This is a genomic window from Nonomuraea wenchangensis (assembly GCF_900111685.1).
Taxonomy (GTDB): domain Bacteria; phylum Actinomycetota; class Actinomycetes; order Streptosporangiales; family Streptosporangiaceae; genus Nonomuraea; species Nonomuraea wenchangensis.
The window spans coordinates 434422-486947 of sequence record NZ_FOHX01000003.1; the positions used below are offsets into that span (position 1 = coordinate 434422).

Annotated in this window: 66 protein-coding genes and 2 tRNA genes (2 of these 68 only partly in view); 35 read left to right on the plus strand and 33 right to left on the minus strand. The window is 70.7% G+C overall.

The genetic code is table 11. The features are described from left to right. Positions 1-264, plus strand: partial view of a DUF6461 domain-containing protein gene (locus BMW85_RS10635; RefSeq protein ID WP_091079963.1) — the 3' portion only. It extends 219 nt beyond the left edge of the window; the window shows 264 of its 483 coding nt (coding positions 220-483); its start codon lies off the left edge, out of view; its stop codon occupies positions 262-264. Positions 265-367: 103 nt separating this feature from the next. Here the strand turns inward: BMW85_RS10635 and BMW85_RS48290 are convergent, their stop codons facing one another. After that, the gene (locus BMW85_RS48290) at positions 368-1129 is read right to left on the minus strand and encodes a hypothetical protein (protein ID WP_143082204.1); all 762 of its coding nucleotides are present in this window, start codon (positions 1127-1129) and stop codon (positions 368-370) included. Positions 1130-1266: 137 nt separating this feature from the next. On the opposite strand from BMW85_RS48290, the gene BMW85_RS10645 reads away from it, so the two are divergent. Then, positions 1267-1524, plus strand: a complete 258-nt coding sequence (locus BMW85_RS10645) for a hypothetical protein (RefSeq protein ID WP_143082205.1) — start codon at positions 1267-1269, stop codon at positions 1522-1524. Between the two features lie 12 nt (positions 1525-1536). On the opposite strand, the gene BMW85_RS10650 is transcribed toward BMW85_RS10645, so the two are convergent. The 3 genes from BMW85_RS10650 to BMW85_RS10660 form a co-directional block, all read right to left on the minus strand. Beyond that, on the minus strand, positions 1537-2049 hold the full coding sequence (locus BMW85_RS10650) for a DUF6461 domain-containing protein (RefSeq protein WP_091079969.1): 513 nt from the start codon (positions 2047-2049) through the stop codon (positions 1537-1539). A 90-nt stretch (positions 2050-2139) separates the two neighbouring features. Next, positions 2140-2763 carry a hypothetical protein gene (locus tag BMW85_RS10655; protein WP_245774716.1) on the minus strand — a complete coding sequence of 208 codons (624 nt, stop codon included), beginning with the start codon at positions 2761-2763 and terminating at the stop codon, positions 2140-2142. A gap of 174 nt (positions 2764-2937) precedes the next feature. Continuing rightward, entirely contained in the window at positions 2938-3879 is a 942-nt protein-coding gene (locus BMW85_RS10660; RefSeq protein ID WP_091079972.1) for a serine hydrolase domain-containing protein, read from the minus strand. Positions 3880-3943: 64 nt separating this feature from the next. Between BMW85_RS10660 and BMW85_RS49450 the strand changes: the two genes are divergently transcribed. The 3 genes from BMW85_RS49450 to BMW85_RS10670 all read left to right on the plus strand — a co-directional run bounded on the left by BMW85_RS49450 (position 3944) and on the right by BMW85_RS10670 (position 5588). Continuing rightward, positions 3944-4081, plus strand: coding sequence for a hypothetical protein (locus BMW85_RS49450; RefSeq protein WP_177240597.1), 138 nt, complete (start codon positions 3944-3946; stop codon positions 4079-4081). Between the two features lie 110 nt (positions 4082-4191). Next, entirely contained in the window at positions 4192-4644 is a 453-nt protein-coding gene (locus BMW85_RS10665) for an RNA polymerase sigma factor (protein ID WP_281249571.1), read from the plus strand. Beyond that, on the plus strand, positions 4641-5588 hold the full coding sequence (locus BMW85_RS10670; RefSeq protein WP_143082206.1) for a hypothetical protein: 948 nt from the start codon (positions 4641-4643) through the stop codon (positions 5586-5588). Before BMW85_RS10665 ends, BMW85_RS10670 begins: the two co-directional genes overlap by 4 nt. Here BMW85_RS10670 and rox read toward each other — a convergent pair. From rox to BMW85_RS10695, 5 genes are all read right to left on the minus strand, one after another. After that, the gene (rox, locus tag BMW85_RS10675) at positions 5572-7035 is read right to left on the minus strand and encodes a rifampin monooxygenase (RefSeq protein WP_281249566.1); all 1464 of its coding nucleotides are present in this window, start codon (positions 7033-7035) and stop codon (positions 5572-5574) included. The genes BMW85_RS10670 and rox overlap by 17 nt on opposite strands. Before the next feature lie 133 nt (positions 7036-7168). Beyond that, entirely contained in the window at positions 7169-8044 is an 876-nt protein-coding gene (locus BMW85_RS10680; RefSeq protein ID WP_245774718.1) for an AraC family transcriptional regulator, read from the minus strand. Positions 8045-8131: 87 nt separating this feature from the next. Further along, complete coding sequence (locus tag BMW85_RS10685) at positions 8132-9169, minus strand: molybdopterin-binding protein (RefSeq protein WP_091079978.1); 1038 nt, start codon at positions 9167-9169, stop codon at positions 8132-8134. 16 nt (positions 9170-9185) lie between these two features. Further along, the gene (locus BMW85_RS10690; RefSeq protein ID WP_177240598.1) at positions 9186-11303 is read right to left on the minus strand and encodes a S8 family serine peptidase; all 2118 of its coding nucleotides are present in this window, start codon (positions 11301-11303) and stop codon (positions 9186-9188) included. A 142-nt stretch (positions 11304-11445) separates the two neighbouring features. Then, complete coding sequence (locus BMW85_RS10695; protein WP_091079981.1) at positions 11446-12495, minus strand: aldo/keto reductase; 1050 nt, start codon at positions 12493-12495, stop codon at positions 11446-11448. Between the two features lie 49 nt (positions 12496-12544). Between BMW85_RS10695 and BMW85_RS10700 the strand changes: the two genes are divergently transcribed. Continuing rightward, positions 12545-12964, plus strand: a complete 420-nt coding sequence (locus tag BMW85_RS10700) for a MerR family transcriptional regulator (RefSeq protein WP_091079984.1) — start codon at positions 12545-12547, stop codon at positions 12962-12964. Positions 12965-12974: 10 nt separating this feature from the next. Further along, a complete protein-coding gene (locus BMW85_RS10705; RefSeq protein ID WP_091079985.1) occupies positions 12975-13781 on the plus strand; it encodes a GNAT family N-acetyltransferase in 807 nt (268 codons plus the stop codon). On the opposite strand, the gene BMW85_RS10710 is transcribed toward BMW85_RS10705, so the two are convergent. The 4 genes from BMW85_RS10710 to BMW85_RS10725 are packed head-to-tail and all read right to left on the minus strand — an operon-like array spanning position 13759 to position 15931. After that, positions 13759-14238, minus strand: coding sequence for a hypothetical protein (locus BMW85_RS10710; RefSeq protein ID WP_143082207.1), 480 nt, complete (start codon positions 14236-14238; stop codon positions 13759-13761). The two genes, BMW85_RS10705 and BMW85_RS10710, sit on opposite strands and share 23 nt — an antisense overlap. Further along, positions 14235-14537 (minus strand): SCO4225 family membrane protein, encoded by a 303-nt coding sequence (locus BMW85_RS10715; RefSeq protein ID WP_091079990.1) that lies wholly within the window; start codon positions 14535-14537, stop codon positions 14235-14237. The genes BMW85_RS10710 and BMW85_RS10715 overlap by 4 nt, the downstream gene beginning before the upstream one ends. A gap of 14 nt (positions 14538-14551) precedes the next feature. Continuing rightward, positions 14552-14959 carry a PPOX class F420-dependent oxidoreductase gene (locus BMW85_RS10720; protein ID WP_091079992.1) on the minus strand — a complete coding sequence of 136 codons (408 nt, stop codon included), beginning with the start codon at positions 14957-14959 and terminating at the stop codon, positions 14552-14554. A gap of 18 nt (positions 14960-14977) precedes the next feature. Then, complete coding sequence (locus BMW85_RS10725) at positions 14978-15931, minus strand: helix-turn-helix domain-containing protein (protein WP_245774719.1); 954 nt, start codon at positions 15929-15931, stop codon at positions 14978-14980. A 101-nt stretch (positions 15932-16032) separates the two neighbouring features. Here BMW85_RS10725 and BMW85_RS10730 point away from each other — a divergent pair, with 101 nt between their 5' ends. Next, on the plus strand, positions 16033-17064 hold the full coding sequence (locus BMW85_RS10730; RefSeq protein WP_091079995.1) for a saccharopine dehydrogenase family protein: 1032 nt from the start codon (positions 16033-16035) through the stop codon (positions 17062-17064). A 4-nt stretch (positions 17065-17068) separates the two neighbouring features. Here BMW85_RS10730 and BMW85_RS10735 read toward each other — a convergent pair whose 3' ends face one another. The 5 genes from BMW85_RS10735 to BMW85_RS10755 all read right to left on the minus strand — a co-directional run bounded on the left by BMW85_RS10735 (position 17069) and on the right by BMW85_RS10755 (position 20855). Further along, positions 17069-17629 (minus strand): ATP-binding protein, encoded by a 561-nt coding sequence (locus BMW85_RS10735; RefSeq protein ID WP_091079998.1) that lies wholly within the window; start codon positions 17627-17629, stop codon positions 17069-17071. 209 nt (positions 17630-17838) lie between these two features. Beyond that, complete coding sequence (locus BMW85_RS10740; protein ID WP_091080000.1) at positions 17839-18111, minus strand: GlsB/YeaQ/YmgE family stress response membrane protein; 273 nt, start codon at positions 18109-18111, stop codon at positions 17839-17841. A gap of 110 nt (positions 18112-18221) precedes the next feature. After that, entirely contained in the window at positions 18222-18416 is a 195-nt protein-coding gene (locus BMW85_RS10745) for a ferredoxin (protein WP_091080003.1), read from the minus strand. A gap of 26 nt (positions 18417-18442) precedes the next feature. Then, positions 18443-19654, minus strand: coding sequence for a cytochrome P450 (locus tag BMW85_RS10750; protein ID WP_091080004.1), 1212 nt, complete (start codon positions 19652-19654; stop codon positions 18443-18445). Positions 19655-19688: 34 nt separating this feature from the next. Continuing rightward, on the minus strand, positions 19689-20855 hold the full coding sequence (locus BMW85_RS10755; protein ID WP_091080007.1) for an NAD(P)/FAD-dependent oxidoreductase: 1167 nt from the start codon (positions 20853-20855) through the stop codon (positions 19689-19691). A gap of 153 nt (positions 20856-21008) precedes the next feature. Here BMW85_RS10755 and BMW85_RS10760 point away from each other — a divergent pair, with 153 nt between their 5' ends. From BMW85_RS10760 to BMW85_RS10775, 3 genes are all read left to right on the plus strand, one after another. Continuing rightward, positions 21009-21596, plus strand: coding sequence for a TetR/AcrR family transcriptional regulator (locus BMW85_RS10760; RefSeq protein ID WP_091080009.1), 588 nt, complete (start codon positions 21009-21011; stop codon positions 21594-21596). Positions 21597-21683: 87 nt separating this feature from the next. Beyond that, positions 21684-23552 carry a S1 family peptidase gene (locus tag BMW85_RS10765; protein WP_245774720.1) on the plus strand — a complete coding sequence of 623 codons (1869 nt, stop codon included), beginning with the start codon at positions 21684-21686 and terminating at the stop codon, positions 23550-23552. A gap of 115 nt (positions 23553-23667) precedes the next feature. Continuing rightward, complete coding sequence (locus BMW85_RS10775; protein WP_177240599.1) at positions 23668-24366, plus strand: flavin reductase family protein; 699 nt, start codon at positions 23668-23670, stop codon at positions 24364-24366. Here BMW85_RS10775 and BMW85_RS10780 read toward each other — a convergent pair. Then, positions 24363-24860 carry an NUDIX domain-containing protein gene (locus BMW85_RS10780; protein ID WP_143082208.1) on the minus strand — a complete coding sequence of 166 codons (498 nt, stop codon included), beginning with the start codon at positions 24858-24860 and terminating at the stop codon, positions 24363-24365. The genes BMW85_RS10775 and BMW85_RS10780 overlap by 4 nt on opposite strands. Positions 24861-24872: 12 nt before the next feature. On the opposite strand from BMW85_RS10780, the gene BMW85_RS10785 reads away from it, so the two are divergent. Beyond that, entirely contained in the window at positions 24873-26045 is a 1173-nt protein-coding gene (locus tag BMW85_RS10785; RefSeq protein WP_177240600.1) for a calcium:cation antiporter, read from the plus strand. Here BMW85_RS10785 and BMW85_RS10790 read toward each other — a convergent pair. Both BMW85_RS10790 and BMW85_RS10795 read right to left on the minus strand, forming a co-directional pair. Then, complete coding sequence (locus BMW85_RS10790) at positions 26035-26787, minus strand: ABC transporter permease (RefSeq protein WP_091080011.1); 753 nt, start codon at positions 26785-26787, stop codon at positions 26035-26037. The two genes, BMW85_RS10785 and BMW85_RS10790, sit on opposite strands and share 11 nt — an antisense overlap. Further along, on the minus strand, positions 26768-27709 hold the full coding sequence (locus tag BMW85_RS10795) for an ATP-binding cassette domain-containing protein (protein ID WP_091080013.1): 942 nt from the start codon (positions 27707-27709) through the stop codon (positions 26768-26770). Before BMW85_RS10795 ends, BMW85_RS10790 begins: the two co-directional genes overlap by 20 nt. A 363-nt stretch (positions 27710-28072) precedes the next feature. Between BMW85_RS10795 and BMW85_RS10800 the strand changes: the two genes are divergently transcribed. The 4 genes from BMW85_RS10800 to BMW85_RS10815 all read left to right on the plus strand — a co-directional run bounded on the left by BMW85_RS10800 (position 28073) and on the right by BMW85_RS10815 (position 30034). Further along, positions 28073-29044 carry a GH25 family lysozyme gene (locus tag BMW85_RS10800; RefSeq protein WP_091080015.1) on the plus strand — a complete coding sequence of 324 codons (972 nt, stop codon included), beginning with the start codon at positions 28073-28075 and terminating at the stop codon, positions 29042-29044. A 48-nt stretch (positions 29045-29092) separates the two neighbouring features. Then, positions 29093-29632, plus strand: a complete 540-nt coding sequence (locus tag BMW85_RS10805) for a C40 family peptidase (RefSeq protein WP_091080018.1) — start codon at positions 29093-29095, stop codon at positions 29630-29632. Between the two features lie 56 nt (positions 29633-29688). Further along, complete coding sequence (locus BMW85_RS10810; protein ID WP_091080021.1) at positions 29689-29922, plus strand: transposase; 234 nt, start codon at positions 29689-29691, stop codon at positions 29920-29922. A 39-nt stretch (positions 29923-29961) separates the two neighbouring features. Beyond that, positions 29962-30034: transfer RNA gene (locus BMW85_RS10815), tRNA-Thr, on the plus strand. An 88-nt stretch (positions 30035-30122) separates the two neighbouring features. Here the strand turns inward: BMW85_RS10815 and BMW85_RS10820 are convergent. Continuing rightward, the gene (locus tag BMW85_RS10820) at positions 30123-30869 is read right to left on the minus strand and encodes a hypothetical protein (RefSeq protein WP_091080023.1); all 747 of its coding nucleotides are present in this window, start codon (positions 30867-30869) and stop codon (positions 30123-30125) included. Positions 30870-31059: 190 nt separating this feature from the next. Here BMW85_RS10820 and BMW85_RS10825 point away from each other — a divergent pair. The 7 genes from BMW85_RS10825 (at position 31060) to BMW85_RS10855 (ending at position 35443) form a co-directional block, all read left to right on the plus strand. After that, a tRNA-Met gene (locus BMW85_RS10825) sits at positions 31060-31133 on the plus strand. A gap of 71 nt (positions 31134-31204) precedes the next feature. Then, positions 31205-31369: a 50S ribosomal protein L33 gene (rpmG, locus tag BMW85_RS10830; RefSeq protein ID WP_019632658.1), complete on the plus strand. Its 165-nt coding sequence runs from the start codon at positions 31205-31207 to the stop codon at positions 31367-31369. Between the two features lie 190 nt (positions 31370-31559). Beyond that, a complete protein-coding gene (locus BMW85_RS10835) occupies positions 31560-32009 on the plus strand; it encodes a MaoC family dehydratase N-terminal domain-containing protein (protein ID WP_091080026.1) in 450 nt (149 codons plus the stop codon). Then, positions 32009-32437 carry a MaoC family dehydratase gene (locus BMW85_RS10840; RefSeq protein WP_091080027.1) on the plus strand — a complete coding sequence of 143 codons (429 nt, stop codon included), beginning with the start codon at positions 32009-32011 and terminating at the stop codon, positions 32435-32437. The genes BMW85_RS10835 and BMW85_RS10840 overlap by 1 nt, the downstream gene beginning before the upstream one ends. 100 nt (positions 32438-32537) lie before the next feature. After that, positions 32538-33548: a hypothetical protein gene (locus BMW85_RS10845; protein WP_091080030.1), complete on the plus strand. Its 1011-nt coding sequence runs from the start codon at positions 32538-32540 to the stop codon at positions 33546-33548. A gap of 50 nt (positions 33549-33598) precedes the next feature. Continuing rightward, on the plus strand, positions 33599-34636 hold the full coding sequence (locus tag BMW85_RS10850) for a UDP-N-acetylmuramate dehydrogenase (protein WP_091080032.1): 1038 nt from the start codon (positions 33599-33601) through the stop codon (positions 34634-34636). A gap of 240 nt (positions 34637-34876) precedes the next feature. Then, positions 34877-35443, plus strand: coding sequence for a TMEM165/GDT1 family protein (locus BMW85_RS10855; protein WP_091080034.1), 567 nt, complete (start codon positions 34877-34879; stop codon positions 35441-35443). A gap of 239 nt (positions 35444-35682) precedes the next feature. On the opposite strand, the gene BMW85_RS10860 is transcribed toward BMW85_RS10855, so the two are convergent. From BMW85_RS10860 to BMW85_RS48295, 3 genes are read right to left on the minus strand one after another with little or no spacing between them, the layout of a single operon-like run. Continuing rightward, the gene (locus BMW85_RS10860; protein ID WP_143082209.1) at positions 35683-36477 is read right to left on the minus strand and encodes a hypothetical protein; all 795 of its coding nucleotides are present in this window, start codon (positions 36475-36477) and stop codon (positions 35683-35685) included. After that, complete coding sequence (locus BMW85_RS10865) at positions 36456-36836, minus strand: DNA-binding protein (RefSeq protein ID WP_143082210.1); 381 nt, start codon at positions 36834-36836, stop codon at positions 36456-36458. The genes BMW85_RS10860 and BMW85_RS10865 overlap by 22 nt, the downstream gene beginning before the upstream one ends. Before the next feature lie 8 nt (positions 36837-36844). Continuing rightward, entirely contained in the window at positions 36845-37231 is a 387-nt protein-coding gene (locus tag BMW85_RS48295) for a hypothetical protein (RefSeq protein WP_143082211.1), read from the minus strand. A 159-nt stretch (positions 37232-37390) separates the two neighbouring features. Between BMW85_RS48295 and BMW85_RS10870 the strand changes: the two genes are divergently transcribed. After that, positions 37391-37624 (plus strand): hypothetical protein, encoded by a 234-nt coding sequence (locus BMW85_RS10870; RefSeq protein WP_091080038.1) that lies wholly within the window; start codon positions 37391-37393, stop codon positions 37622-37624. Here BMW85_RS10870 and BMW85_RS49455 read toward each other — a convergent pair. Further along, on the minus strand, positions 37612-37779 hold the full coding sequence (locus BMW85_RS49455; RefSeq protein ID WP_177240601.1) for a hypothetical protein: 168 nt from the start codon (positions 37777-37779) through the stop codon (positions 37612-37614). The two genes, BMW85_RS10870 and BMW85_RS49455, sit on opposite strands and share 13 nt — an antisense overlap. Before the next feature lie 20 nt (positions 37780-37799). Between BMW85_RS49455 and BMW85_RS10875 the strand changes: the two genes are divergently transcribed. Further along, complete coding sequence (locus BMW85_RS10875; RefSeq protein ID WP_143082212.1) at positions 37800-38297, plus strand: hypothetical protein; 498 nt, start codon at positions 37800-37802, stop codon at positions 38295-38297. Positions 38298-38304: 7 nt separating this feature from the next. On the opposite strand, the gene BMW85_RS10880 is transcribed toward BMW85_RS10875, so the two are convergent. Next, complete coding sequence (locus BMW85_RS10880; protein ID WP_091080042.1) at positions 38305-39168, minus strand: sigma-70 family RNA polymerase sigma factor; 864 nt, start codon at positions 39166-39168, stop codon at positions 38305-38307. A gap of 98 nt (positions 39169-39266) precedes the next feature. On the opposite strand from BMW85_RS10880, the gene BMW85_RS10885 reads away from it, so the two are divergent. Next, the gene (locus BMW85_RS10885; protein ID WP_091080044.1) at positions 39267-39680 is read left to right on the plus strand and encodes a VOC family protein; all 414 of its coding nucleotides are present in this window, start codon (positions 39267-39269) and stop codon (positions 39678-39680) included. 44 nt (positions 39681-39724) lie between these two features. Here BMW85_RS10885 and BMW85_RS10890 read toward each other — a convergent pair whose 3' ends face one another. Then, positions 39725-40519 (minus strand): YwqG family protein, encoded by a 795-nt coding sequence (locus BMW85_RS10890; RefSeq protein WP_091080046.1) that lies wholly within the window; start codon positions 40517-40519, stop codon positions 39725-39727. A gap of 109 nt (positions 40520-40628) precedes the next feature. Beyond that, positions 40629-41897 carry a hypothetical protein gene (locus BMW85_RS10895; protein ID WP_143082213.1) on the minus strand — a complete coding sequence of 423 codons (1269 nt, stop codon included), beginning with the start codon at positions 41895-41897 and terminating at the stop codon, positions 40629-40631. Between the two features lie 99 nt (positions 41898-41996). On the opposite strand from BMW85_RS10895, the gene BMW85_RS10900 reads away from it, so the two are divergent. Genes BMW85_RS10900 through BMW85_RS10910 form a run of 3 tightly spaced genes read left to right on the plus strand, consistent with a single transcriptional unit; the run spans position 41997 to position 43231 of the window. Then, positions 41997-42455 (plus strand): hypothetical protein, encoded by a 459-nt coding sequence (locus tag BMW85_RS10900; protein WP_091080052.1) that lies wholly within the window; start codon positions 41997-41999, stop codon positions 42453-42455. Continuing rightward, a complete protein-coding gene (locus BMW85_RS10905; protein WP_143082214.1) occupies positions 42452-42835 on the plus strand; it encodes a hypothetical protein in 384 nt (127 codons plus the stop codon). The genes BMW85_RS10900 and BMW85_RS10905 overlap by 4 nt, the downstream gene beginning before the upstream one ends. Positions 42836-42856: 21 nt before the next feature. Continuing rightward, positions 42857-43231 carry an arsenate reductase family protein gene (locus tag BMW85_RS10910; RefSeq protein WP_091080057.1) on the plus strand — a complete coding sequence of 125 codons (375 nt, stop codon included), beginning with the start codon at positions 42857-42859 and terminating at the stop codon, positions 43229-43231. On the opposite strand, the gene BMW85_RS51885 is transcribed toward BMW85_RS10910, so the two are convergent. After that, positions 43220-46075 (minus strand): ATP-binding protein, encoded by a 2856-nt coding sequence (locus tag BMW85_RS51885; RefSeq protein ID WP_281249567.1) that lies wholly within the window; start codon positions 46073-46075, stop codon positions 43220-43222. The two genes, BMW85_RS10910 and BMW85_RS51885, sit on opposite strands and share 12 nt — an antisense overlap. A gap of 110 nt (positions 46076-46185) precedes the next feature. Next, positions 46186-46332: a hypothetical protein gene (locus BMW85_RS49460; protein WP_177240602.1), complete on the minus strand. Its 147-nt coding sequence runs from the start codon at positions 46330-46332 to the stop codon at positions 46186-46188. Between the two features lie 197 nt (positions 46333-46529). Here BMW85_RS49460 and deoC point away from each other — a divergent pair, with 197 nt between their 5' ends. Genes deoC through BMW85_RS10930 form a run of 4 tightly spaced genes read left to right on the plus strand, consistent with a single transcriptional unit; the run spans position 46530 to position 49938 of the window. Further along, positions 46530-47459, plus strand: coding sequence for a deoxyribose-phosphate aldolase (gene deoC / locus BMW85_RS10920; RefSeq protein WP_091080061.1), 930 nt, complete (start codon positions 46530-46532; stop codon positions 47457-47459). Further along, complete coding sequence (locus BMW85_RS10925; protein WP_177240603.1) at positions 47459-48913, plus strand: aldehyde dehydrogenase family protein; 1455 nt, start codon at positions 47459-47461, stop codon at positions 48911-48913. Before deoC ends, BMW85_RS10925 begins: the two co-directional genes overlap by 1 nt. After that, positions 48903-49100: a hypothetical protein gene (locus BMW85_RS48300; protein ID WP_143082215.1), complete on the plus strand. Its 198-nt coding sequence runs from the start codon at positions 48903-48905 to the stop codon at positions 49098-49100. The genes BMW85_RS10925 and BMW85_RS48300 overlap by 11 nt, the downstream gene beginning before the upstream one ends. Next, on the plus strand, positions 49093-49938 hold the full coding sequence (locus tag BMW85_RS10930; RefSeq protein WP_091080067.1) for an aldehyde dehydrogenase family protein: 846 nt from the start codon (positions 49093-49095) through the stop codon (positions 49936-49938). The genes BMW85_RS48300 and BMW85_RS10930 overlap by 8 nt, the downstream gene beginning before the upstream one ends. Before the next feature lie 7 nt (positions 49939-49945). Here BMW85_RS10930 and BMW85_RS10935 read toward each other — a convergent pair whose 3' ends face one another. Then, a complete protein-coding gene (locus BMW85_RS10935; RefSeq protein WP_091080068.1) occupies positions 49946-51385 on the minus strand; it encodes an amidase in 1440 nt (479 codons plus the stop codon). Between the two features lie 83 nt (positions 51386-51468). Between BMW85_RS10935 and BMW85_RS50935 the strand changes: the two genes are divergently transcribed. Next, entirely contained in the window at positions 51469-52032 is a 564-nt protein-coding gene (locus BMW85_RS50935) for a pyridoxal-phosphate dependent enzyme (RefSeq protein WP_245774721.1), read from the plus strand. Continuing rightward, entirely contained in the window at positions 51942-52442 is a 501-nt protein-coding gene (locus tag BMW85_RS50940; RefSeq protein WP_425434326.1) for a threonine synthase, read from the plus strand. The genes BMW85_RS50935 and BMW85_RS50940 overlap by 91 nt, the downstream gene beginning before the upstream one ends. Here BMW85_RS50940 and BMW85_RS10945 read toward each other — a convergent pair. Beyond that, a protein-coding gene (locus BMW85_RS10945) for a hypothetical protein (protein ID WP_177240604.1) crosses the window boundary here: on the minus strand, positions 52439-52526 show its 3' portion. It continues 575 nt past the right edge of the window; the window shows 88 of its 663 coding nt (coding positions 576-663); its start codon lies off the right edge, out of view; it ends in the stop codon at positions 52439-52441. The two genes, BMW85_RS50940 and BMW85_RS10945, sit on opposite strands and share 4 nt — an antisense overlap.

Below are 52526 nucleotides of genomic sequence, written 5' to 3' on the forward strand. Positions count from 1 at the left end.
GTAGATGGCGAGGTCGTCACCAGCTTCACGCCGCACCTGCCGGGCACGCGGTGGGGCAGCGACCCGGACCGGATCAACGAGCTCATGCGTGAGTCCGGCTTGCCTCCGGAGAAGCTGGATGATGAGGTATGGGAGGCGACGTGGGATGACATGTACAGCAACAGGATCTCGCGTGCGTTCCTGCTGGCCGCCGAGATCACTGGTGTGGTGTTCACTCCGAGCAGCCTGGATGGGCTCCTGCTCGTCGGCACCATCCGTCGCTGATTACGAGAGTGGTGTGCGCTGATGCCGCGGGTGGCTATCAAGTCTTTCCGGCTGCCGAATTCGAGGGGCGAACCGCTGGTCCGCCAATGAAGGTGCGCTGATCTTAAGTGCGTTCCCGCAGGTCGCGTGCCGGCCGCTGTGGGTGGTTGCCGCGCTCGCTCTGGGCCTCATGTGGGTAGTGGCCGTGGTGCCGTTGATGCCAGCGCTCGAAGTAGCCGATGCCCATCATGCTCACCGCGCCGAAGGCGGATACGCAGAGGCAGAAGAGCAAGGCTGGCGGCGCGAAGGCGTATTCGTATCCGGCTGCGGCGCTGATCAACGAGAAGAGGAGGAAGAAGCCGCCGACAGCAGCGCCGGCGACCAGCCCCAGGCGCACAGGGTGGGCCGCAGAGAAACGCTGACCGCGATGCGGCTTGGCGTCGCCACCCAAAGATGCATCCACTCGCCAGAACCAGCCCGCAATCAGCCTCGACAATCGCACAGCGAATTCCTTCCATGCCTCCAGCGGGGCGCTCCGACTTCGGGGTAATGCCGAGCCTTCCTTCCGGGCTGCAAGTGGCTGAGGTGGAAACCTGATCATCCCGCGCGCCGTCGGCCCGGGACAAGCCGGGCAGATCAGGGCCACGAGGTTAAGGTCGGTCCTCCAGTTGGGCTCCGCCTTGGCCTCGGGGCCCTTCCCGTTCCTTTCGGGTGGGTCGACGGCAGATGTTCGCACGGGGATGTGCCCGGCAATGTTGTCGCAGCAGATGTCGAACCCGCTGTGGCGGGGGCATTCGACCTCTTGTGAAGTAGGGCAGAGGTAGATGTCGAGGCTGGCTGCCAAGCTCCTCACGTTCGTCGCCTTCTTGCTGATCGGCTCAGGCATACTTGCCGGCCTTATGCCTGTTACTTCATAGAAGGTGAGGAGTGTGGTTCCGCATTCATTCCTGCCTCTCTCCCTGATTACTTGGCAGGCTGATCAAATGAACGAGGCCGTCCGTCGTGCGGGCCCTCAGATTCATCATGATTGTGCAGCTGGCCTTCGGCCTCGCCGCGTTCAGCGATCCGCGGCTTTTTGCCCTGTCGCTCCGGCTCGTCGGAGTCGTGGTGCTCATGGGGTGGCTGGTGGCTCGATGGTCGTCCCGTAGGAAGTGGGTGCGCTGGTGTGTCGTCGACAGGGAGTTCGGTCGGGTGACGCTGGTCCACCCGGCCACACTCCTGCCGTTGGCGATCGTCGTCGGATTGCTCACGCCTGCGGCGGCACGCTGGTTCGACCGCTGACCTTTGGCTTCCTCAGTATTCGAGGACGCCGTGGGCGGCCACCACGTCGCTTGACGCGTTCGGGCGCACCTCGGTGATGCGCTCGGCCAGCAGCAGCGCGGCGGCGAGCCCGCCCCCCGACGTGTTGCCGGGCAGTTCGAGCTTGGTCCGGTCGGCCAGGAAGTCCTCCGGGATGCCGTCCTCGTCGTCGCCGAACAGCGGGTCGAAGGTCAGGATGCTGCGGCCGTCGGCATAATGGACGAAGGACGCGACCAGGTTGACGTTGACGAAGACGCTCGCCGCGACCGTCCCGGCCGACAAGCGCTGCAGCACCTCAGGCAGGGTGCCGGCGAAGCCGTTCCACTCGCTCAGGATGGTCCCGCCCTCGGCCGGTCGGGCGCAGATGAGCCCTTCCTCGAACTCGCCTTCCTCGTCATCCCCGTCCAACACGTCGATGCCGAGACGGGCCAGCGCCTCGTGTGGGCTGAGACCGCGGACGAAGGTCGCGCAGAACGCTTCGTCGTCGAGCCATTCGTAGGTGTTCACGGGGGGTCCTGTTCTCTCGGGACGGATGATGGAGAGGATGGCAGACGGGTCCGACGAAACAGTGCCGCGCTGGAAGTCCTCCGGCCGTTGTCACATGTACGGATCGTTCGGATCCACCAGCAGCACCACGCGGTCAGCGTCGACGTCGAACCCCAGATCTGGATGGTCAGGGGATCCTTCCGCGCTCAGCAGCACGGACTTCCCGAGGCGTCGTCCGATCAGGCGGAAGACGTCCATGAGGACGTCCAGCCGTTCCTGACCCCGCAACTCTCTCAGGTCGACATCGAAGTCGATCGACTCGACCTGATACATGCGGAAGATGAGCAGCATGTCGTTGACCGGCCGGACCCGCAGCTCGGGTGTCTCGCCGGCATGTGCGGCTTCGGCCATGCCGGCAGCAGAGGTGAGCTCCGTCGGCTCGCCGCCCACCGAATAGGTGCACTGCCAGCCCTGCGCCCGGACGAGGTCCAGAAGCAGCTGCCAGTCCTCGACTGTGGTCCTCTCGACGACGACGTCCGGCAGGGCTCCGTTGACCTCAGGGTCGAAGAGGACCTTCACGTCGTCCCACCTCAGGTCAGGCACAGCCCCATCATGGCAGTCCTCGCAGTTCAGCCATGGTTGCCGCAGCCGCGGATCCGGTTGGAGGCCACCGCCTCCGGGCAGGCCCGCGTGATCCAGGCCGCTCGCGACCAGTCCATCCACGTGCATCTGCACGGACAGCAGGAGCCGGTACGGTGGCCGCACCAGGTCGGGGCCGCGCCGCAGCCCGCCGAGGGGTTCCACGCCGGGGGCAACGCCGACCAGGCGGCGGCCCGTTTCGTGGCCTGGACCAGGGGCGCGCTCCCGGCCCGCGCCGGGGGCACAGGTCACGCAGGTCCGCCGGGGCGCTTAAGAGGTGACCTTGTCGAGGAGGCCGTTGATGACCGGGATTCGGCGTTCGGTGTGGTCGTTGATCGCGATGACGGCCATGGTCAGGTCCAGCTCGGGCACCCAGGCGTGCAGGGCGCGCAGGCCCGTCCAGCCTCCTCCGTGCCGGTAGACGCGGTACCCGCCGTGTGAGCGGACGCCGATGCCCCAGGCGTAGTCGAGTGGTGTTCCGTCATCGAGGTGCCCTGGGGTCTGCAGGAGCGCCGAGATGCCGAGTTCGTCGGCGTTGAGCGCCTGGCCCCAGCACAGCAGATCGTTGAGGGTCGTCCATACCCCTCCGTCGCCCAAGGACAGCGGGGCGGGGTGCGGTCGGACGAGCGGTGCGGCACCCGGGGGCGCAGGGTCAGGCCCGGCCCAGTAGCGCGTGTCCGGCATCGCCAGCGGGACGAACAGGTGGCGTCGCGCGACCTCGGGCAGCGGCAGGTCCGCCGCTCGTTCCACCGCTGCGGCAAGGCAGACGTATCCGGCGTTGGAATAGACATGGGCGGCGCCCGGCGGGTGGTCCAGGGCCGGGAACCGGGTGAGTGCTTGGATGACGCCCGAGCTGGTCCGATCAGGGTCGCCGGCGATGATGGCGTCGATCTTGTGGTCGGCAGGGAGGCCCGCGGTGTGATGGATGAGGTGGCGCAGGGTGATAGTGCCGGCCCACGCCGGTAGCTGAGGCAACCAGTACGACAGAGGCGAGTCCACGTCCAGCGCGCCCTGCTGGGTGAGCAGGGCTGCGCAGGCCGCGGTCATTTGCTTTGAGAGTGATGCCGCGTAGACGAGCGTCGTGGCGGTCAGCCCTTGGGCGAGGGAAAAGGGCGGAACGCCGCGACGTTGCAGCCCGACCGCTAGCGGTTCGTCACTGCGGTAACCGGCTTCGGAGAGGAGGGCTGTGACGCGCTGGTGCAGCTGGGACACGGCATGATCTTTTCAGCGCCTCTCGGCCCGCACCAGCGGGTGTTCCTCCGCTACCGTCACGAAGATGGACGACGATAACGCCTTCATCTCCTCGTCATTGAGCGATGACGCCCTTCTCGTCGGAAGCGGCATCGCCGTGTTGCTGCTGCTCCTTCCCACCATCATCTGGCTGACTGTGACATTGCTGCGAGGCCGTGAATAACGCCGGCGACGGCTGTCGTACGGATTCGGATGTGACCATGGGGCGGATGGCTTCGTCTGTGAGGGTGTGAAGACGACACCCCGTTCGCGGAGGACGCCATCGGCAGCCGGATCGAGCAGCTCTATCGCGAGCACTGGCATCTGGTCTGCGGATATCTCATGCGCCGGACCCGTGACCCGCACCTCGCCGAGGATCTCGCTCAGGAGACGTTCGTCAAGGCCACCCGCGCGATGCTCGGCTGGCGCGGCGAGTCCCCGGCCGCGTGGCTGCTCGCCATCGCCCGCAACGTCCTCCTCGACCACGTACGCCGGAGCCGGATCTCCCTGCCTCTGCCTTCTCCCGACGCTCTGGGCGTCCCCGAGCTCATCGAGGACGCCGTCGAGGTCCGCGACGTGCTGGACCGCATGCCGGAGCAGCAGCGCCGGCTGCTCACACTCGTCTACTTCGACGGGTTCTCCCTGGTCGAGGTGGCCGCGATGACCGGCCGTTCCGTCTCGTCGGTCAAAACCGCCCTGTGGCGGGCCCGCGCCGCCTTTGCCGAGAGCTATGGAGCACGCCGATGACCGAACAGGAATTCCTCCCTCCCATTCCGGACTTCGACGCGGGCAGGACGAGACGAGCCGTACGGCGGGGTGTGCTGCGCACCGCACTCACTTCCGCCGTGATGTTGCTCGTGGTCGTGTTGCTGCTCAACCTAGGGGCCCAGTGGTTCCAGCGGCGCGGCGACCGGGACGATCGCATGCTGAACGTGCTCGGCACGGCCCTGCAGGTCGCCAACCCCGGCTACCAGGTCGATGCCATGATGTGTTGTGACACGACACCGTTCTCACTCTCCTTCACCGTGCGGCTCACCCCGCTCCGAGCCGGCGGATACTCCACGCCGAACCAGTTCGGCGGTGCCGACTTCACGGTGAGCCAGAACCAGTTCGGGCGAGTCGACTGGCCGCCTCCGGGGTTCCTCAAGGAGACGTCCCTGTTCACGGCGCTCGACTCGGTCGGCACGGATGCCCCTCCTGGCAAGGCGGACACCAAGAAGATCTTGGACCGGCTGCCCGAGTCGATGTACGCCCTGGCGGTGGTCGATTTCGCCGAGCCGTTGGGGGAGCGCGAGTTCTCGGCGTTCGTTCAGCGACACGGAGGCGTCCCACCGGAGATAGCGATCTACGACGGGCGGATCGGCGGGACCCCGATCAGCTGGCGCCTGGACACGCCTCTGCCGGATGCGTCACAAGGCGACGCCCCGGAGCTCACCGACGCCGAACTTCCCAGGAACGGCTTGGCCGGGTTCCGTCGCTGGGTCGGAGACCTGCGCGATCATGACGCGGTCAACCTGGACAAGTTCGGCCTCGGTCTGAAGCTGCTGCGAAAGTGGGCCGCCGACGGCCTGGCGTACGCCTATGTCACCCAGCACGCCCGCGTCGCCGACCTCCGCGCCCTGATCGACGACCCCCAAATCCGCGCGATCAGGCTGGCCGACGTCGCGTACGATCTCACCGGCCTCGACTGATCGCGGGTGCCTGGGCGGCGGGCTTGCCGAACCAGCGGGAGAGGTGGTCGTTCAGGTCCTGCTGGTTGTCGCCGATCCAGGCGACGTGGCCGTCGGGGCGGAGCAGGACGCACGGGACGTCCAGTGCCGCAGAGGGGTCCGCGAGGTGATCGACGCGGTCGGACCAGCCGCCGGCGGTCAGGCGCCCGGTGCGGTCCAGCAGCAGGCCGCGGCCGTGGTGCAGCAGGCCGTAGAGGTGGCCCTGTTCCACTTCGAGGTCGGGGAGGCGGCGGCCGAGGAGGTCGGGGCCCGGACCGAAGTCGTAGCGGACGGCGGTTGCGGTGATCTTCTCGGTCAGGTGGCGGTTCACCTCGTCGAAGTCCATCAGTTCGGTGAGGAGCCTGCGTACGGCCCGGGCGCCAGGTTCGGTGGACAGGAGTTCCGTCTGGGCGCGGGTGTTGTCGAGCACGTCCTCGGCGACCGGGCGGCGTTCGGCCTCGTACGTGTCCAGCAGCGTGTCAGGGGCCCAGCCGCGGATCTGCGCGGCCAGTTTCCAGCCGAGGTTGACGGCGTCCTGGACGCCCAGGTTGAGGCCCTGGCCGCCGATCGGCGGGTGGATGTGTGCCGCGTCGCCGGCCAGCAGCACCCGCCCGGCCCGGTAATGCTCGGCCAGCCGGGTGGCGTCTCCGAAGCGGGACAGCCAGCGCGGGGAGTGCACGCCGAAGTCGGTACCGGCGATGGCGTGCAACTGTCGCCGGAAGTCGTCGAGGGTGGGCGGTTGCGCGCGGTCGCTGACTTCCGCGGCGGGGACCAGGACGCTGTAGATCCTTTCGCCGAAGGGCCGGAGCCAGAATCGGTGATGGGTGTCGCGGAGTTCGGCCGTCCTGGCGGCGATCTCCTCCTGCGGTACGCCCACTTCCATCTCGCCCATCAGCGTGTCGGTGCGCGAGGGCTCGCCAGGGAAGCCGACTCCGAGCAGTTTGCGTACCGTGCTGCGCGCGCCGTCACAGCCGACGAGATAGCGCGTACGCAGCCGTTCGCCGTCGGCCAGCTCGACGGTCACGCCCTCGTCGTCCTGCGCGAGGCCGGTGACCGCGCGGCCGCGCCGGACCTGCCCGCCCAGCTTGATCGCATGCTCTTCCAGCAGGCGTTCGACGACGGGCTGCGGGATGCCCAGCAAGTAGGCGTACGCGGAATCGAGGCTCTTGGGCGCGGGTTTGGCGATGGCGGCGAAGATGCCGCCGGCCGGACGCCGCCTGCCATGCGGGAGGAGGCGGTCCAGCAGCCCGCGCATCGCCATCAGCTCCAGACTGCGGGCATGCAGGCTGACGATGCGTACGAAGGACTTGGGCTCGGTCTCCTGCTCCAGGACGAGCACCCGGACGTCGTGCAGCCGCAGTTCGGCGGCCAGCATCGCGCCGGTCGGACCGCACCCGGCGATGATCACGTCGAAGGGGGAAGAGTGCACAGGTGTTGCCTTTCGGAAGTGCCTTGTCAGGAAGGCGCTCCCGGCGACACCTACATCGATCGCCCGGCCGTGACGGGGAGGGGGAGCACCCACAGCGATACAGCGTTCATGGGTCTCACCTCCTCGGGCGGCGTCACGGTCGCCTGCAAGCTACAAGCCCGGACGTCGTCCCGTCCAACCCTTTTCCCGCCATGTAGGGCCAGGCGACGTCGTCGACCGCGAGGAACGGCGAGCGCGCGACCGCCGTCGGCGTGGTCCCGGCGAAGGCCATGACGTCCCTGTTCAGGTGGGACTGGTCGGCGTAGCCGCTCTCGGCCGCCACGAAGGCGGCCCGCTGACCGGCGGCCAGGCGGTGGACCGCGTGGTCGAAGCGGATGAGCTGGGCGACCCGTTTGGGGGTGAGGCCGATCTGGTCGCGGAAGCGGGACCACAGGCGCTTGCGGCTCCAGCCGGTCTCGGCGACCAGCCGTCCGACGCGTACCCGGCCCCGGCCGGCCACCATCCGCCGCCAGGAGAAGGCCACCTCCGGGTCCACCGTGCGGCGCGGGTCGGCCCTGCGGGCGAGCGCGGTCTCCGCGATCGCGAAGCGCTCCCGCCAGGAGCTGGCCTCGCGCAGGCGTTCCTGGATCAGCAGGGCCTCGCGTCCCCACAGGTCGTCGAGCGCGGCCACCGTCCCGCCCAGCTCCGCGGACGCGCCCAGCACGGCGTGGGCGACGAGCGGCGAGAGTCGCACCTGCAGGCACTCCCAGCTCCTGACCAGCCCTCGCCCGCGGGCCCGGTCGGGCGCGAGCCCGGCGACGACGCGCTCCCGCTGCCGCGCGCCGCGGCCGTCCTCGATCACGAACGGCTCGTCACCGAGGTCGAACAGCACGGTGACGGCGGGGTGCGGCACCAGCGCGAGGTCGGTGAGCTCGTTGGCGCGGTCGCTGAAGCCCGCCATCGTGACCCCGGGCAGGCCGCCGGGAGGCGACGGGAGCGTGATCTCCCATCGCGGCACGGTCGATCCCACGTCGACATGGTACGAGCCGACGGGCGGCGGGGGCGCGGCTCACGCTCCCGGCGGCCCCGCCAGGGACCGCCGGGAGCGGACGTACCGTTACGGAGCGGTGATCCGGTAGGCGCGGATCACGCTCTGCTCCACCGTGTTGCCGTTGACGTCGGTCGAACGGGCCCGAAGCGACACGAACCCGCTGCGCCCAGGATGGTCCAGGACGACCTTGGACCCGGCGGTCTTCGCCCGGCTCCAGGTCGCGCCGTCGTCGTACGACACCTCCACGACCACCTCACGCGCGGGGCCCGCCGCGCTTCCGGCGAGCCGTTGCACGGTGAACGGCACCATGAAGCGCCGCCCCGCCGGAGCGGAGTTGCGCGCGTCGAGGTCAGGGGTGAACCGCACCACGGACAGCGGCAGCCGGGTCGGCGAGCTCGTACTCTCCGACCGGAACGTCCACGTCGCCGAGCTGCGCGTGGACAACACCGCGGACTCTCCCCGCTCCGCGTCGGCGACCAGCCGGTACGTCCCCCCGCCCGCCGGTACGGTGAAACTCTCCATGAGCCAGTCGCTCTCGCCGACGAGTTGGCCGTCGCGGTAGAGGGACACGTGCTCGGTGGCCGGCCAGGAGTCCCCGATCGACCCGCGCCCGTCGCCGAACATCGGCAGATCCACCGCGATCGTGTCGCCGGTGCGGCTCGCGACCTCGCGCGGCTGGTCCTCCGCCGGGAGTGAGGGGCCGAACAGGCCGCGGTTCCACAACTCCGTGCTGACGCTGCCCGGCCGCAGCCGCACGGGCGCGGACGAGAGCGTGTTGATCTGGTCGTCGGCGCCGTACTCGACCATGGTGGCGTACCAGCGGATGCCGTCGTCGGTGTTGACGTACTCGGTCAACGTCGACGGCGGGGTGAGCTCGTGCAGGCCGTCATACCTCGTGGGCATGACGCCATGGCTCGGCGCGGCCTGACGGCTGACCAGCACCTGGGCGCCAGGCAGATGCTCCGCGACGTCGACACGTACGCGCGCCAGACTCTTGGGATCCACCGCCCGGTCATAGCCGGTGATCATGCGGTCCCGCTCGAACCAGGCGAGCCGGTAGCTGTCCTGACCCGCCTGGTAGTGCGCGCTCACCCGGGTGAGCATGCCCTCTTCCGTCTGCTTAGGGGCCGAGCTGCGCGGTGAACGCCCTGGCGAAGCTCCTCGGGTACCAGCCTCTGACGTTCAACCGGCCGGGCGTCCTGAACAAGTACGCGACGCTGCCCTCCTTCAGCTCCGCGCCGGGCGTGGGCGGGCGGATCGCCGTGGGCCGGCCCAGCCGGGCGTCCGCCTCGACGGTCCACGCCCTGTCCAGGCGCAGGCGTGGCTGCACGAGCAGCGCCACGCCGTCCTCGCTCAGGACGGTGGAGTCCAGCAGGTACTCGCCCTTCGGCAGGCGGAAGGTCATCGAGCTCTCGGTCGGCCAGAACACCTGGGGCGACGGCTCCGCGGCGTCCAGCCGCCAGATCACCATCTGATAGTCGGCCGTCGGCCTGCCCGACCGGTCGGTCTGGTTGACGGTCAGGTCGTAGCTCTCGATCTCCTTCTCCACCGCGGCGGGCGTGCTCACCACGACGCCGCCCGGCCCCTTGGCCTCGACGAAGGCGCCGAGGAAGCCGTCGGGCTCGCCCGTGCGCGTGTCCGCCGTCACCGTCGCCTCTGCCTGTCCGCCCGCGGGCACCGTCAGCGTGGCCGGGCTCACCGAGAAGGTCGTGCCCGACGTGACGCCGAGGTCGAGGGTGACCGGCGAGTCACCGTGATTGCGGTAGGTGAGCTTCCTGGTGAGCACCTCGTCGTCGGCATGGGGCCAGCGCTGCAGGCCGAACCCCAGGCCGGGCGGGTCCGCGGTCACCGTCTGCGTGGCCGCCCGCTCGGCGTCCACGCGTCCCGCTCCCTGGGCGAACACCCCCGTCTGCGGCTGTGGTCTGGCCGAGCCCATGAGCGCGGCCTTCAGCTCGGCCGCCTTCCAGTTCGCGTGCGCGCCCGCCAGCAGCGCGGCCGTTCCCGCGACGTGCGGGGTCGCCATCGAGGTCCCCGACATGGCCACGTACGGGCCGCTGCCCGCGCTGTCCTTGCTCCGCGCGGCGGTGATCTCCACACCAGGTGCGGTGATCTCCGGCTTCAGCCCGTGGTCGCCCACGCGCGGGCCCTTGCTGGAGAAGTCCGCCAGCCGGTCCGTCCGGTCCACGGCCCCCACGGCCAGGGCGGCGTCCGCGCTGGCGGGGGAGCTGACCGAACGGTCGGCCCCGTCGTTGCCCGCCGCGACCACGAACAGCGTCCCGTGGCTCTCGCTCAGTCGCTGAACGGCCTCCTCCAACGGGTCGAGACCGGGCTCGTCCAGGCCGCCCAGGCTCATGTTGACCACCCGGGCGCCCTGGTCGGCGGCCCACTGCATCCCGGCCAGAATGGCGGAGTAGGTGCAGAAATCCGGTTCGCACACCTTGCCGTCCAGCAGTTGGGCGTCCGGCGCCGCCCCGCGGTACCTGCCGCCGGAGGACGCTCCGGTGCCCGCGATGGTGGACGCCACGTGCGTGCCGTGACCGGACACATCGCGTTCGTCGGGCGTCTCGGTGAAGTCGGCTCGCGCGACCACCTTCCCGGCCAGGTCAGGATGGGCACTGTCGATGCCGCTGTCCAGCACCGCCACCTTGACTCCCGCGCCGGTGAGCCCCTTCGCCCAGGCCGCGGGAGCGCCGATCTGCTTGACGCTCGTGTCAAGGGACGGCTTCACGCGCGCGTCGAGCCAGATCTTGCCCTCGACGTTCCGCAGGTCCTGCCAGAACCGGACGGCCTGCGCTCTGTCCTGCCGCACGGCGAAACCGTCGACGGCGGCCAGCGTCCGCTGCCCCGCCCCGCCGCGCAACGATCTGAGCGCGGGCGCACCGGTGACGACGAGCGCCAGGTGCCGGCTCCGGTCGTCGTAACCGGACGCGGCCAGCGTGCTCACCTCGAACAGGCGCGGATCCAGGCGCCCCTGCCGCAGGGGCTCGATCGCGTCACCCGGCACGACCCGCAACCGCTCGCCGCTGCCGAAGGTGTGGAAGTCGATGCCTTCCCTTCCCTTGCCCGGCGTGATCAGGGGACTTCCGTCCGGTGCGAGGACCACCCGGTCGCCGGTGATCAGGGTGACGCTGCGGGCGTTCCCCGCTGCCCCGGCGCTCGCGTGAGCGGGGGGTAACACGATGATGGATGCGGCGACCAGCAGGAACGCGCCCGCCGCTCTCTTCGTCGTCTTTCGCACTCCGTCTTCTCCCTTTCCGGAACCGGGTCGGCGATGATCACTCGCTGTCCCAGACGCTCGGGAGGTCGTCCCTGGTTGCACGGCGCCGGCGATCCCCAGGTGACGGTGACAGGCGGGGGCGGGGGCGGGGTCAGGGTCTGAGTCAGCTCGCGGCGCGGTCGCCCGGCGGGCGGCGGCGGAGCGCGGGGTCGGTCAGGGGTGGCGGGTTCCAGAGGGCGACCGGCTGGTAGACGTTGGTGCCGGGCGGCACGAGCTCGTCGATCCGGTCGAGCGCGGCGTCGTCGAGCGTCAGCGAGGCGCCCTTCAGCAGGCCCTCAAGCTGCTCCATCGTACGGGGCCCGAGGATGACCGAGGTGACCGCCGGATGGGAGGCGACGAAGGCGACGGCCAGTTCGGGCAGGGTGCGGCCGAGCTCGTCCGCCAGCTTCACCAGCCCCTCTACGACCTCCAGCTTGGCGGCGTTGACCGGGACCGACGGGTCGAACCGTTCGGGGGCGCGGGCGGCGCGGCCCTGCGACAGGTCGATCTCCCGCCCCTTGCGGTAGCGGCCGGTCAGGAACCCCCAGCCCAGCGGGCTGTAGGTGAGCACGCCCATGCCGAGCCGCTGCGCCGTGGGAAGCACGTCGCCCTCGATGCCGCGGGCCAGGATGTTGTACGGCGGCTGCTCGGTGCGGAACCGGTACAGGCCGCGCTGCCGGGCCACGTGGTAGGCCTCGACGGTCTCGTGGGCGGGGAAGGCCGAGCTGCCGAAGGCCCGGATCTTGCCCTGGCGCACCAGGTCGGTCAGCGCGGAGAGGGTCTCCTCGATGTCCGTACGGTGGTCGGGGCGGTGGATCTGGTAGAGGTCGATCCAGTCCGTACGCAGCCGCCTGAGACTCGCCTCGACGGCGCGCGTGATCCAGCGCCGCGAGTTGCCGCCGCGGTTGGGCCCCTCTCCCATCGGGAAGTGCACCTTGGTCGCCAGGACGACGTCGTCCCGCCGGCCCTGCAGCGCCTTGCCCACGATCTCCTCCGACTCGCCCGCCGAGTACATGTCGGCGGTGTCGACGAAGTTGATGCCGTGGTCGAGCGCGGTGTGGATGATGCGGATGCTGTCGTCGTGGTCGGGGTTGCCGGCCGCGCCGAACATCATGGTGCCGAGGCAGTAGGTGCTGACCTCGATGCCGGTGCCGCCGAGGATGCGATATCTCATGATTGCGAACCGTAGGATCTAGAGTGCGCTCTAAGGCAAACTGAATGACATGTCGGGTTTGAGCATCGGCCAGGTCGCCGAACGCACCGGGCTCAGCGTGCACACCCTCCGGTTCTACGAGCGGGAGGGCCTGCTGGCCCAGCCCGTGCGGCGAGGCGCCGCGGGACACCGGATCTACGACGAGGGCGACGTCGACTGGCTGGGCGTGTGCATCCGGCTGCGGGCCTCCGGCATGCCCCTGACCGACATCCGGCGCTACACCGAGCTCGTCAGGGCCGGCCAGGGCAACGAGGCCGAACGGCTCGAGGTGCTGCGCGAGCACCGCGAACGCGTGCTCGCCCAGCGGCACGAGCTCGACGAATGCCTCAAGCTGATCACTCACAAGGTCGACATCTACGAGAGCCGTCTGGGCCTGCGGGACCACGTGCCCGATTGTGCGCCCCTGTCACAGGAGAGCGAGCCGGGCTAGGCTGCCGTCCATGTCCTCGCTCGTACGCCGCCGCCTGACCCCCGCGGAGACCGGCCCGGCGCTGCGGGCGCTGTGCGCGTGGACGCCGGCCGACGTGCCGGGCGGCGGCCTCCATCCCGGGGACGTGGGGTGGTATCTACACTTCGACGACGCGGCCGTTCTGCTCTGGCTCGATGACGGGGAGCCGGTGGCGGCCGGCTTTCTCGACGGTCCCGTGCTGCGCGTGACGGCCGCCCCCGGCGCCGACCTGGAGGCGCTCTCGGCCGACGCCGAGGAGGCGCTGGGGCCCGGCGACGACTGGTGCGACGGCCTGCCGATGCCCGGATGGGGGCTCGACCAGGACTCGCCGTGGCTGGTCATGTCGTGGACGCCGCGCCCGGTCCCGGACCACGGCGAGCCGGTAGGCGCGGACGACGCGGCCGATCGGGTGCTGGTGCAGCGGGCCGCGTTCGAGGGCTCCACGTTCACCGTCGAGCGGTGGCGGGCGATGAGGCGGTCGCCGGCGGGCGAGCTGGCCGTGGAGACGCTCGTGCGCACGCCGGCGGGGGAGCCCGCCGCCGCCGCGACCGGCTGGTTCGCCGGCGCGGGCAGGTGCGGGCTGCTGGAGCCGGTCGGCACCCACCCGGACCACCGCGGGCACGGCTACGGCCGCGAGGCCGTGCTGGGCACGTGCGCGGCGCTCGCCCGGAGCGGCGCGAGCGCGGTCGCCGTGGTGACACCGGCCGCGAACGAGGCCGCCGTGGCGTTGTACCGGTCGGCCGGCTTCACCGTCGTACGCGAGCACCACGACCGGGTCAGGGCCGGACGACCGGCCTGATCGCCGCGGCCGGCTCAGCCGGTCTCCCGCCGCCCGCCCGACGGCCAAGGAGCAGGCCCCATCGCACCAGCCCGGCGAACAGCACCGGCAGCCCGACGGACCAGCAGAACAGGATCGCCAGGGGTCCTTCGTTGGCGTGCCCGCCGTTGCCCCGGATCTCGGGCGCGAGCGCGGAGGCGCCGCCGGCGAACGCGGCGCAGAACGCCGGCCCGCTCCGCCCGAGCCGCGGCCCCTTGGGCAGGACGGCGAGAACGGCGGCGGCGGCGAGCAGCCCGAGCACCGCCCCCTTGGCGGCGCCGACGGGGAACGGGATCCAGGCGTTCCACGGGTAGGTCTCGACCGTGGCGGCCGTCCACGCGCCGACCGCGCCCCAGGCGAGGACTCCCAGAGTGGTCCCGGCGCACAGCACGTCCCAGACCCGCATGTCCCGGTCACCCGGCAGGGCGGCGGGCTTCATCCTTGCAGCGCCCGGCCCCGGGCGAGACGCCACAGCACGTACGCCTGCAGCAGCCCCACGACCGTGAGGATCACGATCAGCAGGACGGGGTCCCTGAGCTCGAGCGGGACCACGTCCCAGGCCCACCACACGAGCGGCCCGAGGGGGAGGGTGACGATCATGAGGATGACGCCGGTGATCAGGATCGGGTCCTGGACGGTCAGCAGGATGACCACGGAGACGACGCCGAGGAGCGCCACCAGCGCGGCGTACCCGCCGGAGAGGGCCGCCGCCGAGCGGCCGTTACGGTAACGCCTCACCCCTCCACGCTAGCTCAGGTCACCTGACCCAGCACGCGATGCGGGGTGAGACGGATGACGACGCGGACGGCCTCCGGAGGGAGCCGGAGGTACTCCTCACCGGCGCCCTCGCCCTCGTAGCGCTCGGCCAGGGACACCGCCAGCCGCCGCCCCTCGTCCACGGTGACCGTGGCCGTGCCGCGGACCTCGACGTAGCGCTCGGAGTCGGCGAGGTCGAAGACGCACAGGCTGGCGCGCGGGTCACGTTCCAGGTTGCGGATCTTGCGCCGGCCGGCCTGGGAGGAGATGACGACGTCGTCGCCGTCGGTGCCGATCCAGACGACGGAGGTCTGCGGACTGCCGTCGGGGTTGACGGTGGCGAGGACGCCGGCGTTGGGCGCGTCGAGGAGCCGCCGGACGGCGTCGCTGAGGGGAACGGTCATGATCGGTAGCGTACGTTCTCAGCCGGCGATCCTGCCGGTACGAAAGGTGCGGCGGTAGGCGTCGGGCGGGACGCCGACCGTGCGGTTGAAGTGGCGGCGGAGCGTGGCCGCGGTGCCCATGCCGGTGGCCGCCGCGATGGCGTCCACGCTGTCGTCCGTGGTCTCCAGGAGCTCCTGGGCGCGCCGGATCCGCTGGGTGTGCAGCCACTGGAGCGGCGTGGTGCCGGTCATGGACTTGAAGTGGCGGCCGAGGTGGCGCGAGCTGAGGTTGGCCCGGCGGGCGAGGTCCTCCACGGTGAGCGGCTGGTCCAGGTGCTCGACGGTCCAGCCGAGCAGCTCGCCGAGCGGGTGGCCGTCCGGCTCCGGCACGGGGGTGGCGACGAACTGTGCCTGGCCGCCGGGCCGGTGCGGCGCGACGACCAGCCGCCGGGCGATCGCGTTGGCGACCGCCGAGCCGTGGTCGCGGCGGACGAGGTGCAGGCACAGGTCCAGGGCGGCGGCCTTGCCCGCGGAGGTGAGCACGCTGCCCTCGTCCACGTAGAGGACGTCGGCGTCGACCTCGACCTCGGGGTGGCGGGCGGCCAGGGCCTCGGCGTGCGCCCAGTGCGTGGTCGCTCGCCGCCCGTCGAGCAGCCCGGCGGCGGCCAGGACGAACGCGCCGGTGCAGAGCGAGGCCACCCGCGCGCCGGCGTCGTACGCGGCGCGGACGGCGGCGACGAGGTCGGCCGGCGGGTCCACGTCGACCTCGGCCCAGCCGGGGACGATCACGGTGTCGGCGCTCGTGAGCCGGTCGAGCCCGCAGTCGGGTTCGAGCAGGAACCGGCCGTCGGCCCGTACGGGCGCCGCGCCGCAGATCACGGGCTCGTACCAGTGGCTGACCGGCATCGGCGGCGCGCCGCTGAACAGCTCGTAGGCCAGGGCCAGCTCGAAGTGGAGTATCCCGTCGGCGACGGCTATCGCTACTGTGCTCACGTCCGGAATTGTACGCATCGTGTCGTTCCGGACGCTCGTGCGGTGAGCACCTGCCCCGCCACGATGTGGGGGTGAGGCTTTCCGGCGGCAAGGGAGATGTGATGATCACGGTTTACGGCGCGTACGGGCACACGGGCCGCTTCGTGGTGGCGGAGCTGCGGCGGCGCGGGCTCGTGCCCGTACTCGCCGGGCGGGACGGCGGCAAGCTGCGGGACCTGGCCGCCGAGCACCCGGAGCTGGAGGTCCGTGAGGCGTCGGTGGACGACCCGGCGGCGCTGGACCGGGCGCTGGCCGGGGCCGACGCGGTGATCAACTGTGCCGGGCCGTTCGCCGACACGGCCGGTCCCGTGGTCGAGGCGGCGCTGCGGGCCGGGATCCCCTACGTGGACGTGGCGGCCGAGATCGAGGCGAACCTGGACACGTTCACGCTGTTCGCCGAGCGGGCCGAGAAGGCGGGGGCCGTGGTCGTGCCGGCGATGGCCTTCTACGGCGGTCTCGGCGACCTGCTGGTCACGGCGGCCATGGGCGAGTGGCAGGAGGCGGACTCGGCGCACGTGGCGTACGGGCTGGACAGCTGGCACCCCACGACCGGCACCCGTGACGCGGGCGCGGTCTCCCGGCGGCGGCGGGGCGGCCGGCGGGTGCGTTACGCGGGCGGGCGGCTGGAGTACCGCGACGACGCCGCGCCGACCGGCACGTGGTCGTTCCCGGAGCCGGCGGGCGTGCGCGACGTGATCGGGGAGTTCTCGATGGCCGACATCGTGACCGTGCCGAGCCACCTGGCGATCCCCGAGGTGTGCTCGTACATGACCGTCGAGGCGGCCAAGGACCTCTCCGGCGCCGACACGCCGGCCCCGGTCGCGGTGGACGAGCTCGGGCGCTCGGCGCAGTCGTTCGTCGTGGACGTACGGGTCCGCGCCGGCTCGGCCGAGCGCCGGGCCGTGGCCAGGGGGCAGGACATCTACGCCGTCAGCGCCCCGCTCGCCGTGGAGGCCGTGCACCGGATCCTCACCGGGCGGACCAAGGCCGTCGGGGTGGCCTCGGCGGGCGAGATCTTCGACGCGGCGGACTTCCTGGCGGCGCTGGAGCCCCACATCGTGGTCGAGGTGGACCACGCCACCGCCGGCCGGTGACGGGTCAGGACTGGCCGGCGGCGTCCTGGAACCGGGAGCGCCCCGGGTCGTCCTCGGGGGAGTCGTCCGGGGCCGGCGTCTCGCGGCGGTGGTGCAGCCGCAGCGGGTGCCGGGGTGTCGGCGGCCGGGTGCCGCGCGGAGGCGCGTCCGCGGCCGACGCCGCGCCGCGGGACTCGGCGACGGGCCGGTAGGCCATGAAGAGCTCCAGCCGGGAGTGGCCTTCCGGATGGTCCAGCCGTACCTCGTCGCAGACCTGGCGGATCACCCAGAGCCCCATCCCGTGGGTGGGCGGCCAGGGCGGCGAGCGGTCCAGGTCGGCGGGCCGGAGCCGCCCGGCCGGGTCGACGATCTGCACGCGTACGCCCTCGTCCGCCCGCCACAGATGGACCGAGCCGGTGCCGGCCCCGTGGTCCAGGACGTTGGTGACGGCCTCGTTGACCGCGAGCACCAGGTTCTGGAGCCGCTCGCCCGCCAGCCCCGCCTCCTCGGCGAAGCCACGCACCGCCTGGCGGATCCTGGCCAGGTCGGCGTCGATCGGCAGCGTCATGGCGGCCGGCTTGTCCATCCTTCCTCCGTCCTCGACGTCGGCGGAACGGCTGGCGACATGTGCCCGCGAGCAGCCCTCGGACGCCGTTCACACACTCAAGTGTCGCGCGTGAACGTGCCGAACGGTTGCAGATCGCTTAACACGTACAAGTTGGTCGAACCACCACAAAGGAAAAGCCCCCTCGCCGCCGCGCGATGCGGGCGGCGAGGGGGAAGCGCTCGGGCTGCTTACCGCACGCTGCGTCGGCCGTACATCCCGGCCGCCACCGCCACGCCGATGCCGGCGAGCACCACCTGGAGGATCAGTTCGATCCAGTCGATGCCCTTGGTGTCGGCGACCCCGAACGCGGCCGCGAGGGCGGTGCCGATCAGCGCGGCGACGATACCGATCACGATGGTGAGCCAGATCGGGATGCTCTGGCGTCCGGGCACGACCAGACGGCCGAGAACACCGATGACGAGCCCGATGATGAGGGCGGAGATGATGCCGGTGACTGCCACGCTGCACGCTCCTGTCGCTTGGCGACCTGACCCTTGGGCAGGTCAACGCTTCTTAACCTGACAGTCGAGTGCTGCCCATTTGCGCAAAGCGGAAACAAGCCGCTTCGCCGCTATTCGCTCACCTCGATGGCGAACGCGGGGCAGACCGCGGCCGCCTCATGCACGGCGGCGTGCCGGTCGGCGCCCGGCTCGGCGTCCAGCAGGACGACGATGCCGTCCTCGTCACGCTGGTCGAAGACCTCCGGCGCGATGAGCACACACTGCCCCGCGCCGCAGCACTTGTCCTCGTCGATGGTCACTTTCATGGCAGATGTCTCCTCAGTCAGAACGGTTACCAGCGGACCGGAACGGTGCGGAGGCCGCCGACGGCCAGCCCCTCGACGCGCTCCAGCTCCGCCTCGGGGGCGGCCAGCTCCAGGGTGGGCAGCTTGCGCAGCAGCACCTCCAGCACGACCTGCAGCTCGGTACGGGCCAGCGCCTGCCCGAGGCAGGAGTGCGCGCCCGCGCCGAACGCCAGGTGCGGGTTGGGGCTGCGGGTCAGGTCGAACTCCTCGGCGGCCTCGAAGGCGCTCTCGTCCCGGTTGGCGGCGGCCATGCTGCAGATGACCGTGGTGCCCTTGGGCAGCTCGACGCCGCTGACCTCGGTGCCCTCCTTGAGGTAGCGCGGCAGGCCGAAGCCGGAGTTGGCGTCGAGGCGCAGCGACTCCTCGACCGTCGTGCGGATCAGCGACCGGTCGGCCAGCAGCGCCTCCCAGCGGCTGCGGTCGGCGAGCAGCATGGAGACCATCTTGCCGATCATGTTGGCGGTGGTCTCGTGCCCGGCGACCAGCAGCGCCATGCCGGTGACCAGGATCTGCAGGTCGTCGAGCCCGCCGTTCTCGGGGCCCCCGGCCGCGATCAGCTCGCTCAGCAGGTCGTCGCCTGGCTCGGCGCGCTTGCCGGCCAGCAGGTCGGTCATGTACTGGAAGAACTCGGCCTGGGCGGCCTCGGTCTCGTCCTTGCCGTAGCGGGTGAGGTTGAGCAGGGTGTCCGACCAGTACGAGAACCGGTCGCGGTCCTCGGCCGGCACGCCCAGCATGTCGCAGATGACGTACACCGGCAGCGGGAAGCCCAGCGACGCCTTGAGGTCGCCCGGCGCGCCGCGCTCGACCATCTCGTCGATGAGGTCCTCGGCGATCCTGGCCATCGCGGGCCGCATGGCGTTCATCCGCTTGGCGGTGAACCACTTGCTGACCAGCCGCCGCCAGTGCTGGTGCTCCTCCCCGCTGTCGGGGATGATCATCGCCATCTCGCTGTTGAACACGCCGCCGCCGTCGGCCGAGAGCCGGGCCGCGTCGGGCGCGTTGAGCTGGCGGGTGAAGCGCGGGTCGGCCAGCACCTGCCGGACGTCCTCGTAGCGGGTCAGCAGCCGGGCCCGGTCGCCGCTCGGCAGCTCGACGTGCGCCACCGGGCACGTGCCGCGCAGCTCGGCCCACTCCGCGGGCGGCCGCAGCGCCGCGTCGTTCGGGATGGGGTAGGGCAGGACCTGCTCGTCGATGCTCATTCGGCTTCTCCTTGAGGGGTCGGTGGAAACGTCGTCACGCGGTCGTGAGCGGCTGGACCAGGACCTGCTGGCGCAGCAGACGGGCCTGTTTGGGCATGTTCCAGCCGAGCACGGCGGTGACCTGGCCGCCCTCCCGGTAGAGGGCGGCGAAACGGTGCTGCTCGGGGTCGCCCTCGGTGACGGTCACCTCGGCCGCGGGCGACGGCAGGCCGTGGGCCTGGATCTTGACGTCGTACTGGTCGGTCCAGAAGTAGGGGATCGGGGTGTACGGGCGGTCCGCGCCGAGCACGTTCGCCGCGACCGTCTGGGCCTGCTCGGTGGCGTTGGTGCGGTTCTCCAGGCGCAGCCGCCTGCCGAGCTCCTCGTGGTGGAAGGAGGCTACGTCGCCGACCGCGTAGACGCCCTCGGCGGCGCGGCAGCGGGAGTCGCACTCCACGCCGTCGCCCAGGGCGAGGCCGCTGCCGTCGAGCCAGCCGGTGGCCGGGCGGGAGCCGACGGCGACCACGACGACGTCGGCGGGCAGCGTCTCGCCGGTGGCCAGCCGCACGCCGGTGACCCGGCCGCCCTCGCCCTCCAGGCCCTCCACCGCGACGCCGAGCCGCAGCCGGACGCCGCGGCCGGCGTGCGTACGGGTGAGCAGGCCGCTGACGAACGGGCCGAGCTGGTCGCCGAGCACGGCCGGGCCGAGGCCGGCGAGGGTGACCTCCAGGCCGAGGCCGCGGGCGGTGGCGGCGATCTCGCCGCCCAGCACGCCCTCGCCGACGACCACGAGCCGGGTGCCGGCGGTCAGGTGGGCGCGCAGGGTGAGCGCGTGGTCCAGGCCGCGCAGCACGTGCACCCCCGCGAGGCCGCCTTGACCCGGCAGCCGGCACGGGGTGAGTCCGGTGGCGAGGACCACGGCGTCGGCGCGCAGGACGCGCCCCGAGGCGGTGGTGACCGCGCGCCCGGCGACGTCCAGCGACACGGCGCGCTCGCCCCGGACGAACTCCGCCTCCAGGGCGTCGAGCTGGGCCTGGCCGCGCAGCCGGGCGCGCTCCGGCTCCCAGGCTCCGGCCAGCACCTGCTTCGACAGCGGCGGCCGGTCGTAGGGGAGGTGGGGCTCGGCGTCCAGCAGCGTCAGCCGGCCGTCGTGGCCGAGCCGGCGCAGCGCCTCGGCGGTGCTCAGCCCGGCGGCGGACGCGCCGACGATCAGAACGTCCACAGGGCCTCTCCCCGCTCGCGTACGCTGGCTTGACCTGCACAAATGCGCATCTCGCGATGATCCTTCCCGACGGTCGGACTTGACCACAGTACCTTACAACTGCAAGTTAACTGACACATGTCAGCTAAAGGTAAACTGCTATATGTGTCCGGCATGAAAGACAGCAGAACCCCGTCCATGGACCGGCGGGTCCTCCGTACGCGGTCGGCCCTGGCCCGCGCCCTCCTGACGCTGGTCGAGGAGCGGGAGCTGTCCAGGATCGGCGTCTCCGACGTGGCCGAGCGCGCCGGCGTGAGCCGCACGGCCTTCTACGACCACTACCGCGACGTCCACGAGCTGGCCGAGGCCGCCTGCACCGCGATGATCGACGGCCTGACCAGGTCGCTGCCCACGCCCCGCCCCGACTCGGCCGACCTCCAGGGGGAGGCCACCCGGTCGCTGGAGGCGTTCTTCGCGAGCCTGGCCGAGCACGCCGGGCTCTACCGCAGCCTGCTCGGGCCGCAGGGCAGCGCGCGGGTGGCCGACCACATCCGCCGCCGGCTGACCGACGGCGTACGCGAGCGCGTCCGCGAGGCGCACGACGTGCCGGCCGCGTTCACGGCGGGCGCGATCTACGGCGTCGCGGCCGACTGGCTGCAGCGCGGCTGCCCCGAACCGCCCGCCCGGATGGCCGCGCTCACCTGGCCGCTCTTCCACGCGCTCTACGATGTGGTGAACGCGCCCCCGCCGCCCGCGACCTGATCCGTCCGCGCCCTGATCCGCCCGCCGTCTTGGTTCCCAAGTCGGCTCCAAGCCATGGACAAGAGCGATCGCGCACCATGGCCGACCGTGAGCGGATATTTCAGAAAAACCTTCGCGAAGATCGCCGCGAGTACGGCGGTCGTCCTGGCGGTCGCGCTGCCCGCGGCCCCCGCGGCGGCCGACGAGTCGCCCGACCAGCGGCCGGACATCCCCGTCGGCACCTGGCTGGCCGCGCGCACGCAGCCGGCGGTCCAGCTGACCAGCTTCTCCTACACCGGCACCGTCGCCGTCCCGACGAGCACGATCAACGAGAACGCCTTCCAGCAGCTGACCCAGCAGGCCGTCATCGCCGTGCAGAACGGCAAGATCCCGTCCGACGAGCGCAGCATCGCCAAGTGGCTCTTCCAGCGCATCGCCGCCAACGTGGACACCTACCTCGTCGAGACCACCCCGGAGCGTACGGTCGAGGCCGAGGTCGGCGGCATGTGCACCGGCTGGTGGGTCACCCCGGACGGCTACATGGTCACCGGCGCGCACTGCGTCCAGGTCGGCGACACCGAGCTCAACCAGCTCTTCGCGCAGCAGGCGCTGAAGAAGTTCAACGAGCAGGACGCGAAGGAGATCATCAAGGGCCTCCAGGGCATCGAGGCCGACGAGGAGATGGTCAAGCTCGCCCAGCAGATCTACATCACCTTCAACAGCACCCACATGCGGCTGCGCGGGCTCAAGCAGAGCCTGTCGGTGCTGCAGAGCCTGCCCGGCGGCGGCGTGGACAAGACCGCGAAGGCGGTCCCCGCCGAGCTGGTCTCGGTGGGCGAGAGCTACCCGGGCAAGGACTTCGCGCTGCTCAAGGTGAACGGGCAGCAGAACCTGCCGACCGTGCCGCTCGGCGAGGACGCCGACGTGCGCACCGGTGACACGCTCTACATCAGCGGCTTCCCCGGCCTGGTCACGAACACGCCGTTCTTCAGCCTGGAGTCGAAGCTGGAGCCGGCGCTGACCGAGGGGCCTTACAACGCCAAGCGCTCCACGCAGACCGGCGTGCCGTACATCCAGACCCAGGCCCCGTCCTACCACGGCAACTCCGGCGGCCCGGTGTTCAGCAAGGACGGCAAGGTCATCGGCATGCTGATCGCGGGCACGGTGAGCGAGGGCGGCGAGGCGTCGGAGAGCGAGAGCTTCGTGCTGCCCGTCAGCATCATCAAGGAGAAGCTCGGCGAGAAGAACATCAAGGCCGCCCAGGCGACCACGACCACGCGCTACAACGAGGCGCTGAACGACTACTTCCGCAACTACTTCGAGGACGCCCTGCCGAAGTTCCGCGAGGTGCAGGCGCTCTTCCCGAACCACCCGTACGTGGCCAAGTACATCAGCGAGTCGCAGACGGCGATCTCGGCGGGCAAGGACGAGTCGCCCAAGCCCATGATGATGTGGGTGCTGATCGGCGGCGGCGTGCTGGTCGTCCTGGTGCTGGCCCTGGTGCTGGTCCGGCTGCTGACGCGGCGCAAGCGGCCCGGCGTCTCCTACGGTCCGCCGGCGCAGCCCGCGTACAATGCGGTGCCCTCGCCCCCGTGGCAGCAGCATCAGCTCCCGGCCGGCGCGGGTCAGGGTCAGCACGTCAACGGCCACGACCACCAGTACGGCTCCGGCCCGCAGTACAACCCCGGCCCGCAGTACGACCCCCAGTACGGCTCAGGCCCGCAGTACGGCCCCGGCCCCCAGCAGGGCTCCGGCCCGCAGTACGGCCCCGGCCCCCAGTACGGCCCCGGCGGCCAGCCCGGCCAGTACGGCCAGCAGGGCAACTACGGCCAGCCCGGCCACTACGACCAGCAGGGCAACTACGGTCAGCAGGGCCACTACGACCAGTACGGCCGGCCCGGCCAGCACCCCGCCGACCCGACCCGTGACGTCCGCTACGGCCAGTTCGCGCCGCCGCCGGATGGCCACCAGCAGTGAGCGCCCGGGGCGCCTCCGGCCCGACGCCGGACCGCCCCGAGCCCACCGGACCCTCCCGCTGAAACGTCCGATCGCCGCCAGCGCGCGGCGGTGACCGGTCGCGACAGTGGGACGCATGAGCGACACCACCACTACCGCCACTACCGCCACCACCATCGCCGGCGAGCACGCCCGCATCGAGCCGAACATCCTCTACTTCGGCACCCCGGTCGTGCTCATCTCGACACTCAACGAGGACGGCTCCCCGAACCTGGCCCCGATGTCGTCCGCCTTCTGGCTCGGCTGGCGCGGCCTGCTGGGGCTCGGCGCGCGCGCCAAGACGGCGCAGAACCTGCTGCGCACCCGCGAGTGCGTGCTCAATCTGCCGTCCGACGCCCTGGCCCCGGCCGTGGACCGGCTGGCGCTGACGACCGGCAGCGACCCCGTCCCCGAGCGCAAGTGGGAGCGGGGCTACCGGCATGTCGCGGACAAGTTCGGCCGCGCGGGGCTGACGCCGGTGCCGTCGGAGACGGTCGCGCCGCCGCGGGCCGCCGAGTGCCCGGTCGCCATGGAGACCGTGGTCGAGGCGGTCCACCCGATCGGCGAGGGCGGCGGCACGCTCGCCTTCGAGGTACGGGTGCAGCGTGTGTGGGCGCACGAGGGGATCAGGCTGGCCGGCACGGACGACCACATCGACCCCGACGCCTGGCGTCCGCTCATCATGAGCTTCCAGAAGCTGTACGGGCTGGGGCCGCAGGTCCACCCGTCGACCCTGGCCACCATTCCTGAGCGGATGTACCGCTCCGACGACCTGGAGCGGGCCAGGTCCCTCTAGATGAGGACCCGCCAGACGTGATCGGGGCACACCCGCGCGATCTCCTCGCGCGCCAGCCATTCGGCGCGGGTGCTCTCGGAGCCGGGGGGCGGCGCGGTGGGAGCGCCGGGGCCGGGCAGGACGGCGCGGAACACGGCCATGTGGGCGAGTGACGGGTAGCGGTAGCCGGCCGGCGGCGGCTCCAGCAGCTCGATGCGCTGCCAGGCGAAGGCGGTCAGCGCGGCGGCCGGCAGGCTCAGCCCGGTCTCCTCGCGCAGCTCGCGGACCGCCGCCTCGACGGCGCTCTCGCCCGGCTCCAGGTGACCGCCGGGGATGTCCCAGCCGCGGCCCTCCCTGTCGACGTACGTCATGAGGGTCCTGCCGAGCCCGTCGGCGACGAGGACGAACGCGGACGTGGTCGATTCGAGAGGTGGCGTCTCACCGGTGCGGATGACGTCAAGGCGGTGCGCCACGGGGATCCACGGCACGATCCTCGTCGCGATCAAGTGGGACACCAGGACACTTTCATGTCAAAGCAATGGGGATGTCAAGGCATTATTGGGGCGATAAGTCCGTTCCGTCCACAATGCTGGGGGCACACCCTGTACCTGATCCGTAACGTCGCGCGACTGTGGACCGTACTCATCCCCGCCCTGGCGCTGCTCTCGCTCGGGCTCTCCTGGGGCCGCGAACCGGCCGGCCCGCTCGTACTCGTCCTCGCGCTCCTCCTGGCCGGCGCGGTGCTCGCCGCCGTGCACCACGCCGAGGTCATCGCCCACCGCGTCGGCGAACCCTTCGGCTCGCTCGTGCTCGCCGTGGCCGTCACGGTGATCGAGGTGGCGCTCATCGTGAGCCTCATGATCTCCGGCGGCGACCAGACGGCCACGCTGGCCCGCGACACCGTCTTCGCCGCCGTGATGATCACCTGCAACGGCATCGTGGGACTCTCCCTGCTCACCGTCACGCTGAAACGGCGGACCGCGGCGTTCAACGCCGAGGGCACGGGCAAAGCGCTGGGCACCGTGGCCACGCTCAGCACGCTGAGCCTGGTGCTGCCGACGTTCACCACGAGCGAAGGGGGACCGGCCTTCTCCGGCCCGCAGCTCGGCTTCGCCGCGGTGGTCTCGCTCGCGCTGTACGGCCTCTTCGTCGTCACGCAGACGGTCCGCCACCGCGACTACTTCCTGCCCGTCGCCAGGGACGGCGCGCCCCCCGACCCCGAGGAGCACGCGCCCCGGCCCTCCGGCCGCACCGCCCTGGCCAGCCTCGGCCTGCTGCTGGTCGCGCTGGTGTCGGTGGTCGGGCTGGCCAAGGTGGAGTCACCGGTGATCGAGGCGGCCGTGTCGGCGGCCGGCCTGCCGCAGGCCGTCGTCGGCGTCGCGATCGCGCTGCTGGTCCTGCTCCCCGAGACCATCGCCGCCGTCCGGGCGGCCCGCCGTGACCAGGTCCAGATCAGCCTGAACCTGGCGCACGGCTCGGCGATGGCCAGCATCGGGCTGACCATCCCGACCATAGCGGTGGCCTCGATCTGGCTCGACGGGCCGCTGTTCCTGGGGCTCGGCGGCACTCACATGGTGCTGTTCGCGCTGACGGTGGTCGTCTCCACGCTCACCGTCGTGCCGGGGCGGGCCACGCTCATGCAGAGCGGGCTGCACCTGGTGCTGTTCGCGGCGTTCCTGTTCCTCGCGATCAGCCCCTGATCAAGCCCTTGCGCATCGCCCTGACGCCCAGGGCGAGGCCGGCCGCGGCGATCAGACAGGCGGAGGCGGTGCCGTACACGACCGACGGGTCGGCGAGGTCGCCGGCGAACAACGCCCGTTGCGCGTCCACGACGTACGTCACCGGATTCACCTGCCCGATCGCCCGCAGCCACGCCGGGGCGCTCTCCAGCGGCAGCAGCACGCCCGACAGCAGCAGCAGCGGGAACAGGATCGACTGGCTGACCACGTAGAACAGCGTGCCGCCCGGGGCCGACCTGAGCGCCAGCACGAACGAGAACGCCCCCAGCCCCACCCCGAAGACCACGAGCTGGGCCAGCCCCGCGAGCACCCCGGCCGCGTGCAGCTCGAAGCCCAGCGGGATCGCCATCAGGATGATAAGCACGGCCTGGACCAGCAGCAGCACGAGAGCCTTGAGCGCCCGCCCGACCAGCATCGCCGTCCGGCTGAGCGGCGTCACCATCAGCCGCTCCATCGAGCCGCCGATCAGCTCGACCAGCAGCGAGTAGCCGGAGGACATGGGCCCGGTCAGGCACATCATCACGAGGATCCCCGGCACGAACCACTGCCACGACGAGCCGACCGCGCCGTCCAGCAGCGCCCCGAACAGGAACAGGAACAGCAGCGGCTGCCCCATCTCGAACACCAGCGCCACCGGGTTGCGCAGCGCGGGCCGCACCTCGCGGGAGAAGACGGTGGCGGTGTCACGCAGGAATGTCGTCATCGGCAAGGCTTCTTCCTGTCAGGGCGAGGAACACGTCGTCGAGGGTGGGGCGGGTGGTCTCGGCCGTGACGACCTCGACCAGCTTCGCGTCGAGGGTGCGCAGGCACTCGGGCATCGCGGCGGCGGCGTTGGGGACCCGCAGGCGCACGGTCGTGCCCTCCGCCGTGCCGCCGACGGCCGCGGCGGCCCGCGCGGCGTCGTCCGCGGTGCCCGTGGTGAGCGTGACGAGGTCGCCGGCCAGGTCGTTCTTGAGCTGCTCCGGGGTGCCGTCGGCGATGACCCGGCCGTTGTCGATGATCACCACCCGTTCGGCCATGGTGTCGGCCTCCTCCAGGTAGTGGGTGGTGAGGAACAGCGTCGTCCCGTACGCCTCGCGCAGCCGGAGGATGTGCTGCCAGATCTCGGCGCGGCTCTTCGGGTCCAGCCCGGTCGAGGGCTCGTCGAGGAAGAGCAGGTCGGGGCGGTGGACGAGGCCGATCGCGAGGTCGAGGCGGCGGCGCTGGCCGCCGGAGAGCGTGCCTGGCGTGCGCTTGGCCAGCGGGGCGAGGTCGAGCAGGTCGAGCAGCTCGTCGGCGCGGGCGGCGGCCTCCCTGGGGCGCAGACCGTAGCAGCGGCCCTGGGTCACCAGCTCGTCGCGGACGCGGAACTCCTCGCCGGCGCTGCTGCGCTGGCCGACGTAGCCGATGCGGGCGCGCACGGCGGCCGGCTCGGTCGCCACGTCGTGCCCGGCCACCGTGGCGGTGCCGGAGGTCGGGGGCAGGAGGGTGGTGAGGATGCGGAGGGTGGTCGACTTTCCCGCGCCGTTCGGGCCGAGGAAGGCCGTGAGCTGTCCGGCCTCGACGTCGAGGTCGAGGCCGCGCACGGCCTCCACCCTCTCCTTCTTGACTTTGAACGTACGGGTCAGCGCCCGGGCATGGATCATGGCGGTCGGTCTCCTGCGGGCATGACGAAGAAACCCCTGGTCGGGGGCTCGGTTGATCGGGATCCGCACCAGTTTGTGCAGAGAGAAGCGGCTTTGGCAAACGCGAATGTGACGTTCATATACGGCTCTGACCTGCGGAAACACCACGTGGCGCGGGGTGTCGCGGCGAGTGATTTCAGCGCCTCTGACGTGCGGTTTCCCGGCTTCCTGGCGCCGATTTCGGCTGCGCCTCGCCGGGGTGCTGGCGGGCGACCTGATGCGATTTATTGATATTCCCGGCCTTGCGGAGTTCTGTCAGACCTCGTAAGGATCATCCGCGTGAAACGACTGGGGCTATTAGCGGTAATCGCGGTTTCGGGGATTATGGGGAGCTGGGGGACCGCGTCCGCGGCCGACGGGGTGGCCGGGGTCGACGTCAGCAACTGGACCGGCGAGATCGACTGGGCGAATGTCGCAGAAGGGGGCGGGAAGTTCGCGTTCGTGCAGCTCACCGAGGGCACGAACGTCCGCAATCCGGTATTCGACGCGCAGTTCGGCGGCGCCGCGTCGGCCGGTCTGTATCGCGGGGCCTATCACTTCGCGCAACCGCATGAATCCGATGGGGTTACGCAGGCCGACTTTTTCCTGCAGAACGGCGGCGACTGGATCGCGGACGGCCGCACCCTGCCCGGAGTGCTCGATGTCGAGGACAATCCGTACCGCGACAAGAACGGCAAGAACTCCTGTTACGGCCTGTCCACGAAGGACATGGTCGCCTGGCTGAAGGCGTTCACGAAGCGCTACAAACAGCGCACCGGCCTCCAGGCGATCATCTACACCACCACGAGCTGGTGGCGGACGTGCACCGGCGACTCGGCGGCCTTCGCCGCCCACCCGCTGTGGCTGGCCCGCTGGGGCGCCGACCCCGGTGAGCTGCCGAAGAGCTGGACGTCCCACACCTTCTGGCAGTCGGCGGAGAAGGGGCCGCTAGCCGGGGGCGGCGACGTCTTCAACGGCACCGAGGACGACCTCAAGGCCCTGGCCAACCCGCCGGCCGAGATCTCGGTCGCGGCGGCCGCGAAGAGTCGCAGGTCCTACACGGTGACGCTCAGGAACACCGGCCCCTACCCGGTCACGGACGTCAAGGTCGCGGCCCGGACGTTCGGCGGGCAGCGGGTGGTCGGCGCGCCGGACGGCTGCCGGGTGAGCGGCACGGCGGTGCGCTGCACGGTCGCCGAGGTCGCGCGGGGGTCGAAGGTGACGCTGACGTTCACCACCAAGCCGCGCCGGGCCCGGGGGACGGTGGGCATGAACGTGACCGTCGGGACGACGAAGTTCACCATCAAAGTCCGATAAGGCACCATAAGTTCCGAAACCTGGCCATTTCGGGGGGACGGAGACGTTATGAGCGGGCGGCGCCGCACGGCCCTGGCCCCGCTGACGGCGCTGCTTCTCGCACTGACCTTGGTCGCGTCCGTGCCGGTCTCGACCTGGACGCAGCCGCGCGTCGTGCGGCTGGCGTACGAGCTCGGACGGCTCGGCGTCGAGTACTCGTGGGGCGGCGGCCACGCCGAGGCCCCCGGGCCGTCCACCGGCACCTGCCAGGGCTACCAGGGCCGGATCCGGCCCTGCCCGGCCGCCCGTACGAGGGGGCTGGACTGCTCGGGCTTCACCCGCTGGGTGTACGCCCTCGCGCACGGCCGCGACGTGCTCGGGCCGGGTAACACCGACGACCACGTACGCCGCATGCACCGCGTCCGCTCCGCCCCTCTCCCCGGCGACCTCGTCTTCTTCGGCGTCATCGCCGGCGACACCGTACGGACCCACCACGTCGGCGTCTACCTGGGCGGCGGCCTGATGATGAACGCCCCGGAGACCGGCGCGCGGGTCCGCGTCGACCGGCTCGCCGGCCGGAAGGACCTAGCCGGTTTCTACCGCTACTGAGCGGGACGTCTGTGGCGCGCGGAAATTGAGAGACCCGGAGGCTACTCTGTGCGGCTATGGAAAGGCGATGGGTCGGTCTCGACGGATACGACGTCGTGGGCGCCGTGCGGGGCGGGCGTCAGGTGCTCCGTGTGCGCAGGCACGGCCGGGTGGTCGCCGACTGCGTGTCCGTGGCCGAGGTGGCCCGGCACGTCGAGCTGGCCGACCTCTGTGAGGTCGTCGAGCTGGCCGCGCGGCGGGCCGGACCAGGAAAGATCGCCGAGGCCCGGATCAGTTCGCGTCATCGCTGAGTGCCGTGTATGGTTACACCTGTCCGCAGCGCCGGACAGGCCCCTATAGCTCAGTCGGCAGAGCGTCTCCATGGTAAGGAGAAGGTCAACGGTTCGATTCCGTTTGGGGGCTCCCAGTCTGACAAGGAAAAACGCCCGGTCCGAGATCACTCGGAGCCGGGCGTTCGTGTTTCGTGCGGTCCGTTCGCGGCCAATGCGCGTCAGTCGTCCACCTTCGTGGACACCGTGGCGGGGGCCGGGGCCTTGATGGACACCCGCTTGCCCCACGAGGTGAAGCGGGTGTCGATGGTCATCGTCTTGCCCTCGAAGCCCGAGGTGTCGAAGACGCCGGTGGCGGCGTACGAACTGCTCACCTTGGTGACCAGGCCCGCGCCGCTCAGGGTGAGGCGGTAGGAGACCTTCGTGTCGTCGTGGAAGCGGAGCGGGATCGAGGCCCCGAACCACGGCGAGACCTTGTCCAGCTCCTTGAAGGTGATCGTGCCGGTCAGCGTGTTCCCGGCCCGCTTGCCCTTCTTCACCAAGGCGGCCAGCGTGCTCGGCTCGACCGGGTTGATCACCTGGCCGTAGAAGCCGGCGCCGCCGCCCCGCAGGCCGCCGGTGCGATACCACCGCTTGCCCTCGGGAAGCTTCTCCGCCCAGAGGCCGCCGGACAGGTAGGAGACCTTCCCGATGGTGATGACCCGCTCGGGGACGGTCTCCCTGCGGTCCTTGGCCGTGATGTCGGCGGCGGCGACCCCCTTCCTGCTGAACTGGAAGGTGCCGGTACGGCGCTGCAGCACCTGCTTGTCCGAGCCGTCGACCAGGGTGGTGGTCTCGGTGAAGCGGACGCCGTGGCCGGCGACGAGCTTGGCCTTCAGCGCGCGTACGGGGTCTTTGGGGGCCGCCGCCTGGGCGGGCAGGGGGGCCAGCAACAGCGCGCCGCCGGCGGACAGGGTGATGATGATCATGCGTTTCATGGCAGGCGATGGTGCCAGTCCCTGATCACGAAAGTGTGCAGAGCGGACCCCGGCGGGGAATAGGATTTCTGCTATCGGGGTTGTTGATGCATACTGGTTCCACCCTTGCCCGATCAGGTGCGTTACGACTCTGGTCCCGCTTCGGGTATCCTCTACGGGGCCGGGTTCACACCGGCCCAAAGGCGGAGTAGCTCAGTCTGGCAGAGCAAACGGCTCATAATCGTTGTGTCGCCGGTTCAAGTCCGGCCTCCGCTACTGCCCAGCCCCAGGTCACCTGACCTGGGCATGGGTATGTCCATATCCCGAACGTAGAAAGGCACTCCCCAGTGGCTGCCACCGACGTTAGGCCGAAGATCACGCTGGCCTGCCAGGAGTGCAAGCACCGCAACTACATCACGCGGAAGAACCGGCGCAACGACCCGGATCGGCTTGAGCTGAAGAAGTACTGCCCCAACTGCCGCTGCCACCGCGCGCACCGCGAGACCCGATAGCGGCTCGCCGGGGGGCACCCCAACCTCTGTTCACGCACAACCGGCGTCCCGATCGCGGGCGCCGGTTTGTCGTGTTTAGGCACCGCTCGCGTTCGCGTAAAAACCCGGCCATCCGCGACGACAGCCGAACCTTGTTCTGTTAGCGTCGGCCTCAGCAGCGCTCGGATGACGGACATGCGAGGGAGCACTGATGGCCTTGAACCGTGACTTCGTGGGCAGGAGCTATCCGCCCAGCGCCCCTTACGAGGTCAGCCGGGTGAAGATCAGGGAGTTCGCGGCGGCGATCGGCGACGGCAACCCGCTCTACCGTGACCAGGCGGCGGCCCGCGCGGCCGGCTACCGCGACGTGATCGCGCCCCCCACGTTCCCCATCGTCTTCAGCCTCCAGAGCGGCGGCGAGGCCCTGGCCGACCCCGACCTCGGGCTCAACTTCGCCATGGTGGTCCACGGCGAGCAGCGGTTCGAGTACGTACGCCCGATCTGCGCGGGCGACCAGCTCGTCACCACCGCCACGATCACCGACATCCGCTCCGCCGGGCGCAACGAGCTGCTGACCGTGCGCAGCGAGGTCACGACCGTCGAGGGCGAGCCGGTCTGCGTCACCTACAACACGATCGTCGAGCGCGGAGGGGCGGGCTGATGGCGGCGACGGTGAAGTACGACGAGGTGGAGGTCGGGCAGGAGATCCCGGCCGTCGACTACAACGTGCGCCGGCTCAACCTGGTGATGTACGCCGGCGCCTCCGGCGACTTCAACCAGATCCACTGGAACGAGCGCTTCGCCAAGATGGTCGGGCTGCCCGACGTCATCGCGCACGGCATGTTCACGATGGCGCAGGCCGGGCGGTTCGTGACGGACTGGGCGGGCGATCCTGGCGCGGTGGTGGACTTCGGGGTGCGGTTCTCGTCCATGGTGGTCGTGCCGGACGACGACCAGGGCGCGACGATCTCCGTCAGCGGCGTCGTGGAAGAAAAGCTGGAGGACCGGCGGGTGGTCATCGGGCTGACCGCGAGGGCCGGGGACGCCAAGGTGCTGTCGAAGGCGCGGGCGGTCGTCCAGCTCGACTGACATTTCATGATAAATCGGGCGACGCTCGGGTACCCGTTTGCCTATGACTGAAGCTGCGCGACAGGTATGGCCCTCGGTCCGGTCGATCCCCGTCTCCGCCGTGACCGACGCCAAGCCGCACGGGCGGCTGCGACCGGCACGTCCGGAGCAGGTGGCGGGCGGCGCGGGCACGGGACGCGACACATCGGGCGGCGCCGCCGCCGGGCACGGCGGCACGGGCGGCGGCGGCTCGCCGGCGACGGGCGTGGGCACGGCGGGCGCGCACCCCCGGGGCACGCACGCCCGCCTCAACCCGGCCGCCGAGCTGGGCTTCTCCGGCGACCCGGGGCAGCACGGCGACCACGGCGACGAGCTCCTGCACGCCCAGCGCATCTGGGACGGCACCCTCGCCACCAACCGGCTCGACGACGCCGGACTGAACGCCGAGCGCCAGCGCGTGGAGACCCAGGACGTCACGGCCGCCGTGAGCCTGCTGGTGGACGGCTGGCCGCAGGACGTACGCGCGTGCGTCGAGTCGCTGCTCGACCACACACACGTCAAGGTGCTCGCCCTGGACCTCGGCGACGTGGACGGCGCGGGCGACGTACTGGCCGGGCTGGCCGAGCGGCATCCGGAGCGGGTCACGCTCTGGCGGGTGGCCGAGCGGCCGCACTGGCGCGGCGGCACCGCGACCTGGGGCGAGAGCCGGGCCAAGCTGCTGCGCCTCGACGACTCGGACGTGCACGTGCTCATGGAGACCTCCGTCGCGCTGCGCGGCGACGCGCTGACCCCGCTGCTCGCCGCCATCGCCGAGGGCGCGGCGGCGGCCGGCTGGCACGGCGCGGACCTCTACGACGACGGCCTGCGCGAGGCCGGACCCGGCCGGGTCCAGGCGCTGACCGGTGAGATCGTCGCCGTGCGGCGGCAGGCGGCGCTGAGCGCGCTCCCCGAGGACGCGCACTACGTCCGCAACGCCGACCTGGCGCTCTCGCTCGGCCTGCGCGGCGAGCTGGTCGTGCCCGAGGGTACGCCGCCGCTGGTGCGGCTGAGCGCCCACGACGTGCCCGCCGACTACGCCGACCGCGAAGCCCGGCGCAACTACGACGGCGCCCTGCGGCTGACCAGAGGGTGATCAGGCGGGGGAGTCCCGGGCATGGCGGGGGCCTCCTAAGCTAGTGGCTCATGGAGATGCTCGCGCCGTACACCACGCTGGGCCTGGGCGGCCCCGCCCGTGACTTCGCCGAAGTGACCACGGCGGAGCAGCTCGTGTCCCTGATCGCCGAGGCCGACGCGGCCGCCGAGCCCACGCTCGTGCTCGGCGGCGGCAGCAACGTCGTGGTCGCCGACGAGGGCTTCGACGGGCTCGTGGTCAAGGTGGCCACCCAGGGTGTGTCCTTCTCCCGCGACGGCGAGCAGCTGATCGTCACCGCCGAGGCGGGCGAGGACTGGGACGCGCTGGTGCGGCGGGCCGTGGCGGAGGGCTGGTCGGGCATCGAGTGCATGTCCGGCATCCCGGGCCTGGTCGGGTCCACGCCCATCCAGAACGTCGGCGCCTACGGGCAGGAGGTCGCCCACACCGTGTGGTGCGTACGCGCCTACGACCGGCGCACCCGGCACGTCGTCGACCTCGAGGCCAGGCAGTGCGGCTTCGCCTACCGCGACAGCATGTTCAAGCGCGATCCCGCCCGTTACGTCGTGCTGGCGGTGACGTACGCGCTGGAGCTCTCCGACCGCTCCGGCCCCGTGCGCTACGAGGAGCTGGCCCGGCGGCTGGACGTCGAGCCCGGCGGCCGGGTGCCGCTGGAGGAGGCCAGGGAGGCGGTGCTCGCGCTGCGGCGCGGCAAGGGCATGGTCCTCGACCCTGACGACCCCGACACGCGCAGCGCCGGCTCGTTCTTCACCAACCCGGTCCTCACCCCGGAGGAGGCCGCCGAGCTGGCCGTCCGCGCCCCCGGCCACCCCGGCTGGGAGATGCCGGGCGGCGCGCGCAAGGTGCCCGCCGCCTGGCTCATCGAGCAGGCCGGCTTCCCCAAGGGCTACGCGCGCGGGCCCGTACGCATCTCCACCAAGCACACCCTCGCCCTGACCAACCCGTCCGGCGCCGCCACCGCCGCCGACCTGCTGGCGCTGGCCCGCGAGGTGCGCGACGGCGTACGCGAGAAGTTCGGCGTGACCCTGGTCAACGAGCCGGTCCTGGTCGGCTGCGCGCTGGGGGAATAGTCGCCTTGACGAGGCTGTTAAGGTGTGTTGGTAACACCGAAGGGGAGTAGTCCCAATCGCGTGGTCGACACGCTGGCGCCGCTCGCGGCGCCCGGTCACGCGGGCCTTTCTTCGTGAGGCGGACGAGACCTTCGGCCTGGCAGTCAGTTCATCACGGACAAGACGCTGCCGGGCCGAAGCCGTCGTGCCCGAAATCCCCTGGCTCAATGCTTCCGGTCCGGTTTGCGCGGAAGAGGACCGTTGGAAGCGTTCTGGATCAGTCTCGTCGCCATCTTCGTGGCCGAGCTCGGCGACAAGAGCCAGCTCATGGCGATGACCTTCGCCACCCGTTTCAAGACCTCCACCGTGCTCCTGGGCATCACCATCGCGACGACCGTCGTACACCTGTTGAGCGTCGCCGTGGGCGGCCTGCTCGGCAGCGCCCTCCCGACCACGGCCATCTCCATCGTGGCCGGCGTGGCATTCCTCGGCTTCGCCGTGTGGACGCTGCGCGGCGACGAGCTGACCGAGGACGAGTCCAAGAAGGCCCAGCGCACCACCAGGAACGCGCTGATCGCGGTGACCGTGGCGTTCTTCCTGAGCGAGCTGGGCGACAAGACCATGCTGGCCACGATCACCCTGGCCACGCAGCACGGCTGGGTCGGCACCTGGATCGGCTCGACGGTCGGCATGGTGGCCGCCGACGCCCTCGCCATCCTCGTGGGCCGCATGCTCGGCCGCCACCTCCCGGAGAAGGCCATCCGCTACGGCGCCGCGGCCGCCTTCGCCATCTTCGGCATCGTCCTCCTGGCCGAGGCCCTGATGTGAGCGTGATGTCGTGTGGTAGCGCGCGACGCTCCAGGCTCCGTGCGCCAGACCGCCTCGACCACCTTCCGGGTGCGGCCGGCGCGCGAACACGCTCCGGCCGCCTTCGCCGTCGTCCTCGCCTGGGTGCAGAAAAGCCAGGCCAGCAGCTCCCCCTGAAACGGAGCGCATAGCAGTGGAAGCAAGACGGGTGGCGGCTGTTGCGTAACCTGAGACGTAGCTTGCAGCTTACGCAAGTCCCGTCAATCACGTGCGTCGTCTCCTGCGTTCAGCAGCTCCGCGATGCCTTCCCGAAGCGCGGCGGCATCGTTCCTCGTACCCCAGGTGACGAGGCGGAGGGAGGAACGCAGGGACGCCGCGTACGTTTGCGCCGGCTCGCTGAACCCGTTCCTGGCGACGACCAGCAGCGCCGCAGGGACGGGGAACGAGTCCGCCACCCGCGCGTGCCATCCCATGAGCTCGCGGAGGCGACTTTCCTCCACCTTGCGCGTCAGCGCCGCCACTTCGATGAAGACCATCTTCCTGGCGTTGCTGAAGACGAAGTCCACCTCTCTGGGTTGGTCAGGGAACAGGCGGCTTCCGCCCGCTTCGAAGACGCGTCCCAGGTCATCCATTCGGCGAAGCGCCGCGAACACCTGGTGCTCGAACGTGAGCGCCTCCATGGAGTAGACGAAGCCCTCACTGACCTGCTGCCCGCAAACCCGCGCCGCGCCGAACGCGAGCCCGACCGCGTGGCTCTGGTCGACCTCTACCAGCGTGCGTAGGCTCTGGACGGACCGCTCCTCGTCGCTCACCACAGTGGTCCGGCTCAGGGGAAAGCCCAGTTCGAGATCCAGCATGGCGGCCTGGACGAGCCTGTAGGCCTCCGCTCGCGAGGCTGCCAGGCGCGGCGGGACCGCGATCATCAGGCGCCACTCGTCGGCTTCCACCAGATGTGCCCACAGGGCGGTGCTGACGGGGAAGCCCCGGTCGTTCAACTCCTGGAGCAGCCGGGCACCGCCGTCGATGTCTCGCTTCACCAGTTTCGTCTCACCCACGGAAGCACCCCATGTCCGCGTTGGCTGATGGCTTTGTAGAGGTTCCTCGCCTCGCTCTCGTTCCAGACCCTATAGCGGCTGCTTTCGTTCCAGTCCTTGACGATCGACCAGTTGGCGGCAAAGGCCGGATCGGAGCTTTCCTGTACGGCTAGCGCGCCCTTGAGGTCGGCCAGGTTGACGAGCTTGGCGAGGTCATGGGTGTGTCCGTCTTTGACGAGCTGAAGATCCGGCATGCAGTATTGGCGGAATTCGCGTGCGATGCACACCTTGAGTCCGCACTCAACCGCATATCCTGCCAAATAGTATGCTCCCGACCATTCTTTATGATCCAGCAGGATGCGTGCCTCGCGTATGCGCATCCGCGTGATCAGGCGGAAGTCCGCTGCTGATGCCAGTTCTGTTCCTTTCCCTTGCAGGCGTTGGAGAGCGAGTGCAGAGCCTCGATGAGTCCGGCCGGGTTGTGGAAGGCGAGTTGACCGAGGAGCTCTGCGAGGTAATCCGCCTCGCTCAACGCGAGGTCGAGCCACGCGGGCCTCAAATTCGAGATGGTGGGTCCGTAGGTGATGCGTATGGACGGTTCAGCGGGTTGGGCGTGCCTGTGTTCTTCTTGACGGCACACAAGGGTCAGCACATGAGTGGGGGTTGAAAAGTCCATCTTTTCGCTGATGTGTTCACGGCTGGTCTCTGTGGTCAGATGGCGAATGCGGCACCATGCCAGGCGATCACACGGTCCCGAAGGTATATTTCTGTCCACGATCTGTCTCCTGATATCCGCAGGAAGTGGATCTAGGTCCCGTCGGGTGGTGGTGCACCGGGCGGGACCTACCATCGATACAGAGTATCGATACTCTGTATCGGCAACGTTAGCCCCTGTCTCTCGGCGGCGCAACAGCCTTTCGATACCTTGTTGCGTATGGCGACTGACATCGACCCTTTGGATGCGCTCGCGGAGAGCACGCGCCGTTACCGCGAGACGGAGCGGGCGCACGAGAAGTCGCGTGACGCCGTGGTCGAATGCATCGTGACGGCGCTCAAGGCCGGCAAGCGTCCCACCGACGTGGCCGCGCGCTCGCCGTTCACCGACGCGTACGTACGGCGGCTGGCCAGGGAGAACGGGATCCAGGCACAACCACGTCAAAGAGGGTGACAGGGAACGCCGTTGACCAGGACGAGCCGGGCGGCCTGAGCCTGCTGGCGAAGCTCTGATCCATCGGCGGGCCCGAGATCGAACAGCTTGGCGGCCCGTTGATGCAGTCGCTGGCGGAGCGGCGGCGTCGCGGGCACAATGCCGCTGTCGATCATGCGCACAGAGAGGCAGCCCCATGCCCCGTAGTCGCCATCTGCGATGGTGGCTGGCCGCGCTGGTGATGTGCGTGCTGAGCTTCCTGTCTCTCTGGCTGCCGTCCTTCTTCGAGGGGGACGGGGCTGCCGGTTGCGCCGGCTACTACCCGCTTCCGTTCGGCTTGGCGGAGCTTTGGGACGATCTGCAGTGGACGTGGCTCCGGCTGCGTGAGCCCGTGATCGAACACATGGTGGTCCTCAACGGCCTGCCGTCCGTTAGCGCACTGCTGTCGGCCCTTGTCGCCGCCTGGGCGAGGTGGCCGCTCAGCACTGCGGTGGGGTCGCTCGCCGTTCTGGTCGTGGCGGTGGTCGGGCTCGACTGGGTGTTCATGGCGTTCTCGTACTTCATGCTGCTCGGCTGCGCGGGCTGGGAGGGACGGGTGCTGTGGATGCTGTGGCGTCTGCTGCCGGTGGTCGGGTACGGCAGCGCGATCGTCCTGCTGGTCGTGGGGATGCGGACCCATCGGCGTACTCGGTGAGGGCCGCTCATCGCCGTTCCTTGTCGTCGGCGTGGAGAAAGACGATGTCGAGGTCCCGGAGCCGGTCCGGGTCGGTGTCGATGGTGATATGGGTGATCTTCCCGTTGCTCACGGTGAAGGTGAAGACGGCCTTCGACCGGCCGCGATGCGACCAGACGGCCGCGGGAACGCCGTCGACCAGGGCGAGCCGGGCGGCCTGAGCTCGGCCGGCGAAGAACGACGCGACCGCGTGGGCGCCCCGGACCTCAAGGGCCACGGCGTCCGGATCGAGCAGGTCGAGCAGGGCGGTGAAGTCGCCGCTACGGGAGGCGGCGAGGAAGGCGGCGACGATGTCCCGCTTCGCCGACCGTGCGGCCTCGGACGCGTCCGCCGCGCCCTGCACCCGGCGCCGGGCCCTGCTGGCGAGTTGTCTGGCCGCGGCCGGGGAACGGTCGAGGATGGCGCCGATCTCGCCGAACGACACGGCGAAGACGTCGTGCAGGACGAACGCGAGCCGTTCGGCGGGCGTGAGCGTGTCCAGCACCACCATCAGCGCGACACCGACCGAATCGGCGAGCAGCGCCTCGTCCTCGGGGCCGGCCCGGTCGGCCGGACGAGTGTCCGGGGGCGGCTCGGGCGGCAGCGCGCCGACCGAGTCCTCACGCCGGGACCGGCGTGCCTCAAGCATGTTCAGGCAGACCCGGGCCGTGATCGTGGTGAGCCAGCCGGCCATGTTCTCCACCTGGCCGGTGTCGGCGCGGCTGACCCGCAGCCACGTCTCCTGCACCGCGTCCTCGGCCTCGCCGGGTGAGCCGAGCATCCGGTGGGCCACCGCGCGCAAGCGGTCCCGATGCTCGGCGAACCGCTCGCTCAGCCAGTCCTGCTCGACCATGTGTCACATTCCTCCGTCTCGGCCTGTCATACGAAATGACCGGCGAATCCACGCTGATGTGACATCCGGTCCCATACGCTACGAACAGGGGATACACCATGAAAGCGCACGTGAGCTCGATCCTGCTCGGTGTCCAGGACATGGAGCGGGCCAAGCGGTTCTACACGGACGGCCTCGGCTGGAAGATCAAGAACGACTACGGCATCTCGGTCTTCTTCGAGTCGGACGGAGCCTCGCCTGTCGGCTTCTACGCCCGCGACGGCCTCGCCGACATGGTGGGAACGAGCCGGGACGGCAGCGGCTTCAGCGGGCTTGTCCTCACCTACGTCGTCCGCAGCGAGGCCCGGGTCGACGAGATCATGGTCGAGGCCGAGAAGGCCGGCGCCACGGTGCTCAAGCCCGCCGGCGCTCTGCCGTGGGGCGGCTACGGCGGCACCTTCGCCGACCCGGACGGCTACATCTGGAGCCTCGGCTACAGCGCCCAGGGCACGGACCAGCCCTACGCGGAGTAGCCCGGCAAAGGGGAGCACGTCGTGAAGTCCCGCCGCCCGTGACTTCAGTGGCCTTGGACGTCGAAGACGGTCTTGGAGAAGTCGCGGGCAGCGAGGTGGTCCCGGCGTATGCCCCAGATGAGGTGCGCCCCGTCTCCCCAGATCATGTGGTCCGTCTCGTCCAGTTGCAGGAGCAGCGCCCACTGGCGGGCCTCGGCGTGGAACGACTCCTCGCCGTACCAGCCCGCACCCTGACGTTGGGCGGCAACGGCCTCGAACGGCACCTGCAGCACCATGGCGTGGCCGCCGACCTGGTGCCGTGAGCCATGGTGGCGTCGCTCGTACTCGCCGATCACTTCCATGAACTCCCGCCCGGCCGACACATGCCTCCACACCGCCTCGAACGCCGCCAAGTCGCCGCCAAAGGCTTCAGCGAGCTCCGGCTGGACATTGTCCGGCCAGGTGAGCACGGTTCGTGCGGTGAGCAGCTCCTCCGGATGAGCCCAGCCTTCAGACTGCCGAAGCGTGGGCGTCCCGGCGGGCACATGGATCACGGCATCGCCGTCGCCCTCGAACTCGACGAAGAACAGCAGCGCGCCGTCCCCGGGCAGCTCGATGTCGACCTCATGCCTGGCCAGTCGTGCGCAGTCGAGAGTGGCGACGAGCGACAGCGGCCGCGAACTCGGCCCGACCGGCCAAGGCACACCTTCCGGCAGGTCCGCGGCTCCGCCCAGTCGCCCGACCACCGGCTGGTCATCCTGAGCGATCGACAGCTGGATCGCCGGACGTAACAGCGCGAGCAGCCGGTCGGCGGTGTCGGCGGGAAGATGGGCTCGGGCGAGGTCGGCGAAGGTCGTCATGCTCGGAAAGCGTGCCAGGGTGCACCGACATTCAGTCCCCTTGAGACCGTTCCGTCAGTGCCCTGCATCAGGCTGGGGACAGCGGCGCTCCACGTCCGTACGGCGGCACTCAGCGGTCTTCCATGGCGCAGCCAAGGTCCGCGGATCTGGCCTGCCAGGCGTGCTCCTCGTCGTGCCAGCCCTGGGTACGCGCCGCCTGCACCGCGAGTTCGATGACGGCTGGAGCGACGGCCACGTGGTTCTCCAATCGCCACCCCTCGTTCGAGGGCTTCCACAGGGTCCCGCGGCAACCGTCCTCGGCCGGAACCCTCGAACTCCACCACTGCGCGGCGAGTTCGAGCGCGGCCCTGGGCCGGTGCAGTGCCAGGTGACAGCACATCCGATTGTGGACGTTGATTCCTGCCGGGGCGTAGCCCTGACGGGCCGCTTTGCGTAGATGCCCAAGCGCGCGGGCAGGATCCACTGGTATCAGGCAGAAGCCCAGGTTGTTCCGCGACGGGGTGTCGTCGGGCCACTGCTGTACCGCGAATTCGAAGAGCGCCGCCGCCTCAGTGGCTCGCCCTTCCGCCAGCAGGTGGCGCGCGCGGTCGCTCATCTGGGCGAGCATGAACTCGGTCCGTGGCTCCGAGGGCGTCGGCTCCCAGTCGAGCGCGGTGCGGCGGGCGATCTCGTCGGTGAGCTCGGCGTACGACACGATGCGCTCTGCCATGACCCAGGCGGGGAACGTCATCGGCTGCAGATCATTGCGATAGCGATACTCGAGGAGCAGCGAGGACATGCTCCACGACTTCAGGTAGGTCTCGCTGAGCCGCTCGACGAGCCAGCGGTAGTGCACGACGACAGGCGAGTATGTCGGCTGCGGGAGATCTCCCGACCAGAACTCGTCCTCGCCGGGCACTTCGAGGCTTATCAGCTTGCGTAGCTCAGCGTGTCCTGCCCAGGCCAGGAGCCGGGGCGCAACCTTTTGCGCGGTCTCCTTCACCAGCGCCGTCAACTCGTCATCACGCTTGGGCGCGACGGCGGGAATGCGGAGCAGGGCCCGCCATCCGTCGATGTCCACGCCTGTTTCGGAGGTGTCCGAGTTCGCGGACGGCGGGAGGATGTAGTCGATCAGTAAGACGCCGAGGGCCGGACCCAGGACGTCGCCGAGCATGCCGTAGCGGACGATGGCGTCGGCATCGAGACCCCGCTCCACCAATTCCTCCGCGGCGCCTTCGAAGGATCTGACGGCTTCATCACCGGTGGTGGTGAAGCGGCTGCGCAGGGCGTCCTGCATCTCTCGCAGCAAACTGGTGAGCCGCCAGCTTGTCCGCGAACCCGTGCGATCCTCGCAGAGCAGGATCTTGTTCGCGTCGAACGGCTCCGTAGCTTCCTCCAACACCCCTCCGCATGCCGAAGACCTGACTGAATAGTTACGCCCGTCGCCTGAACCTATGGGTAGGATCCTACCTATGATCCTGGCAACCGGAGGGCTGCTGTGACCGACACGATCTTCCAAGCATCGGATCTCGCGAACAGGCGTACGGAGATCCTGGAGCAGGCGCGGCACGGCCTGGCTCAGATCCGCGACAAGGACAGCACGAGCCTCGTCATGCTTCCTGAACGCCGACTGCGCATGCTGGAGGAGATCGCCAAATGGTCGCTCGCTCACATGCGCCTGGACGACCTGCTCCGTCGGGATGCCGAGCCCAGCGTCTCTGAGCTGGGCGACCTCGCGTGGTTGCGCGTGTTCGAGGTCGAGGACCTTCGAGAGTTCGTCGACGAGTTGCACGCCGTGCTCATCGCTGCCCACTCCGACCAGGATCCGTCCGCCCTCGACGAGTTCATCCATGCGTGGCGCACCACCGCGCGACAGCTTGAGGACCCGCTGAGGAGGTCGATCCTCCTCGGTCGCCACGACCCCGATGACTTCGTAGAGGCGCCCGCACCCCGATGACCAGTTCCTATGACCCGATGCGTCCGGCCCGTCGGCCGGGAGGTCGGCCGGCCGCGGCGCCTCAATACCGGGTGCTCGTGCATCGGCGTTACCTTCAGCACTTCCGTCAACTGGAGGAACGCGTCGGTCTGCAACAGGCCCAGCAGTTCTGGGACCACGTCTCGCAGGAGCCGGGAAAGCCGTCGGCGCTGGCGTCCATCACGATCCTGCGCGGTGCTGCGGGCAGGCCGCGTGGCCCTGGGTGGTCTCGTACGCACCACTATGAGCTCACCAGCAAGGCGCGGGTCGATTACCAATACCACGACGAATACACAACAGAGGCGGGCGCGGATCCGCATCCTGTGGTGGCCATCCTTACCATCAGTTTCGGCAGCCACTGAGCTGAGGGAAGGGTGGGCGGTATGGAGATCTGGATTAATCCGGGGTGTTCGAAGTGCCGGGCGGCGTTGTCGGTGCTGGATGCCGAGGCGGCCGACTACACCGTACGCCGTTATCTCGACGATCCGCCGAGCGCGGACGAGATCCGGGACGTTCTCGGGCGGCTGGGGCTGGAGCCGTGGGACATCGCGCGGACCGGGGAGCCGGTGGCGGCGGAGCTCGGGATGGGGGCGTGGCCGAGGGACGCGGGGGAGCGGGAGCGGTGGATCGGGGCGCTGGCCGCGCATCCGATCCTCATCCAGCGGCCGATCATCACCGCCGACGACGGTACGGCGGTGGTGGGGCGGAGCGAGGAGGCCGTGCGGTCCGTGCTGCCGCCGTCACCGTCAGGCGAGTAGCGAGAGGCGGTGGGCGGCGGCGGCCGCCTCGCCTCGCGTGGTGACGCCGAGCTTGGCCAGGATGTTCGACACGTGCACGCTGACCGTCTTGGCCGAGATGAACAGCTCGGCGGCGATGTCGCGGTTGGTGCGGCCCTGGGTGACCAGGCGCAGCACCTCCAGCTCGCGCGGCGTCAGCAGTTCGGACGGCTCCTGCGACTGCGGCGCGCCCCCGCCGACCCGGCGTGACAGGGTCACGATGTCCTCGATGAGCGGGGTCGCGCAGAGGGCGCGGGCCAGGGGCAGGGCGACCTTGAGCCGGGCCGCGGCCCCCTCGCGGTCGCCGGTGCGGGCGGCGTCGGCGGCGGCCCGCAGCAGTGTCTTGGCCTGGTTGTGGGGGCGGTTGAGGCGCTCCCAGCCGGCCGCCGCGGCGTCGAAGTCCCCGCTGTACGACAGCCGGTACGCCTCCACCACCGGCCCGATGACAGAAAGCTGCGCGGCGACCTCGGCGGCCCGCGCCCGCACGGCGGCGGTGCGCTCGGGCTCGGCCGGCTCGGCGGCGTCGCAGACGTTGCGCAGCAGGGAGAGCAGCCGCCAGCCGAGCTTGGCCTTGCTGGAGCGCGTGGGGTGGGCGAGCACCTGCTCGGCCGTGGCCAGCGCCTGCGTCGGCTCGCCCCTGAGCAGGTGCCAGCCGATGCGCAGCCGCGCGTTGTTGGTGATGTCCTGGACGAAGTCCTCGGGGCGGTCCTTGAACACGCCGACCTCGGACAGGATGTTCTCGACCAGCTCCGCCTCGCCGCGCCCGAGCGCGATGTCGGCGCGCACGCGCAGCAGCGCGTAGCGGGTGCGGAGGGCGGGCCCGTAGGCGAGGGCGGCCTCGACGATCTCGATGGCCTCGTCCCAGCGGCCGATGGCCTCCAGGACCTCGGCCCAGTTGTTCATGATGAACAGGCCGCTGCCGCGTAGCCTGCCCCACTTCCTGGCGGTCTCCCAGCCCTGCTCGGACAGGGCCAGTGCCTCCTCGTGGCGGCCCATCTCGATGAGGGAGTCGATGTTGTTGCCGATCGCCCGCAGGATGATGCGGTGGGACTGCTCCTCGCGGCCGATCTCCAGCGCCTGCTCGTTGAGCGCGATCACGGACTCGGTCTCGCCGTTGAGCGAGTGGCCGAGGGCGAGGTTCATCAGCAGGTCGCTCTCCAGGCAGCGGTCGCCGTGCCGCCTGGCCAGGCGCAGGCCCTCGGTGATCAGCTCGCTCGCCTCGGCGATCCGGCCGCGCAGCATGAGGTGGCGGCTGAGCTGGGTGACGACCTCGGCGCGTTCGAGGCTGTCCTGCGGGACGAGCCGGAGGGCGTCCCTGAGGTCCTCGATGACGCCGATGTGGCCCTTGCCGCTCTTGAACGCGGCCCGCCGGACGATGAGCTGCGCCACGCGGGCCGGTTCGGTGGTCTCGTCGAGCTGCTTCAGCGCGGCCTTGACGAACTTCATGCCCTTGTCGACGTCGCCGCCGGCGTGCGCGGCCTCGGAGGCGCGTTCCAGGACGGCGGTGTGGTCGGCGCCGATGCGTTCGGCGACGTCAGGCACCCGGTCCCAGAGCATGAGCACGCGTTCGAGCAGCGGCACGGCCTCGGTGTAGGCGAACGCCTTGAACGACTTGCGTGCCGCCTCCCACGCCGAGATCAGCGCCCAGAGGTCGTTGCGGGCGCCGTACCAGTGGTGGGCGAGCTCGACGGCGGCGCGGCCGGGCGGGACGAGCGCGCGGTCCTTGGAGATCTCCTCGGCGTAGCGGGAGTGCAGGCGCTGGTGCTCGCCGGGCAGCAGCTCGTCGTGCACGGCCTCCTGGATGAGGGAGTGGCGGAAGACGTAGGCCCGGTTGTCGGCGACCTGGAGCACGTTGCCGGCGATGGCGGGGCGGAGCGCGGTCTCCAGCTCGATGTCGGACAGGCCGCTCACGGCGGCCAGCAGCGCGTGGCCGACCCGGATGCCGCCGGCGGCGGCGATGCGCAGCACGCGCTGGGTCTCCTCGGGCAGCCGCTCGACCGAGTTGAGTATGAGGTCCTGCATGGACTCGGGGAAGCCGCAGTCCTCGCCGCTCTCCAGCATGGCCTCGACGAACAGGGGGATGCCCTCGCTGCGCTCGTAGACCTTCTCGACCCTGGCGTACTCGGGGACGCGGCCGAGGATGGCGGTCATCTGCTGGGCGACCTCGTCGCGCGACAGGCGGGGCAGGTCGAGCCGGTCCACGCCCTGCACCCGGCCGAGCTCGGCCAGCACGGGCCGGAGGGGGTGCTGGCGGTGCAGGTCGTCGCTGCGGTACGTCATGAGGATCAGCACCTGCGGGATGTGCAGGTTGCGGCTGAGGAAGGCGATGAGGTCGCGGCTGGAGCGGTCGGCCCAGTGGATGTCCTCGATGACGAGCACGGTGGGCCGGGCGTCGGACAGGCGTTCCAGGAGGGTGAGGATCTGCTCGAACAGCCGGGCGCGGCCGGTGTCGGTCTCGCCGTCGCCGACCGGCTCGCCGAACTCGGGCAGCAGCCGGGCGAGGTCGCGCTCGGCGCCCTCGGGCAGCAGCGCGGCGACGGCGGCGGGGCCCTGCTCGCGGACGAGCTGGCGCAGCGCGGCGGTGAAGGGCGCGTACGCCAGGCCCTCGGTGGACAGCTCGACGCAGCCGCCGAGCAGCACCTGCGCCCCGTCGGCCGCGCAGCGTTCGGCGAAGCGCTGGACCAGCCGGGTCTTGCCGACGCCGGCCTCGCCCCCCAGCAGGACGGCTGTCACCTTGCCTTTGAGTGCGTCCTCGAAGCTCTCCGAGAGGGCCGCCAGTTCCTCTTCCCGCCCGACGAAGACGGGACTGACGCTTCGTCCCCGCATGTCATCCAGCATGTCATGCCTTATCAGTGCTTTCGACGGATTTGTGAGCCGTTAGGGGGGCATCGAGGCCCGGCCACGAGGGAGGTGGTGGCCGGGCTCTCGTGGGACGGTCATGACGTGCGGCGCTTGCCGAAGACCGAGCGGCGCTCGGCCTTGTTGAGGCGCTCCGCCTCGCGTACGCGGCGGTGCTGGGCGGCGGCCCGGCGCAGCTCGTTCGCGTGGCTCTTCATGAGCTCGTACTCGATTTCGGGATTCATGCCCGTGTCTCCTGACATTTCGTGTGTCTTGCTGACATCTTCAAGAATCGGGCTAAGGTGCACCCCCGCACATCGGGTGGATGCCTTATCTCCTGGGCCCGCGCCGGCCGGGCATACCTAGGGATCCCGCCGTTCTGCCCTAGGCGATCGGTTTGGAGGTCACGGGACCGGTCGGCGATGCTGTGATGGTGTCAACTATGACGACTTCGCTCGCGGACGTCGCCGCGTCCGGCGCGACGCTGCGGGCCTTCTTGCACGGCCTGCCCGGCGTCGACCGGGTAGGCGCCGACCAGCGGGCGGCCACGCTCGGCACCCGTTCGATCAAGACCTCAGCCAAGGCCACCGCCATCGACCTCGCCATCTCCATGGTCGACCTCACCACCCTGGAAGGCGCCGACACGGCCGGCAAGGTGCGCGCCATGTGCACCAAGGCCGTGCGCCCCGGCGGCGGCGCGCCCAAGGTGGCGGCCGTCTGCGTCTACCCCGACCTGGTCGCCGTGGCCGTCGAGGCGCTGCGCGGCTCGGGGGTGAGGGTGGCCTCGGTCGCCACCGCCTTCCCGAGCGGGCGCACCTCGCTGGAGGTCAAGGTGACCGACACGGCCCTGGCCGTGGCCGCCGGCGCCGACGAGATCGACATGGTGATCGACCGTGGCGCGTTCCTGTCCGGCGACTACCTGAAGGTGTACGAGGAGATCGTGGCGGTCAAGGCCGCCTGCGGACAGGCCCACCTCAAGGTCATTCTGGAGACCGGCGAGCTGTCCACCTACGACAACGTGCGGCGCGCGTCCTGGCTGGCGATGCTGGCGGGCGCCGACTTCATCAAGACCTCGACGGGCAAGGTCTCCCCGGCCGCGACGCTGCCGGTGACGCTGGTCATGCTGGAGGCCGTACGCGACTTCCGCGACGCCACGGGGCGGCAGGTGGGCGTCAAGCCGGCCGGCGGCATCCGTACGACGAAGGACGCCATCAAGCACCTGGTGCTGGTCAACGAGACGGCCGGCGACGACTGGCTGACCCCCGAGTGGTTCAGGCTCGGCGCCTCCTCGCTGCTCAACGACCTGCTCATGCAGCGTCAGAAGCTGACCACCGGACGGTACGCCGGCCCCGACTACTTCACGTTGGACTGATGATGGCGATCTTCGAGTACGCTCCCGCCCCCGAGTCCCGCGCCGTCGTCGATCTCCAGCCGGCCTACGGGCTGTTCATCAACGGAGAGTTCACCGACGGCTCCGGCCCCACGTTCAAGACCGTCAACCCCGCCACCGAGGAGCCGCTGGCCGAGATCGCCACGGCGACCTCCGACGACGTCGACCGGGCGGTGCAGGCCGCGCGCAAGGCGTTCGGCGTGTGGAGCGCGCTGCCCGGCGCCGAGCGGGCCAAATACCTGTTCCGCATCGCGCGCATCATCCAGGAGCGGGCCCGCGAGCTGGCCGTGCTGGAGTCGCTGGACAACGGCAAGCCCATCCGCGAGTCGCGCGACGTGGACCTGCCGCTGGTCGCCGCCCACTTCTTCTACTACGCGGGGTGGGCCGACAAGCTGGAGTACGCCGGGTTCGGCCGGAGGACGACGAATGGGCACAGCGGCACCAAGCCCTTGGGAGTCGCGGGGCAGGTCATCCCGTGGAACTTCCCGCTGCTCATGCTGGCCTGGAAGATCGCCCCGGCGCTGGCCTGCGGCAACACCGTGGTGCTGAAGCCCGCCGAGACCACGCCGCTCAGCGCGCTCTGGTTCGCCGACATCTGCCGGCAGGCCGACCTGCCGCCCGGCGTGGTCAACATCGTCACCGGCGCGGGCGAGACCGGCGCGGCCGTCGTCGCGCACCCCGACGTCAACAAGGTCGCCTTCACCGGCTCCACCGAGGTCGGCCGGATCATCGCCCGCACGGTCGCGGGCACCGACAAGAAGCTGACGCTGGAGCTGGGCGGCAAGGCCGCGAACATCGTCTTCGAGGACGCCGCGCTCGACCAGGCCGTCGAGGGCATCGTCAACGGCATCTTCTTCAACCAGGGGCACGTCTGCTGCGCGGGCTCCCGCCTGCTGGTGCAGGAGTCGATCCACGACGAGCTGCTGGCCGCGCTCAAGCGCCGCATGGCGACGCTGCGAGTCGGCGACCCGCTGGACAAGAACACCGACGTGGGCGCGATCAACTCGGCCGCGCAGCTCGCCAAGATCCGCGAGCTGTCGGAGCTGGGCGAGGCCGAAGGCGCCGAGCGCTGGTCGGCGCCGTGCGAGCTGCCCGAGCGCGGCTTCTGGTTCGCGCCGACCGTCTTCACGGGGGTCGCGCAGTCGCACGCGATCGCGCGGGACGAGATCTTCGGGCCGGTGCTGTCCGTGCTGACCTTCCGCACCCCGGCCGAGGCCGTGGAGAAGGCCAACAACACCCCGTACGGGCTGTCGGCCGGCATCTGGACCGAGAAGGGCTCGCGCATCCTGTGGATGGCCGACCGGCTGCGCGCGGGCGTGGTGTGGGCCAACACGTTCAACAAGTTCGACCCGGCCTCGCCGTTCGGCGGCTACAAGGAGTCCGGTTACGGCCGTGAGGGCGGCCTGCTCGGGTTGGAGGCCTACCTTGACGTGTGAGCATCGCCGTCGAGGCCGCGCCAGGCGGCGGGCGCAGGCCACGCGCGGCCACGCCTTCGCCCGCGCCGGCCGGCCCGTACGCACCGGCTGGTACGCCCACCGCTGCGGCGTGAGCCGGTGCGGCCAGGTCTTCGTGCCGGTCCAGATGTCGCAGGAGTCCACGTGGAGGGGGCGGGGCGATGAGTAGGTTGTCCGTCAGAAAGACCTACAAGCTCTACATCGGAGGGGCGTTCCCGCGCTCGGAGAGTGGGAGGTCCTACCCCGTGACCTCGGCCAAGGGCGACTTCCTCGCCAACGCCTCGCTGGCCTCGCGCAAGGACGCCCGCGACGCGGTGGTGGCCGCGCGCAAGGCGTTCCCCGGCTGGTCCGGCGCGACCGCCTACAACCGGGGGCAGATCCTCTACCGGGTCGCCGAGATGCTGGAGGGGCGGCGCGCGCAGTTCGCCGAGGAGCACGGCGGCGGCAAGCGTACGGCGCTGGAGTCCGTTGACGCGGCCGTGGACCGGCTGGTCTGGTACGCGGGCTGGTCCGACAAGATCACCTCGGTGCACGGGGCGGCCAACGCGGTCGCCGGGCCCTACTTCAACCTGTCGGCGCCCGAGCCGACCGGCGTGGTCGCGGTGGTCGCGCCCGCCGATCCGCTGCTCGGGCTGGTGTCCGTGGTCGCGCCGGTGATCGTGACCGGCAACACCTGCGTGGTGGTGGCCTCGGAGCCGTCGCCGCTGGCCGCGATCACCCTGGCGGAGGTGCTGGCCACCTCCGACCTGCCGGGTGGCGTGGTCAACCTGCTCACCGGCAAGCAGGCGGAGCTGGCGCCCTGGCTGGCGGCCCACATGGACGTCAACGGGCTCGACCTCACCGGGGTGACGGACGCCGACCTGGCGCTGCGCTGCGAGCAGGAGGCGGCGGAAAACCTCAAGCGGGTCCTGCGGCCGGTCCAGGAGGACTGGACGGCCGATCCCGGCATCGGGCGCATGACCCGGTTCCTGGAGACCAAGACGGTCTGGCACCCCAAGGGCGTCTGAGCGGCTTTCAGGCGTAACCGGGCGGGCGCACCAGCGGGTGGGCGGCCTGGAGCTGGGCGGCGAGGCCGAGCAGGTGCGGCTCGCCGCCCGGCGGGGCGACGAGCTGCACGCCGATCGGCAGCCCGCCGCTGTGCGTGGCGACGGGCACGGTGAGCGCGGGCCAGCCGCACATGTTCCAGGGTCCGGCGCCGGGGGCGAAGCGTACGTTCACCAGCAGGTTGCGCAGCAGCCCGCGCTCGCCCCACCGCTCGGCCCGTGGCGGCACGGTCGCCAGCACCGGCATGACCAGCGCGTCGGCGTTGTCGAACCACTGGTCTGCTCCGTAGGCGCGCCAGCGCTCGCGGCCCCGGCTGCCGTCGGCGCGTACGGCGGCGAGTGCCCGGCCGGCGCGGGCCAGCGACCTGGTGCGCCGCTCCAGCCCGTCCCGGTCCAGGCCCTCGGCCGTCAGCGCGGCCTGGCGGAGCCAGGTGGCCACCGTGGCGGGGCCGAGCCAGGTTGGCAGCTTGCGGTCGTGCTCGACCACCGTGTGCCCGGCCACGCGCAGCGTCTCCGCCGCCGCGCGCACCGCCGCCTGGAACTCCTTGTCCACCGGCAGACCGGCCGGCAGCGGCTGCGGGGCGTAGGCCACCCGCAGGTCGAACGGCTCAGGCCCGGGGGGCGGCGGCTGCGGCTGCCACACCTCGGCGTCGTCGGCCCACACCGAGCGCAGCATCGGCGGGCTCGGGTCCGTACGCCGCCCGGTCCGCCACGCCTCGGCCAGCGACGGGTCGGCGGCCAGCACCGACAGCGCGAGCGCCAGGTCCGCGGCGGTCGCGGCGATCGGGCCGTTCTCGGTCAGGCCGTCCCAGTCCTGCGCCGGCGCGGGCACCAGGCCGAGGCCGGGCTTGACGGCCAGCACGCCGCAGGCCGCGCCGGGGATGCGGAGGGAGCCGAGGCCGTCGTTGCCGAGCGCGAGCGGCACCATGCCGGCCGCCACGGCGGCGGCGCCGCCGGAGGACGAGCCGCCCGCGGTGCGCTCGTGGTTCCACGGGTTGCGTACGATGCCGTACGCGCTGTCGCCGACCGCCACCAGCCCCAGCTCCGGCAGGTTGGTCAGCCCGATGACCAGCGCGCCCGCCGCGCGCAGCCGGGCGACGGTCTCGTGGTCACCGGCCGCGGGCGTGTCGGGGCTCGCCGCCGAGCCGTGCCGGGTGGGTTCGCCGGCGACCTCCAGGTTGTCCTTGACGGCCACCGGCACCCCGGCGAGCGGCAGCTCGGCCAGGTCGCGCCGTTTCTGCAGGGCCTGCGCCTCCTCGACGACCTGCTCGCGGACCAGCCGGAACGCTCCGATCCTGGGCTCGCGCTCCGCGATGACGCGCAGATGTTCCTCGACGACGGTGACGGCGGTGACCTCTCCCTGCCGGACGGCCGTCGCGATCTCGATGGCGGACCTGCCTGCCCACAACATGTCTAGAGTGTGCAGGGTTTCACTCTTCGTTGCGAGATGTTGCGCGAGATGGCCCCAGATAGCAACCGATAGGATCCGAACACGTGATCCACGCTTCACTCGCCACCGGCCAGCGCTCCCTCGGCGACCGCGACACCGTCTATCCGTTGTTCCCGCCCCTGACCCGCGGCTGCCCCGCCACCAGCACCGGCGAGCTCGCCTACCCCCTTGAGGTCGGCTACGACTACGACCGCGTCGACCGCCGCCTGTTCGACCAGGAGCCCGGCCCCGACCTCGCGCGCTGGGCGCCGCTGCTGCCGCCGCTCGCCGCGCCTACCTTGGGCGAGGGCGGCACTCCACTGCTGGAGCTGGAGGGCGTCTTCGTCAAGGACGAGTCCCGCAACCCGACCTGGTCGCACAAGGACCGGCTCAACCGGGTCACGGTGAGCGCCGCCGTCGCCGCGGGCGCGCCCGGCGTCGTCGTCGCCTCCTCCGGCAACCACGGGGCCTCGGCCGCCGCCTACGCCCCGAGGGCTACAAGACCATCGCCTACGAGCTGTTCCTGCAGCTCGGCACGGTGCCCGCGGCGGTGTTCGCGCCCACGGGCTACGCCGAGCTGCTGTTCGGGATCTGGAAGGGCTTCACCGAGCTGCGGCTGCTCGGGCTGAGCGAGGCGACGCCGCGCATGTACGCCTGCGAGAGCGCGGCCGGCGGCCCCCACGCGCACGCCCTCGGCACCGGCGCGCCCGCCGCGATCGTCGGGACCGGGCCGAGCGCGGCGTACAGCATCCTGTGCGAGGTCGGCGGCCACCGGGGCGTGCTGGCCGTGCGGGAGAGCGGCGGCGAGGCGGTCAGGGTGAGCGACGACGAGCTGCGTACGGCCCAGCGCGACCTCGCCCGGCACGGGCTGTGGCAGGAGCTGTCGGGGGCGGCGGGGCTGGCCGCGTACCGGAGGCTGGGGCGCGCGTTCGACGGGCCGGTGGTGTGCGTCGCGACCTCCAGCGGGTTCAAGGACTTCGGGGTCGGCGAGCGGACCTTCCCCGTGACCGAGAACCCCACGCTGGAGGATCTGCGCTAGCCCTTCAGCCAGACGCGCAGCGGGCCCGCGGTCTCGAAGCCGTGCCGCAGGGCGGCGGAGGGGTCCTGTTCGTAGCCGACCAGC

Bases quoted from the DNA above. Each gene is read 5' to 3' on its own strand.
- BMW85_RS48290 (WP_143082204.1), bottom strand. From the start codon at position 1,129: ATGCCTGAGCCGATCAGCAAGAAGGCGACGAACGTGAGGAGCTTGGCA.
- BMW85_RS10645 (WP_143082205.1), top strand. From the start codon at position 1,267: ATGATTGTGCAGCTGGCCTTCGGCCTCGCCGCGTTCAGCGATCCGCGG.
- BMW85_RS49450 (WP_177240597.1), top strand. From the start codon at position 3,944: ATGGACGACGATAACGCCTTCATCTCCTCGTCATTGAGCGATGACGCC.
- BMW85_RS10670 (WP_143082206.1), top strand. From the start codon at position 4,641: ATGACCGAACAGGAATTCCTCCCTCCCATTCCGGACTTCGACGCGGGC.
- BMW85_RS10685 (WP_091079978.1), bottom strand. From the start codon at position 9,169: ATGCTCACCCGGGTGAGCGCGCACTACCAGGCGGGTCAGGACAGCTAC.
- BMW85_RS10695 (WP_091079981.1), bottom strand. From the start codon at position 12,495: ATGAGATATCGCATCCTCGGCGGCACCGGCATCGAGGTCAGCACCTAC.
- BMW85_RS10700 (WP_091079984.1), top strand. From the start codon at position 12,545: ATGTCGGGTTTGAGCATCGGCCAGGTCGCCGAACGCACCGGGCTCAGC.
- BMW85_RS10705 (WP_091079985.1), top strand. From the start codon at position 12,975: ATGTCCTCGCTCGTACGCCGCCGCCTGACCCCCGCGGAGACCGGCCCG.
- BMW85_RS10710 (WP_143082207.1), bottom strand. From the start codon at position 14,238: ATGAAGCCCGCCGCCCTGCCGGGTGACCGGGACATGCGGGTCTGGGAC.
- BMW85_RS10720 (WP_091079992.1), bottom strand. From the start codon at position 14,959: ATGACCGTTCCCCTCAGCGACGCCGTCCGGCGGCTCCTCGACGCGCCC.
- BMW85_RS10730 (WP_091079995.1), top strand. From the start codon at position 16,033: ATGATCACGGTTTACGGCGCGTACGGGCACACGGGCCGCTTCGTGGTG.
- BMW85_RS10735 (WP_091079998.1), bottom strand. From the start codon at position 17,629: ATGGACAAGCCGGCCGCCATGACGCTGCCGATCGACGCCGACCTGGCC.
- BMW85_RS10745 (WP_091080003.1), bottom strand. From the start codon at position 18,416: ATGAAAGTGACCATCGACGAGGACAAGTGCTGCGGCGCGGGGCAGTGT.
- BMW85_RS10750 (WP_091080004.1), bottom strand. From the start codon at position 19,654: ATGAGCATCGACGAGCAGGTCCTGCCCTACCCCATCCCGAACGACGCG.
- BMW85_RS10760 (WP_091080009.1), top strand. From the start codon at position 21,009: ATGAAAGACAGCAGAACCCCGTCCATGGACCGGCGGGTCCTCCGTACG.
- BMW85_RS10775 (WP_177240599.1), top strand. From the start codon at position 23,668: ATGAGCGACACCACCACTACCGCCACTACCGCCACCACCATCGCCGGC.
- BMW85_RS10785 (WP_177240600.1), top strand. From the start codon at position 24,873: ATGTCAAAGCAATGGGGATGTCAAGGCATTATTGGGGCGATAAGTCCG.
- BMW85_RS10790 (WP_091080011.1), bottom strand. From the start codon at position 26,787: ATGACGACATTCCTGCGTGACACCGCCACCGTCTTCTCCCGCGAGGTG.
- BMW85_RS10795 (WP_091080013.1), bottom strand. From the start codon at position 27,709: ATGATCCATGCCCGGGCGCTGACCCGTACGTTCAAAGTCAAGAAGGAG.
- BMW85_RS10800 (WP_091080015.1), top strand. From the start codon at position 28,073: ATGGGGAGCTGGGGGACCGCGTCCGCGGCCGACGGGGTGGCCGGGGTC.
- BMW85_RS10805 (WP_091080018.1), top strand. From the start codon at position 29,093: ATGAGCGGGCGGCGCCGCACGGCCCTGGCCCCGCTGACGGCGCTGCTT.
- BMW85_RS10810 (WP_091080021.1), top strand. From the start codon at position 29,689: ATGGAAAGGCGATGGGTCGGTCTCGACGGATACGACGTCGTGGGCGCC.
- BMW85_RS10820 (WP_091080023.1), bottom strand. From the start codon at position 30,869: ATGATCATCATCACCCTGTCCGCCGGCGGCGCGCTGTTGCTGGCCCCC.
- BMW85_RS10835 (WP_091080026.1), top strand. From the start codon at position 31,560: ATGGCCTTGAACCGTGACTTCGTGGGCAGGAGCTATCCGCCCAGCGCC.
- BMW85_RS10840 (WP_091080027.1), top strand. From the start codon at position 32,009: ATGGCGGCGACGGTGAAGTACGACGAGGTGGAGGTCGGGCAGGAGATC.
- BMW85_RS10850 (WP_091080032.1), top strand. From the start codon at position 33,599: ATGGAGATGCTCGCGCCGTACACCACGCTGGGCCTGGGCGGCCCCGCC.
- BMW85_RS10865 (WP_143082210.1), bottom strand. From the start codon at position 36,836: ATGCGCATACGCGAGGCACGCATCCTGCTGGATCATAAAGAATGGTCG.
- BMW85_RS10870 (WP_091080038.1), top strand. From the start codon at position 37,391: ATGGCGACTGACATCGACCCTTTGGATGCGCTCGCGGAGAGCACGCGC.
- BMW85_RS49455 (WP_177240601.1), bottom strand. From the start codon at position 37,779: ATGATCGACAGCGGCATTGTGCCCGCGACGCCGCCGCTCCGCCAGCGA.
- BMW85_RS10875 (WP_143082212.1), top strand. From the start codon at position 37,800: ATGCCCCGTAGTCGCCATCTGCGATGGTGGCTGGCCGCGCTGGTGATG.
- BMW85_RS10880 (WP_091080042.1), bottom strand. From the start codon at position 39,168: ATGGTCGAGCAGGACTGGCTGAGCGAGCGGTTCGCCGAGCATCGGGAC.
- BMW85_RS10885 (WP_091080044.1), top strand. From the start codon at position 39,267: ATGAAAGCGCACGTGAGCTCGATCCTGCTCGGTGTCCAGGACATGGAG.
- BMW85_RS10890 (WP_091080046.1), bottom strand. From the start codon at position 40,519: ATGACGACCTTCGCCGACCTCGCCCGAGCCCATCTTCCCGCCGACACC.
- BMW85_RS10905 (WP_143082214.1), top strand. From the start codon at position 42,452: ATGACCAGTTCCTATGACCCGATGCGTCCGGCCCGTCGGCCGGGAGGT.
- BMW85_RS10910 (WP_091080057.1), top strand. From the start codon at position 42,857: ATGGAGATCTGGATTAATCCGGGGTGTTCGAAGTGCCGGGCGGCGTTG.
- BMW85_RS51885 (WP_281249567.1), bottom strand. From the start codon at position 46,075: ATGCGGGGACGAAGCGTCAGTCCCGTCTTCGTCGGGCGGGAAGAGGAA.
- BMW85_RS49460 (WP_177240602.1), bottom strand. From the start codon at position 46,332: ATGAATCCCGAAATCGAGTACGAGCTCATGAAGAGCCACGCGAACGAG.
- deoC (WP_091080061.1), top strand. From the start codon at position 46,530: ATGACGACTTCGCTCGCGGACGTCGCCGCGTCCGGCGCGACGCTGCGG.
- BMW85_RS10925 (WP_177240603.1), top strand. From the start codon at position 47,459: ATGATGGCGATCTTCGAGTACGCTCCCGCCCCCGAGTCCCGCGCCGTC.
- BMW85_RS10930 (WP_091080067.1), top strand. From the start codon at position 49,093: ATGAGTAGGTTGTCCGTCAGAAAGACCTACAAGCTCTACATCGGAGGG.
- BMW85_RS10935 (WP_091080068.1), bottom strand. From the start codon at position 51,385: ATGTTGTGGGCAGGCAGGTCCGCCATCGAGATCGCGACGGCCGTCCGG.